The 57671-nt window shown below is 45.5% G+C and carries 45 protein-coding genes and 1 tRNA gene (1 of these 46 running past the window's edge); 29 read left to right on the forward strand and 17 right to left on the reverse strand.

The annotated features are described in order from the left end of the window. Nucleotides 1-147: 147 nt before the first annotated feature. The 3 genes from leuS to aat form a co-directional block, all read right to left on the reverse strand. Nucleotides 148-2706, reverse strand: a complete 2559-nt coding sequence (gene leuS, locus Q5691_RS14555; RefSeq protein ID WP_333345366.1) for a leucine--tRNA ligase — start codon at nucleotides 2704-2706, stop codon at nucleotides 148-150. A gap of 250 nt (nucleotides 2707-2956) precedes the next feature. Beyond that, nucleotides 2957-3700 (reverse strand): Uma2 family endonuclease, encoded by a 744-nt coding sequence (locus Q5691_RS14560; protein WP_333345368.1) that lies wholly within the window; start codon nucleotides 3698-3700, stop codon nucleotides 2957-2959. Between the two features lie 100 nt (nucleotides 3701-3800). After that, entirely contained in the window at nucleotides 3801-4397 is a 597-nt protein-coding gene (gene aat / locus Q5691_RS14565; RefSeq protein ID WP_445242358.1) for a leucyl/phenylalanyl-tRNA--protein transferase, read from the reverse strand. A gap of 46 nt (nucleotides 4398-4443) precedes the next feature. On the opposite strand from aat, the gene Q5691_RS14570 reads away from it, so the two are divergent. Next, nucleotides 4444-4773 (forward strand): hypothetical protein, encoded by a 330-nt coding sequence (locus Q5691_RS14570; RefSeq protein ID WP_190740107.1) that lies wholly within the window; start codon nucleotides 4444-4446, stop codon nucleotides 4771-4773. A gap of 171 nt (nucleotides 4774-4944) precedes the next feature. On the opposite strand, the gene rpsN is transcribed toward Q5691_RS14570, so the two are convergent. From rpsN to Q5691_RS14590, 4 genes are all read right to left on the reverse strand, one after another. Continuing rightward, nucleotides 4945-5247 (reverse strand): 30S ribosomal protein S14, encoded by a 303-nt coding sequence (rpsN, locus tag Q5691_RS14575; protein ID WP_006633844.1) that lies wholly within the window; start codon nucleotides 5245-5247, stop codon nucleotides 4945-4947. Between the two features lie 260 nt (nucleotides 5248-5507). After that, entirely contained in the window at nucleotides 5508-6170 is a 663-nt protein-coding gene (gene nth / locus Q5691_RS14580) for an endonuclease III (protein ID WP_333212280.1), read from the reverse strand. Nucleotides 6171-6453: 283 nt separating this feature from the next. Beyond that, nucleotides 6454-7548: an RIP metalloprotease RseP gene (rseP, locus tag Q5691_RS14585; RefSeq protein ID WP_333345370.1), complete on the reverse strand. Its 1095-nt coding sequence runs from the start codon at nucleotides 7546-7548 to the stop codon at nucleotides 6454-6456. Between the two features lie 35 nt (nucleotides 7549-7583). After that, nucleotides 7584-7745 carry a hypothetical protein gene (locus tag Q5691_RS14590; RefSeq protein ID WP_333096380.1) on the reverse strand — a complete coding sequence of 54 codons (162 nt, stop codon included), beginning with the start codon at nucleotides 7743-7745 and terminating at the stop codon, nucleotides 7584-7586. A gap of 57 nt (nucleotides 7746-7802) precedes the next feature. Between Q5691_RS14590 and Q5691_RS14595 the strand changes: the two genes are divergently transcribed. The 5 genes from Q5691_RS14595 (at nucleotide 7803) to Q5691_RS14615 (ending at nucleotide 14779) form a co-directional block, all read left to right on the forward strand. Next, complete coding sequence (locus Q5691_RS14595) at nucleotides 7803-8480, forward strand: ATP-dependent Zn protease (RefSeq protein WP_333345372.1); 678 nt, start codon at nucleotides 7803-7805, stop codon at nucleotides 8478-8480. 108 nt (nucleotides 8481-8588) lie between these two features. Further along, nucleotides 8589-9140, forward strand: a complete 552-nt coding sequence (locus Q5691_RS14600; protein WP_333310054.1) for a hypothetical protein — start codon at nucleotides 8589-8591, stop codon at nucleotides 9138-9140. A gap of 62 nt (nucleotides 9141-9202) precedes the next feature. Next, the gene (locus Q5691_RS14605; RefSeq protein ID WP_333212286.1) at nucleotides 9203-9760 is read left to right on the forward strand and encodes a Uma2 family endonuclease; all 558 of its coding nucleotides are present in this window, start codon (nucleotides 9203-9205) and stop codon (nucleotides 9758-9760) included. Nucleotides 9761-9949: 189 nt separating this feature from the next. After that, nucleotides 9950-11380 (forward strand): MFS transporter, encoded by a 1431-nt coding sequence (locus Q5691_RS14610; protein ID WP_333310057.1) that lies wholly within the window; start codon nucleotides 9950-9952, stop codon nucleotides 11378-11380. A 1041-nt stretch (nucleotides 11381-12421) separates the two neighbouring features. Then, nucleotides 12422-14779, forward strand: a complete 2358-nt coding sequence (locus tag Q5691_RS14615; protein WP_333310060.1) for a polysaccharide biosynthesis tyrosine autokinase — start codon at nucleotides 12422-12424, stop codon at nucleotides 14777-14779. Nucleotides 14780-15009: 230 nt separating this feature from the next. Here the strand turns inward: Q5691_RS14615 and Q5691_RS14620 are convergent, their stop codons facing one another. Beyond that, complete coding sequence (locus Q5691_RS14620; RefSeq protein WP_333211335.1) at nucleotides 15010-17469, reverse strand: CBS domain-containing protein; 2460 nt, start codon at nucleotides 17467-17469, stop codon at nucleotides 15010-15012. Nucleotides 17470-17736: 267 nt separating this feature from the next. Here Q5691_RS14620 and Q5691_RS14625 point away from each other — a divergent pair, with 267 nt between their 5' ends. The 19 genes from Q5691_RS14625 to urtE all read left to right on the forward strand — a co-directional run bounded on the left by Q5691_RS14625 (nucleotide 17737) and on the right by urtE (nucleotide 36907). After that, nucleotides 17737-18411, forward strand: a complete 675-nt coding sequence (locus Q5691_RS14625; protein WP_333211333.1) for a HEAT repeat domain-containing protein — start codon at nucleotides 17737-17739, stop codon at nucleotides 18409-18411. A gap of 177 nt (nucleotides 18412-18588) precedes the next feature. Continuing rightward, nucleotides 18589-18843 carry a hypothetical protein gene (locus Q5691_RS14630; RefSeq protein WP_333211331.1) on the forward strand — a complete coding sequence of 85 codons (255 nt, stop codon included), beginning with the start codon at nucleotides 18589-18591 and terminating at the stop codon, nucleotides 18841-18843. A gap of 97 nt (nucleotides 18844-18940) precedes the next feature. After that, nucleotides 18941-19300 (forward strand): metalloregulator ArsR/SmtB family transcription factor, encoded by a 360-nt coding sequence (locus tag Q5691_RS14635; protein WP_333211329.1) that lies wholly within the window; start codon nucleotides 18941-18943, stop codon nucleotides 19298-19300. 116 nt (nucleotides 19301-19416) lie between these two features. Next, entirely contained in the window at nucleotides 19417-20445 is a 1029-nt protein-coding gene (locus Q5691_RS14640; RefSeq protein ID WP_333345374.1) for a PstS family phosphate ABC transporter substrate-binding protein, read from the forward strand. A gap of 37 nt (nucleotides 20446-20482) precedes the next feature. Further along, nucleotides 20483-21634 (forward strand): ACR3 family arsenite efflux transporter, encoded by a 1152-nt coding sequence (arsB, locus tag Q5691_RS14645; protein WP_333345376.1) that lies wholly within the window; start codon nucleotides 20483-20485, stop codon nucleotides 21632-21634. A 6-nt stretch (nucleotides 21635-21640) separates the two neighbouring features. After that, nucleotides 21641-22297 carry an arsenical resistance protein ArsH gene (gene arsH, locus Q5691_RS14650; RefSeq protein WP_333211323.1) on the forward strand — a complete coding sequence of 219 codons (657 nt, stop codon included), beginning with the start codon at nucleotides 21641-21643 and terminating at the stop codon, nucleotides 22295-22297. Between the two features lie 29 nt (nucleotides 22298-22326). After that, a complete protein-coding gene (gene arsC, locus Q5691_RS14655; RefSeq protein ID WP_006633827.1) occupies nucleotides 22327-22722 on the forward strand; it encodes an arsenate reductase, glutathione/glutaredoxin type in 396 nt (131 codons plus the stop codon). A 230-nt stretch (nucleotides 22723-22952) separates the two neighbouring features. Next, nucleotides 22953-23939, forward strand: coding sequence for an arsenosugar biosynthesis radical SAM (seleno)protein ArsS (gene arsS, locus Q5691_RS14660; protein WP_333211321.1), 987 nt, complete (start codon nucleotides 22953-22955; stop codon nucleotides 23937-23939). Nucleotides 23940-24037: 98 nt separating this feature from the next. After that, a complete protein-coding gene (locus Q5691_RS14665) occupies nucleotides 24038-24763 on the forward strand; it encodes a TVP38/TMEM64 family protein (protein ID WP_333310074.1) in 726 nt (241 codons plus the stop codon). 295 nt (nucleotides 24764-25058) lie between these two features. Next, on the forward strand, nucleotides 25059-27617 hold the full coding sequence (locus Q5691_RS14670; protein ID WP_333345378.1) for an ATP-binding protein: 2559 nt from the start codon (nucleotides 25059-25061) through the stop codon (nucleotides 27615-27617). Nucleotides 27618-27872: 255 nt separating this feature from the next. After that, a complete protein-coding gene (locus Q5691_RS14675; RefSeq protein WP_333345380.1) occupies nucleotides 27873-28772 on the forward strand; it encodes a methyltransferase domain-containing protein in 900 nt (299 codons plus the stop codon). 95 nt (nucleotides 28773-28867) lie between these two features. Then, nucleotides 28868-29596 carry an HAD family phosphatase gene (locus Q5691_RS14680; RefSeq protein WP_333211314.1) on the forward strand — a complete coding sequence of 243 codons (729 nt, stop codon included), beginning with the start codon at nucleotides 28868-28870 and terminating at the stop codon, nucleotides 29594-29596. Between the two features lie 120 nt (nucleotides 29597-29716). Next, a tRNA-Ala gene (locus tag Q5691_RS14685) sits at nucleotides 29717-29789 on the forward strand. A gap of 537 nt (nucleotides 29790-30326) precedes the next feature. Then, nucleotides 30327-31646, forward strand: a complete 1320-nt coding sequence (gene urtA, locus Q5691_RS14690; protein WP_333345382.1) for an urea ABC transporter substrate-binding protein — start codon at nucleotides 30327-30329, stop codon at nucleotides 31644-31646. A gap of 319 nt (nucleotides 31647-31965) precedes the next feature. Beyond that, nucleotides 31966-33120, forward strand: a complete 1155-nt coding sequence (locus tag Q5691_RS14695) for an ABC transporter permease subunit (RefSeq protein ID WP_333211309.1) — start codon at nucleotides 31966-31968, stop codon at nucleotides 33118-33120. Between the two features lie 27 nt (nucleotides 33121-33147). Further along, nucleotides 33148-34290 carry an urea ABC transporter permease subunit UrtC gene (gene urtC, locus Q5691_RS14700; protein ID WP_333211307.1) on the forward strand — a complete coding sequence of 381 codons (1143 nt, stop codon included), beginning with the start codon at nucleotides 33148-33150 and terminating at the stop codon, nucleotides 34288-34290. A 188-nt stretch (nucleotides 34291-34478) separates the two neighbouring features. After that, the gene (locus Q5691_RS14705; RefSeq protein WP_333080163.1) at nucleotides 34479-35207 is read left to right on the forward strand and encodes a TIGR00266 family protein; all 729 of its coding nucleotides are present in this window, start codon (nucleotides 34479-34481) and stop codon (nucleotides 35205-35207) included. Between the two features lie 128 nt (nucleotides 35208-35335). Continuing rightward, nucleotides 35336-36082, forward strand: a complete 747-nt coding sequence (urtD, locus tag Q5691_RS14710; RefSeq protein ID WP_333345384.1) for an urea ABC transporter ATP-binding protein UrtD — start codon at nucleotides 35336-35338, stop codon at nucleotides 36080-36082. 126 nt (nucleotides 36083-36208) lie between these two features. After that, a complete protein-coding gene (gene urtE, locus Q5691_RS14715) occupies nucleotides 36209-36907 on the forward strand; it encodes an urea ABC transporter ATP-binding subunit UrtE (RefSeq protein WP_333211303.1) in 699 nt (232 codons plus the stop codon). 253 nt (nucleotides 36908-37160) lie between these two features. On the opposite strand, the gene Q5691_RS14720 is transcribed toward urtE, so the two are convergent. The 6 genes from Q5691_RS14720 to Q5691_RS14745 all read right to left on the reverse strand — a co-directional run bounded on the left by Q5691_RS14720 (nucleotide 37161) and on the right by Q5691_RS14745 (nucleotide 48887). Continuing rightward, complete coding sequence (locus Q5691_RS14720; protein WP_333345386.1) at nucleotides 37161-37883, reverse strand: pentapeptide repeat-containing protein; 723 nt, start codon at nucleotides 37881-37883, stop codon at nucleotides 37161-37163. A 66-nt stretch (nucleotides 37884-37949) separates the two neighbouring features. After that, entirely contained in the window at nucleotides 37950-38426 is a 477-nt protein-coding gene (locus Q5691_RS14725; protein ID WP_333310091.1) for a chemotaxis protein CheW, read from the reverse strand. Between the two features lie 319 nt (nucleotides 38427-38745). Then, the gene (locus tag Q5691_RS14730; protein WP_333345388.1) at nucleotides 38746-41619 is read right to left on the reverse strand and encodes a hybrid sensor histidine kinase/response regulator; all 2874 of its coding nucleotides are present in this window, start codon (nucleotides 41617-41619) and stop codon (nucleotides 38746-38748) included. Nucleotides 41620-41881: 262 nt separating this feature from the next. Further along, nucleotides 41882-47674, reverse strand: coding sequence for a PAS domain S-box protein (locus tag Q5691_RS14735; protein WP_333345389.1), 5793 nt, complete (start codon nucleotides 47672-47674; stop codon nucleotides 41882-41884). A 90-nt stretch (nucleotides 47675-47764) separates the two neighbouring features. Next, on the reverse strand, nucleotides 47765-48268 hold the full coding sequence (locus Q5691_RS14740) for a chemotaxis protein CheW (protein ID WP_333080154.1): 504 nt from the start codon (nucleotides 48266-48268) through the stop codon (nucleotides 47765-47767). Nucleotides 48269-48521: 253 nt separating this feature from the next. Next, the gene (locus Q5691_RS14745; RefSeq protein ID WP_333211293.1) at nucleotides 48522-48887 is read right to left on the reverse strand and encodes a response regulator; all 366 of its coding nucleotides are present in this window, start codon (nucleotides 48885-48887) and stop codon (nucleotides 48522-48524) included. A gap of 933 nt (nucleotides 48888-49820) precedes the next feature. Between Q5691_RS14745 and Q5691_RS14750 the strand changes: the two genes are divergently transcribed. Beyond that, entirely contained in the window at nucleotides 49821-50555 is a 735-nt protein-coding gene (locus tag Q5691_RS14750; RefSeq protein ID WP_333211291.1) for a phosphoadenylyl-sulfate reductase, read from the forward strand. A gap of 294 nt (nucleotides 50556-50849) precedes the next feature. Beyond that, nucleotides 50850-51827, forward strand: a complete 978-nt coding sequence (locus tag Q5691_RS14755; RefSeq protein WP_333211289.1) for a class II fructose-bisphosphate aldolase — start codon at nucleotides 50850-50852, stop codon at nucleotides 51825-51827. 55 nt (nucleotides 51828-51882) lie between these two features. Here Q5691_RS14755 and Q5691_RS14760 read toward each other — a convergent pair whose 3' ends face one another. Continuing rightward, entirely contained in the window at nucleotides 51883-52722 is an 840-nt protein-coding gene (locus tag Q5691_RS14760) for a Uma2 family endonuclease (protein WP_333345391.1), read from the reverse strand. A gap of 162 nt (nucleotides 52723-52884) precedes the next feature. Here Q5691_RS14760 and Q5691_RS14765 point away from each other — a divergent pair, with 162 nt between their 5' ends. Further along, nucleotides 52885-55095 (forward strand): Tex family protein, encoded by a 2211-nt coding sequence (locus Q5691_RS14765; RefSeq protein WP_333345393.1) that lies wholly within the window; start codon nucleotides 52885-52887, stop codon nucleotides 55093-55095. A gap of 229 nt (nucleotides 55096-55324) precedes the next feature. On the opposite strand, the gene Q5691_RS14770 is transcribed toward Q5691_RS14765, so the two are convergent. After that, the gene (locus Q5691_RS14770; RefSeq protein WP_333310106.1) at nucleotides 55325-56572 is read right to left on the reverse strand and encodes an MFS transporter; all 1248 of its coding nucleotides are present in this window, start codon (nucleotides 56570-56572) and stop codon (nucleotides 55325-55327) included. Between the two features lie 489 nt (nucleotides 56573-57061). Between Q5691_RS14770 and Q5691_RS14775 the strand changes: the two genes are divergently transcribed. Then, complete coding sequence (locus Q5691_RS14775; RefSeq protein WP_333345395.1) at nucleotides 57062-57226, forward strand: hypothetical protein; 165 nt, start codon at nucleotides 57062-57064, stop codon at nucleotides 57224-57226. A 293-nt stretch (nucleotides 57227-57519) separates the two neighbouring features. On the opposite strand, the gene Q5691_RS14780 is transcribed toward Q5691_RS14775, so the two are convergent. Beyond that, a protein-coding gene (locus Q5691_RS14780; protein WP_333231576.1) for a PIN/TRAM domain-containing protein crosses the window boundary here: on the reverse strand, nucleotides 57520-57671 show its end. It continues 928 nt past the right edge of the window; the window shows 152 of its 1080 coding nt (coding positions 929-1080); its start codon lies beyond the right edge, outside the window — the gene reads right to left on this strand; it ends in the stop codon at nucleotides 57520-57522.

Raw genomic sequence — 57671 nt, forward strand, 5'->3', positions numbered from 1 at the left:
TTTTTGAGCAACAGCTTGCCTTCTGCTAAAAGGCTGCTACTTTTAGCTGCACTGATTTTTTAGTCTAAACTACAGTTTTTGGACTGGCTAATTTTTAAATGCAAGTATTAAAAACCCGGTTTATTAAAGAAACCGGGTTTCTCATCTTTATCCAGCTACCACGAAATTCACCAACTTTCCAGGCACCACAATTACCTTTTTAATCTCCTTACCTTCCAGGTGGCGCTTGGCCAATTCCGACTCGCGAGCAAACTTTTCCAACGCAGCTTTATCAGCACCAGAAGGCACTTGAATTGTGCCGCGAGTCTTGCCCATAACTTGAATTACCAGCGTAATTTCATCGGTAATTAATGCAGATGGATCGACACTCGGCCAAGTTTGCGTATGCACCGATTCACTGTTACCAGTATTATGCCACAATTCATCAGCAATATGCGGCGCAAAAGGCGCTAACAAGCGAATCAAAGTGTTAATTCCTTCTGCATAAATTGGCGAATCTTTACATTTAGCATCATTCAAAGCATTGCTGAGTTTCATCATTTCAGAAACAGCAGTATTGAACTGATAATCACCCTCCAAATCTTCGCTCACTTCCTTAATGGCAGTGTGAATTGCCCGCCGCAAATCCTTCTCAGGTTTACTTAACACCTCTTTCTCCCCCCCTTGGCAAGGGGGGGCTGGGGGGGGTGAACCAAACTCTGTAACCACGCGCCAAACGCGATTTAAAAAGCGAAATTGCCCTTCCACATCGGCGTCGTCCCACTCCAAATCCTTCTCTGGCGGCGCTTTGAATAAAATAAACATCCGCGCCGTATCTACCCCATATTTGCTCATAACTTCCAAGGGGTCAACGCCATTGTATTTTGATTTAGACATCTTCTCGTAGAAGACTTCCAAAGCTTCGCCAGTTTGAGGATCTTTGGGATTTGCGGGGTCTATATCTACTGGGGGAACGTATTTGCCAGTAACGGGGTTTTTGTATGCCATTGCTTGCACCATGCCTTGAGTTAACAGGCGTTTAAATGGTTCGTCACAATTGATCAAACCCCGATCGCGCAAAACCTTGGTAAAGAACCGCGAATACAGTAAGTGCAAGATGGCGTGTTCGATGCCACCCACATATTGGTCTACAGGCATCCAATCATTTGTCTTCGTACTGTCGAAGACTTGCTCTTGATTTTGAGCATCGGGATAGCGCAAGAAATACCACGAAGAATCTATAAAAGTATCCATCGTATCTGTTTCTCGCTTCGCCGAAGTGCCGCAACTCGGACAAGGAACATTTACCCATTCTTCTATTTTGGCCAAGGGCGAACCTTTGCCCGTAAATTGTACATTCTCCGGCAACAAAACGGGCAAATCCGATGCGGGGACGGGGACTGTTCCGCAGGTGGGACAGTGAATTACGGGAATCGGAGCGCCCCAATAACGCTGTCTAGAAATTAACCAATCTCTCAAGCGGTATTGGATTCGGGCTTTGCCATAACCTGCATTTTCGGCATGGTGAATAATCGCTGCTTTGCCTTTAATTGAATCCATGCCGTTGAAGCTTTCGGAATTAATCATAATTCCTGGTTCTGTGTAAGCTTCGGTCAGCGGAACTTCATCATCATCTACAATTACTACTTTAATTGGCAGTTGATATTGATTGGCAAATTTGAAATCTCGCGTGTCGTGGGCGGGTACTCCCATAACTGCGCCGGTGCCGTATTCGTACAGCACATAATCGGCAATCCAAATGGGAATTTCTTCGCCGCTGAAAGGATTGATTGCTTTGCCGCCTGTGGGGATGCCGCGCTTTGGTTTGTCTTCGGCTGTGCGATCGATCTCGCTTTGGGCGGCGACTTCTTTGATGAAGGTTTCTACGGCGACTTTTCTGTCTGCGGTTGTCACGCGCTGAGTTAGTGGATGTTCCGGCGCTAAAACCAGGTAACTGACGCCGTAAACTGTATCGGGACGTGTGGTGAAAACGGCGATTTTTTCATCCATGCCGACAATCGGAAATTCTAAGTAAGCACCGACTGATTTGCCGATCCAGTTGGCTTGCATTAATTTGACTCTTTCTGGCCAATCTGGCAATTTGTCTAAGTCGTTTAATAACTGTTCGGCATAATCGGTAATTTTGAGGAACCACTGCCGCAATAATTTGCGCTCGACTTTGGCACCGGAACGCCAGGAACGACCTTCGTTATCTACTTGTTCGTTTGCTAAGACTGTTTGATCTATTGGGTCCCAATTAACTGCCGCTTCTTTTTGATATGCTAATCCTGCTTCTAAAAATTGCAAGAAAATCCATTGAGTCCACCGATAATAATCGGGAGAACAAGTTGTAACTTCTTTTGTCCAATCAAAGGAAATACCCAAACGTTGAAATAAGCCTTTCATTTGGGCGATGTTTTGATAAGTCCATTGTGCAGGAGGAATTCCTCGCTCAATGGCAGCATTTTCTGCGGGTAAACCAAAAGCGTCCCACCCCATCGGATTCAATACCCGATAGCCTTGCATTCGCTTGAGTCTGGCAATTACATCAATGATTGTGTAGTTGCGGACGTGTCCCATGTGCAGGTTTCCCGACGGGTAGGGGAACATGGATAAGGCATAAAATTTAGGCTTTTGGGTATCTTCTGGCATATGGTCTAAGTTTTGCTCAGCCCATGTCTGCTGCCATTTTTCTTCTATGGATTGGGGGTTATATCTGGAATCCACAACAATTGCTCCGTGTAGGATTTACTAATGTTTGCTTCAGTATTTTTACACATTCAAGGGGCCTCGATTCGGATTTTTCTGAGCTCCAAGGATTTTGGCTCCAATCTATGTATTATATATTGTAGTATATGTAATTTTAACTGGGGGGCGATCGACCAAATATCCCCGTTCGCCCTGAAAAAAGTAAATAACTGCAATCCCCAGAAACCCGATTTCTTTGACAAACCGGGTTTATTCTCCTGGTTCGAGCTTAGATGCTATCTGGATCGATGTTCAATTCGCGCAGTTTGGCGGCTAAACGTTCGGCTTTTTGAGCTTCTTGTTCGGCACGCTGCGAGGATTCTTCTGCGCGCAGAAATTGTCTTTCTGCACGCAGAAATTCTTGTTCGGCGCGCAGAAATTCTTGTTCCGCACGCCGTCGCTCTAATTCTCGCTGTTCATCTAATTCGGAATAGGAAAGAAACTTTTGTCCATCAGGTCGATAAATTTCTAACCCTTCCGATTCTAACTCAAACCGCACTCCCAATCTTGGACTTATCCAGCCCTCCATCGGTTCAATCACTTCTAACATTCCTTCAATTCTCTGCCAACCTGTTAACTCATTTTGTGCGGGATCATAAAGGTAATACTCCTCGACTCCGTAGCGATTGTAAAATGAAAATTTTTTGTTCATTTTTATTTGGCTGTCGCTGAAAGAGCGAATCTCAAACACGACTTGAGGAGGAATATTATCTTCACGAAATTGTAGATAAGAACGCCGATCGCCCTTTGGCCTCCCAAATACCACCATTACATCGGGCGCTTGAGAAATATCTGTTCTACCTTCAACCGGATACCACAGTAAATCGGCTGCTATAAATACGTTTGGGTCATCTTTCAACAGCGACTCGCAACCTTCTTTGATTGTGACAATTAATTTGTATTGAATTGTGCTATCTGCCATCGGTTGACCGTCGCTGTATGGATAAATAATTTCTTCGGTTGTGACTTGCATTGTGGTTGTCTCCGAGGAGTATCTCAGCTTAATTATACTATTGTTTGAAACCGCTATCAGCGCCGGAAATGGCACTGCTACTTTCCTACTAACAGAATATTTAAAATAGCGAGCAGCGGCGCTTCAAAGCTGCTTGTAAAAGAGTGTTGTACAGTTTTTCCTTAACAGTATAAGCTCCGAATCTTTCCAAGTGCGGATTGTTCATTTGAGCGTCGAAAAGTAGATAAGATCGATCGCGCAGTCTCTCCACTAACTTCACCATCGCCACCTTAGAACCCTCGGGAATTCGGTAAAACATCGACTCCCCAATAAACGCACCGCCGATCGACAATCCTAAAATACCGCCCGCCAATTCGTCCCCGCACCAAGTCTCGAAGCTGTAAGCCCAACCGGCCTCATACAAACCCCAGTAAATCTTCTTGAGCTCCTTAGAAATCCAAGTCGTTTCGCGATCGGCACAACCCTCAACCACCGCCCCAAAATCGCGGTTCACAGCCACCGAAAATCGATTTTGATTGATTTGGCGACGCAGGGATTTCGGATAGGTAAATCTTTCATCCAGGGGAATCAGCGCCCGCTGCCGACTCGAATACCACCCCAAACTTTCCTCGCCGTCATTTGCCATCAAGAAGTAGCCTTGGGCATATCCTTGTATAATTGTCGGTATATCATATTGCATATATTTATCAGTTGTCATTTCTCAGTTAACTTTTCAAAGTCAACATTAGCAATTAGGAATAATCATGTCTGAAACCATTGAACCTATTACCTTACCGCCCGCCAAAAACCCCGAACAAGAAGGCCAATGGCTGCAACAAACGCTGCTGGCTTGGCTAGACTCCGAGTTTATCCCAGAAGCAGCCAACCAGCAAATAGCTAAAAGAGCTGCCCAAATCTATGTCCGCCAGCGCATGGAAGGCGAAAATGACGTGGGCAGCCTCGTAATTGCGATCGTCACCGAAATGCAGGCCTATGATTTTTCTAAAAGCTTCTACGGCGAATTTGCGATCGCCAACGCCGTCAGCGACTTGTTACTCGAAAGTCTCGGCATCGATAAATGCTGCGGCCAGTGAAGCAAGAAGGAGGAAAATATAACTCATAAGTCTGAAACAAAAATCAACCCCAAACCTAATCCTGCCGATTAATTGTGAGTTTTTTTCTTCCTTCTTCCTTCTTCCTGACATCCGTTACATCCGTTACATCCGTCGAGCGAATCCGTTGCCGAACTTCCTTCTTCCTTCGTGCTACCAGCTAGACTTCACAACACCGGGCAAAAGACCTTCGTGAGCCATTTCTCGCATCATGTTGCGAGACAGTCCGAAGTCACGATAGTAACCTCTGGGCCGTCCAGTTGCCCAGCAGCGGTTCCGCAAGCGAGTCCGCGAACTGCTGCGGGGTAGCTGTTGTAGTTGGCGGTGAATCGCCATTTTGTCCATCTGATTGTTAGCTTGGTCAAACTGGTCTTTCAGGTCTTCCCGCTTGTCGGCGTACTTGTCTACGAGTCTTTGGCGCTTTTTCTCGCGCTCGACCATGCTCTTCTTAGCCATAATCTGTTGATATCCTTAGATTAATCACAATCTACTATTGTACTATATTTTGGTGATTTCAGATCGCTTTTATTTGAATTATTTCTTTTGTTAACAAGATTTTTAGCAACAGGCAAGATGCCTGTTCCACAATAACTCAACATTTTTGTGGAACAGGCATCTTGCCTGTACTTAACATTGGTGCAACACCAAACTATTAGCAAAAGGGTACAAATCTGGAATAACTCAACATTTTTGTGGAACAGGCATCTTGCCTGTACTTAACCTTGGTGCAACACCAAAATATTAGCAGAAGGACACAAATCTGCAAGTTCGCAAATATTGCAAGCCGGATTTCTCGCATTACAAACTGCCCTGCCGTGATAAACCAACCGAATCGACCAATTTTCCCAATCCGGCTGCGGCAACAATATCATCAAATCCCGCTCGATTCTTATAGGATCGGTATGTTCGGTCAATCCCAACCGCTGAGTCAAACGTTTGACGTGAGTGTCTACGGTCACGCCCATATTAATACCAAAAGCGTGGGCGAGAACGACATTAGCCGTTTTGCGGGCAACTCCGGGCAATTCTAACAGCAGTTCCATCCGCTGCGGCACTTGATTGTTAAATTTATTGACGATCGCCTGACAAGCACCTTTAATATTTTTAGACTTATTCCGGTAGAAACCCGTCGATCGCACCAGACGTTCCAATTCTTCTAAATCAGCATTTCCCAAAGCTACCGCATCGGGAAAACGCTCAAACAAAGCCGGCGTTACCAAATTTACTCGATCGTCCGTACACTGAGCAGAGAGAATCGTCGCCACCAGTAACTGCACGGGAGTTTCGTAGTTGAGAGTGCAAGGAGCTTCGGGATAGAGGCGTTTGAGGCGAATCAGAATTTCGAGCGATCGTTGTTTTAAACTTAACTTTTTAGTCATTAGTCATTAGTCATTAGTCATTAGTCATTAGTCATTAGTCATTAGTCATTTGTTATTTGTTATTTGTTATTTGTTTTTAAATGGTTCCCAGGCACGACCGGGGAACCCATAACCAGAGGCTCTGCCTCGCTTGCGTAGGAAAAAAAGAGAGGGAAAAATAGGAAAATAGGAAAACGGAAAAGTAGACATAAATCTTCCTTCTTCCTTCTTCCTGAAATCCGTTACATCCGTTACATCCGTTACAGAATCCGTTGCCGAACTTCCTTCTTCCTTCCTTCATTTACTATTGCATGAAATTTCGCAAATCAAACCCAGCCAAATTAGCAGTATCGCGAATAATCAAGAAAACTCCCAAACCCAGCAACAACACCAAACCAGTCTGCATGACATTTTCCTGAATGCGGTTCGGCAGAGGCTTGCCCCGCAGTCCTTCTATTAACAGAAAAGCTAGCTGGCCACCATCTAAAGCAGGTAAAGGCAAGATATTAATCACAGCCAAATTGACGCTAATTAGCACAGCATACTGAAACAAACTCGCAGCATCCGATTTGGCAATCCCTGCACCAATCGCCACAATCGCCACAGGCCCGGACAACTTGTCGGCAGTCTGGCTGAAATTGCTAAGTAACTGCCCGAAACCTTGAACCGTCAGCACCACAATCCGCTCAAATTCTTTGGCGGCCTTGCTAAACGCCTCTACAAATCCGGCCCTCTGCCGCACCACAGTGCCGTTAGAAGTTAGCTGTACGCCAATGCGACCTTTGCCGTCGGGCGACTCTTCAGGAGTTACTGTCACCAAAAATTTTTGTTCTTGGCGCTGAATTTCCAACGCTAGGGGTTGGTTGGGATGATCTTGGATTGCTGTGACCAATAATTTGATTGCTTCGCGGGAAGCGCCCAATTCCTTGCCGTCAACAGACAGAACAACGTCGCCCGATCGAATTCCGGCTTGTTTCGCCGCCGAACTGACTTCTGCGGCGACTTCCGGGACTTTAACTCCCGGTAGGTAGTTCATTTCTGCAGCGCCGACAGTGCTCAATTGCACCACCAGCAGAAAATAAGCAAAAATTAAGTTGGCAATTACCCCTGCACTAATGACGATCGCCCGATCGAGCACGGGGCGATTTTTGAGCAAATTCGGGTCATTTGGGGGAATTGTACTGTCTGGATCGTCATCCGGGAAACCCACGAAACCTCCCAGGGGAAAGGCGCGGAGGGCGTATTCAGTTTCCGGGCCTTGGTACTTCCAGAGGATGGGCCCGAAACCGATAGAGAAGCGGTTGACGTGGATGTGTTGAAGTCTCGCCGCCAAGAAGTGGCCGAGTTCGTGAACGACAATCAAGATACCTAAAACTGCGATCGCTGCCAAAACTGACATGAAGGATTCCACTAACACTTTTACTGGACTTTGATTTATTTTAATATCTTTTTAATATCGGTGGCTTCGGAGGGGCAATTTTCAGTCAAACTGGAAGGTGGTGTTTTTGTCGGAAGTCCCGGCTGCTGTGATCGACCCGACGCTGCCAAACCGATCGCGCGATCGTACCTGAGTTTACCTCTAAAACCCATTCCCATTACCAATTCCCTATTACAAATTACCCATTACCAATTCCCTGTTAGCCATTCGCCATTATGAAAGACACTTCTTTGAATATTATCGCTATTTCTATCTTTGCCATCACCGTTTCAATATTGTTGGGTCCCCTATTCAACTTGCCAGAAGCCGTACCTGCGATCGCCACGTTTTGCCTGTTGGGGCTAGCAACCCTTGACAGTTTCCAGTGGCAAGGTCAAGGCGGTACTATTTTATTAGATTGGCTGGGGGGAACTTCCAAACAAAAGCGCGATCGTATCCTTCACCACGAAGCCGGACACTTCCTAGTCGCGCACCTGTTGGGAATTCCCGTAACCAGCTACGCCCTCAACGCTTGGGAAGCATTTAAACAAGGTCAAACAGCCCAAGGCGGCGTCCGATTTGAAGACGAACAATTAGCATCTCAACTGCAAAACGGCACTCTTTCCTCCCAACTTTTAGACCAATACTGCACCGTGTGGATGGCCGGAATAGTCGCAGAAAAATTTGTTTACGGCAGCGCACAAGGAGGAGCAGAAGACCGCACAAAAATTAGCGCAATTTTAACACAACTGCGCCGTCCCATTTCCGAAATTCAACTAAAACAAAACTGGGGTTCGCTGCGAGCAAAAAACCTGATCGAAAGCCACAAATCAGCTTACGAAGCCCTAGTAGCAGCAATGAAAAAAAGAGCCACTGTTGCCGAATGCTGCGACATAATTCAGCAAAATTTATAGGAAAAAGATTACGGAATCTTGCCTAATAAACCCGGTTTCTATCTAGATTATAGATATTTTTTTGCATAAAAACCGAGTTTAACAGCGTATTATAGGGATTAAAAATTCATGTCAGAACCAAATATTTTCCCAACAACACTGCAAACAGCGAACCCAAATACAGAAAAATTGTTGTGGCTGTTCGGTTTTCGGATCGACCCCGGCACCGAAATACCAAATCTATATACTCTAATTGTCTATGGAGAACAAGAGCCGCCCTTAGTAGCCGGCGGTCAACTTGTATTTTTTACCCGTCCAGAACTAGCGATTAACGCTCTCCAATTGTGCAATATCGATGTCAGCGAACTGGGAAAGCCACCCACACAAATAGACGCTATTTGCGACATTGCAGAAACGCTATACTTGCTCGATGCCGAAGATTTTGACGAGTCAGCTACTATCCTCAACTGTTTGAACGCGCTTTTCGATTTAGTGAAAGCTACTTTAATACCGATGCCAACGGAATACAAGCGCATACTTTATGATTTTGCCGACCATTTGAATATTGAGGAAGAGTTTGCAAGTTTTTTAGATGCAGAAGATATTCAGCGATCGGAAATTGTCAATGCCATTTTGTGGTGTGTGGGAGCAATTACAGCTAAATCTAGAGTGCTGACCTAGCAATTTCAGAAAAACTAGAATGTTAATCGATAATAGATAATATCCCCAAAGGAAATTGTGCCATGACTGTAACAGATGTACGCTTGTGGACTGTAGAGGAATACCGCCGCATGACGGAAACTGGCATTCTCAATCCCGATGAACGAGTCGAATTAATTGACGGGCAAATTATTTCAATAAGTGCAAAAAATCCTCCCCACGCAGCAACTAATCTCTGTGCAGCCGACTATCTCAGAAATCTGCTGGCAGGACTTGCTTTAATTCGCATCCAAGACCCGGTTACTCTAAGTTATAATTCAGAACCAGAACCGGATATTGCTGTAGTGCAAATCGACCCTCGGCTTTACCAAGATTTTCATCCCGCACCCGACAATATTTTCTTATTAATAGAAATAGCTGACACGACTTTAGAAACAGACCGCAGGCGGAAAACACCGGCTTATGCTAAGGCGGGAATTACTGATTATTGGATACTGGATGTTAATACGCGGCAAGTTTATGTTTTTCGCGAACCGGGCGAGGCAAACTACGGACAAGAAACAGTATTTAATGAAGATGATGTTTTGTCAATGCTGGCTTTTCCAGAAATAGAAGTTCAGATTTCGCAACTGTTTCCTTAAGTAGCGGCAGGTTTTACCAAAAATAATTGCTTCAGACAAATAATCTGGTAAACCCGCCCCCACTAACCTATCAATATAAATTTTCAGGCTCGTCCCGATCGCTACAAAAAACTTAGTATTAAGGCGTAGCATGAGCTATACTCCTACTGGAAAGACTATGACAGCCAAAAAATCCCAAAATCAAAGTTTATGAGCAACACTTCCCCGCCTCAACCAGCCGCCAACAATCCTGCAAGACAAAAACTCAGTTTATCAACAAAATTAGCTTACGGTGCCGGCGACCTCGGCCCGGCAATTACCGCTAATGTTTTGGCATTTTACCTCCTAGTTTTCTTTACCAATGTCGCTGGTTTACCTGCTGGCTTAGCCAGTAATATTTTAGTAGTTGGCAAGGTTTGGGATGCCATAAATGACCCGATTGTGGGGGTTTTGAGCGATCGCACTTCTCATCCTTGGGGCCGCCGATATCCTTGGATAATATATGGTGGCATTCCCTTCGGCATATTCTTCTTATTGCAGTGGATTGTACCTAGCACGGATCACACAGTGTTATTTTGGTACTATGTTGCGATCAGCATTTTGTTCAACACCGCCTACACGGCTGTCAATCTTCCCTACACTGCCCTCACTCCAGAACTTACTCAAGACTACAACGAACGCACTAGCCTTAATAGTTTTCGATTTGCTTTCTCCATTGGCGGCAGCATCTTTTCATTAATCTTAGCTCTAATTATCTTTCGTGTATTTGAAAAGGACCCGAATCAACAATATTTAGTATTAGGTTCAATCTGTGCAGTTATCTCTGTCTTGCCTTTGTACTGGTGCGTTTTGGGAACTCGCAAGCACGTCGCAGCCCAACTATTAGAAAACGCAGATCTAGATAATTCTACATCCTTGCCACTGAAAGAACAGTTGCAGATTGCATTTAGCAATCGCCCTTTTTTGTACGTCATTGGAATTTATCTTTTTTCTTGGCTGGGAGTGCAATTAACTGCTACTATTATTCCCTACTTTGTTGTTAACTGGATGCAACAGCCACAGTATGTTTTTAGCTTGGTTGCGATCGCAGTTCAAGGCACTGCATTAATCATGCTATTTGTTTGGAGTAAAGTCAGCGAGAGATACGGCAAAAAAGCCGTATATTTTATGGGCATGAGTTTGTGGATTATTGCCCAAGCTGGACTGTTTTTCCTGCAACCAGGACAAGTATTGCAAATGTACGTATTAGCAGTCATGGCAGGTGTCGGAGTTTCCACGGCTTATCTCATACCTTGGTCGATGATACCGGATGTGATCGAACTCGACGAACTGCAAACAGGAGAAAGACGCGAAGGCGTTTTCTATTCGTTTATGGTACTGCTGCAAAAAATCGGATTGGCAGGGGGTTTGTGGTTGGTAGGCCAAGCATTAGAAGGAGCTGGATTTTTATCTACAGTTCCGGGACAGCCTGCACCCGTACAGCCAGAGTCTGCACTGTTTGCGATTCGAGTTGCGATCGGGCCGCTGCCGACAATTGCTTTAATTGCTGGCATGATTCTTACCTATTTTTATCCTATAACCCGCGAAGTTCATGCAGAAATATTGTTGAAACTGCGAGAAAGAAAAGCACAAAATCAGTAAGCGCTAATAAGGAGTTGTTGGTAATTAGTCAAATCAAAAAACAACAACTACCGATAGCTAATCTGATCAAGATCAATAGCAATCCTCCCACCCTGTGCGAACTCTTTTTTTTCTTTAACAATGTGTCATCTTCTTATGGCATTGGTTAATTTCCCAAAAAGCCCGTTGCGCGTTTACCGAAAGGATTGCTATAGCTTGCTCGGAGGGCGAATAAAAGCGATAGTTTTAGTAATAGCCCCGGAACCCAGAAACCTAGCTTTTTTAGGAAAATACATAAACCGCGCCGCGCCCTCCGCCCCGGTAGAAAAACCCCGAAGGCTGGAGTTGTTCGAGATGTCGATCGAGCTTGAGAACACAACTTATTAAATTTTATGTCTGTCGCGCACTATAGAGATGAGGTGGTGATATAATTACCACGGTTAACTAAGTATATACACTTAATAAGTCATCCAACTCCTCAAAAAGTTTATAATTAAAAGAAGAAACAGATTTTTCTCGGAAATTGATTGGATTAGTTGCCGTTCCAAAAAATCTGCTGACTGTGGCTAATTATATCGACATGGGAAATGCAAAATCTTTTAGCCGATCAGTTAGCGCATAAGTTAATAAGTGCTTCTGCCGTTGACTCTGAACCGAAAAATGACATAGAGGACAAATCAATACCAGCGCAAGCAGCGGCTGAGGTGTTACGGTCAATTGTAAAAGTTTGGTAAAGTTATGGAACCCCCTGTCGGGAAGCTGAGCGACACCTGAAAAAGTTTGCTTCGTCGCCCGGAAACCCGAAATACAAGCACAACGCAGCAGAGCCAAATGCAGTCTGATATAACTCTCCAGCAGTTGTAAAAGAACTTTTACTGCCGACCTAGCATAGGGATTTAGTTATTTTTGTATACTATGTGAAAGTAGTGAGAACTATTAGAAGGAAGTGGGCTCAACCAACCAATAATTTCGTGTGATATCCTTAAGCCAATGCTCAAAGTATCAACCCGAAGGCTCGCAGAAGAAAGCTGATTTTACCCACAAAATATCCAAGAGGTCAACATGGAAAGAGAACAGGACGCTCATATCGTACCCATTAGCAACCAGAGCCGACAGGTGCAGCAATTTTCCGTTGACGAGGGAGAAGATTTAAGCGCGCAGCCTCAGAAAGGATTGAATGTAAAGCCGTTGTTGAGGACTTTTCAGCGACAAGCCCTAATCATTATTGGGATTATAAGTCTAGTTGGCGCTGGAGCTGTTTATCAGATCAAGGGAGGCAAGAAAACATATCAAGGCGATTTTCGGATGCTAGTGGAACCCGTGACAACGGAGGCCAGAATTGCTGATCCCTCTGCCCTAGCCAATCGCGGCGAGGGGGGGGCGGTGCCTAATCGAGATTTTTTTAGTTTGGACTACGCAACTCAACTTGAAATTCTCAAGAGTCCTCAGATGCTGTCGGCTATTGTTAAACAAGTCCAAAAACGATATCCAAAAGTTACCGAAAAAATTCTTGAAAAAGAATTAATCGTTTTGCGGATAGGAGAAGATGAGAGGACGCTGACTAAAATTTTGGAAGTTCGCTTCATGGAGAATGATACTAATTTAGTTGAGTTCGTTTTACAAGAAACTAAAAAGAAATATTTAAAGTACAGTCTTGATGAACGCAAGACTCGCATTGGTGAAGGTGTAAAATTTATTGAAGACCAGCTTCCGGGACTCAATAAGCGCGTAAACAGCCTGAAATCGGAGTTACAGGTGATACAGGAGAAGCAAAAGATTACCAATCCTCAAGAACAAGGCGCGCAATTAATCCAGCAAGTTCGTACCGTAGAAACTTTAGAGTTAGAAACTCAAAGGCTACTGCAAGAACAGAAAACGCTGTACGCTAACTTGCAAAAACAATTAGATTTTACACCAAATGAAGCTATTGCCGCTTCAGCTTTAAGCGAAGAGCCTCAATATAAAGAGTTGCTGACCAAGGTTAAGGAAGTAGAAGGTCAGATTGCTGTAGAAACAGCTCGTTTTAAATCTGCTAACCCTATAGTGGAAGCTTTAGAGCGCAAGCGGGCAAATTTAGTAGCTTTGCTCAACCAGCAAACTGATCGAATTTTGGGGCAAAATTTAGTCGGCACCCAAGCTAATTCTAAAGTTCAAAATTTTCAAAATTCTATTCGCATAGGCTTGATTAAACAATTGGTTGATACTGCTAACCAAGTTGAAGTCTTAGAAGCTCGCCTTCAGGCAATCACTCAAACTAAAAACAATTTAAACAGGCAAGCAACAGAATTCCCCACCATAGCCCGCCGCTACAACGAACTGCAACAGCAATTAGAAGTAGCCGCCCGCACCCGCGATCAACTTTTAAGCCAGCGGGAAACTCTGCGCGTCCAAGCAGCTCAAAGCCAAGTACCTTGGGAAATAATTTCTGAACCACGGATACCGCGAGATGAGAAGGGCAACCTGATACCAGTTCCATCGAAAGCTAAAAATAAATTAATGATGGCAGTTATTGGAGCGCTAGTTTTGGGTCTGGGAGCTGCTATCCTCATTGAAAAGTTCCGCAATATTTTCTACTGTGCTGATGACGTTAAAGATGCGGTTGATGCGCCTTTATTGGGAGCAATTCCTCTGGACAAAAATGCTAGAAAATTGCCGCCTTCTATTGCTAATGCCTATGCTTATATTGAAGGAAAAGAGGGTAATAAGAAAATTGCTGCGGAATTTATAGAAGCTTTTGACTCTCTTTATACTAATATCCGCTTTCTTTCTTCAAATCGAACGATTAGCTCTGTGGCAATTGGTTCGGCTACAGTTGGCGAAGGCAAATCTACCGTTGCTTTAAACTTAGCTCACGTGGCAGCGCTGGCGGGTCAGCGAGTGCTGTTAGTAGACGCTAATTTGCATTCCCCCAGCCTGCACTTGCTGTTGGAACTGCCTAATGTCAAGGGATTGAGCAACTTGCTCGACCATAAAAACGAACCCAATGAAATTATCCAACGATCGCATCTAGCAGATAATCTTTTTGTATTAACTGCAGGTCTCCCGAATCCTGGTACTGCCAGACGGCTGGCATCATCTCAGATGCAGTATTTAATGGAAGAACTTCAGGCAAAATTTGACTTAGTTATCTACGATACGCCGCCGCTCGTTGACAGTAAAGATACGAATTTTTTAGCGGCGCGCACCGATGGCATACTGATGGTTGTAGCAATTCAGCAGGTTCCCTTTTCTGTAGTCAAAAAAGTTTTCAGTCAATTAGAAAATTTTGGCATACCATGCTTGGGCACAGTTGCGAATCATGCCCCTAAACGCAAGAAGTATCCAGCATCGAGATCATCAGTTGTTGAAGATAAAAATGAATATTTGAATTTGACGCCAGCACCGTCTCGTATTCAAAAACTAGCTCCTAAAAAAGAGTGACACCCAACAAAGATGACCCCAAAAAAAAGGATACAAGCCTCCGATAGTAGTCATGGAACTCCCAAAATCTTAGACTCTTGTTCAATCTCCCAGATTTGTCTGTGGAGTAAATCGAAAATCTAAAATCGTTGGACTGAGCGCGACTTGACGCTCGCGCTCGCCGAACCTCTTAGGCCGAAGTCTAAAATCTAAAATCTAAAATCTAAAATCTAAAATTGACTCAGGGCGGACTAATTTCCATCTGGGTTGGTAGGAAATGTGACGATAAAATTAGTCCAGCCATTGCTGCTTTCAACCTCAATTTTTCCCTGCAACTGTTCCACAAGTTTTTGAACCAAAGCTAAACCCAAACCTGTACCTCCTTGTTTCCAAGGATCGGCGTTGGGAACTCGATAAAATTTCTCAAAAATTCGAGGCAATTCCTCTATGGAGATGGACGATTGATTGCGGAGTGTAAATTGGATTTCTGAAGCCATAGCACTTGCTTGTCGCGAATTTTTCCTTTGTCCTCTTTGTTCACCGTCTCCGTTTTTGCACTCGACTTTCAGAGAAATTTCGCCGTCATTGGCAGTATATTTGCAGGCATTGTTGAGGAGCTCGGCTAAAATTCGTCCCAAACTAGCGCGGTTGGAACTGATCGTGGGGAGGTGACGAGCGCACTCTACTCGCAAATCCTGGTGGCGGTCGTGGGCCCGGGTGTAAAACGGGTCGATAATAGTAGGCAGCCAGACTTCTAAGTTTACTGGTTCGAGGTCGATCGGACAAGTTGCGGCTTCGAGCCGCTGCAAATCTAGCAAAGCATTAATCAAATCTGTTTCTCTAGTACATTCTGTTTCTAAAATTCCTAGATAAATCTGGCGTCGCTCTGGTGTGGGAGAAATTCTCAGCATATGAATAGCCATTTTTATATTAGCTAAAGGCGTCCGCAGTTCGTGAGAAACGGTGCTGAGGAATTCATCTTTGAGGACGTTTAAATGCTGGAGTTCGTGAACTTTTTGCTGTAATTCGGCGGTGCGTTCTTGGACTTGGCGTTCGAGGTCGGTGTTGAGATTTTGGACTTGCTGATAGAGTTGGGCTTGCTGAATGGCGATCGCGATTTGAGTTGCCAGTTGCAGCAGCAAATCCACTTCCGAAGGTTGCCACTGACGCGATTGGGAACACTGATGAACACACATCATTCCCCACAAATTGCCGTCTTGCAAAATTGGTACAATCAAATAAGCTTTGATTTGCGCTTGCTGGAACCGCGCATATTTTTCGGCGTTCAAACAGGCTTGGTCGAGGTCTGGAACCGCATAAATTTCCTGTTCGATCACGGAAGCAGATTCTTGCCAAATATTATCCGGCATGATTTCTCCCAAGATTGAAGGCCAATTTTCGGCAACGGATTCTGCCACTACAATGCCGTAATTGCTGGACTCTAAATGCAGGATTGCTACTCGGTCAGCTTGCAAAACTTGGCGGACTTCATCGACGCTGGCGTGGAGAATTTCTTCGAGGTTTAAGGATTGATGAATCCGCAAGGAAATGTGAGTTAACAGCCGATCGCGCTGCAATTGTTCGTGGAGTTTTGCAGTCCGTTCCCGCACCTGCTGTTCCAGTTTGGCGTTGCGGCTTTGCAATAGTTCCACTTTTTCGGCTTGCAATTGATAAACCGACTGCTGCAACTGTTTGACAACTCGGTACATTTCCGTGGGGTCGAGGACTCTGAGCAAGCTGGTCTGAGTAATAATTCCCAACAGTTCTCCGCGCCCCCCGCACACGACCAACCGCTGCACTTGTTGCTGCTCCATTTCTTTGTGCGCCGTCCATAGGGAATCGGAAGGTTGAAGAAATTGCAGGGGAGTTCTCATGACTTTTTGAGCTGGGGTTTGCTCGAAATTTAGTTCGAGAAACTGTGCCTGCACAAGGTCATATTCGGTAATAATTCCCAGGGGTTGGTGAAAGGAATAGTGAAAAATGGAGGTATAGTCATCTTTGGGCTTCTCCATTGTTAATTCTTTGTTTTTTGTAATCACTACACAACTGACTTGATGCTCTGACATCAGTTCGGTTATGCTCAGCAGTGAGGCGGTGTGGGGCGCTGTAATTGGCGTAGTCATTAATTCTGCTACCCGCCGCAATTTAAGAATGTTTGAAGGCTGCAATACTTGGCGAATTCTTTCCCGTGTCAGCACTCCTACCAAGTGGCGAAATTGATTGACGATCGGCAAATAGCGAATCTTGTGCTGGCGAAATAAGGATAAAGCGGTAAACACGTCTTGGTCATCGGATTCTGTGAGGGATACCGACACCGGGGACATCACTTCGGAAATTGGTATTTTGTGCAGGGCTACTTTGTGCTGGCTGTCTATTTTGCCAGAAGCTATCAGCCTCACTAGGTCGGCGGGTGTTAATATGCCGATTAACAGCCCGCGGCTGGGGTTTTCGGATAAGTTGCCTGTGGTAATAGTCTGCTGGTTCTGCACGACGAAAACGCACCGGGCCCGCATCTTTTCCGGCGCCGATGTTTCGGTTATCGCCCCCCGGTCTGAGGGTACAGGTGTTTTGACTAGGGGACAACTGTTTTGCAACTGGCTCATCAGGGCGATCGCCACTGCTAAGGAAGTTTCTGGCCCGGCAGTGAGGGGGTAGCGATCGATCGCTTGTTCTAAGGCTGAGGAGTAAAAGGGCGGGTGGTAGAACGGCATAGTTGATCAGGTTGTCAGAGGGCGGCTAACTATCGGGCAAAGCCTTAGGGAACGGCAGAAACACCTCGCCTGTGCTTGGGATTTAAATAATAAACTTTCTCATTGATTATTTCCAGGCAATCTGAGCTTTAGATTAATCGTCTCACTAATCCGCAATCTTACTCATCTCAAATACGCAGGGCGGTTTTTACTGCCTGCTTTTCCCCTGAGACTCCCCTATAATCAAAATAACCCGAATGTAAAGTTTTACTACAAGATTTATCCATAATGACAACTTTAAGCTTAGAGCAAATTGCAGCCAAGTTAGAAAGCGAAAATTCCGCCGATCGAATGGTGGCTTTGGCCAACTTGCGGAATGTGCCTGCTGCAGAGGCGGTGCCTTTGATTAAAAAGGTGTTGAACGACGAAAGTTTGCAGGTGCGATCGATGGCTGTGTTTGCTCTTGGGGTAAAACCGACAGCAGAGTGCTATCCCATTCTAGTCAAATTGCTAGAAACAGACCCGGATTACGGCATTCGCGCTGACGCTGCGGGTGCTTTGGGCTATTTGGAAGATATCAGAGCTTTTGATTCTTTGGTGCGGGCTTTTTACGAAGATACTGAATGGCTGGTGCGCTTCAGTGCTGCTGTTTCTCTGGGAAATCTCAAAGATCCCCGAGCCCGCGATGTGCTGCTAAAAGCTCTCGACAGCGAGCAAGTGGTGATCCAGCAGGCGGCAATTTCGGCTTTGGGGGAAATTAAAGATCTTGGGGCGATCGATCGCATCCTCAATTTTGCTCAGTCGGAAGATTGGCTGATTCGCCAGAGGCTGGCTGAAGCTTTGGGCAATTTGCCGAGTGTTAAGAGCGTTTCGGCTTTGAAATACTTAGAAAAAGATAGCAATTCTCAAGTATCTCAAGCTGCAAAAATTTCTCTCGATCGTTTATCAAAAGCAGAAATGTGACATAAAAGTTTTAGTATGTTAAAAAACCCGGTTTATTCAATAAACCGGGTTAATCAGTATGTTAGCAATCTTAATAAAATTTATAGACTATTCAGTAAAACCAGAATGTATTATTTAAGCTGCGAGGCTAAATCGCAAGTTAAAATAGTTGTCGATCTCCTTTAACCGAAACTAACCATGAATCAAGCGCCCAATCCCTTTAACTCAAATCCCTCCAATCCGCTAGACCCCTTGGAGCAAGAAGTTGACGAGCAAGGTGAAGCATTGCCAAGACAGTACCACCCAGCTACTAAAAAAACTCTGCAAAAAGTCTTTATCATCCTGATAGTTGTTGGGGCAATCGTTGGGGGAATTCTATCTATAGGGGTGATTTCGCTGATGCAGAAAGCCGGACTCACTGATGTGCCGGCGCGGGTACAGAATCCGAAGTAATCAACTCCGAAGAATCTGTCGATTCTGAATGCACTGATTTTCTAGGATGAAGCTTGAGAAACTATGATGTTTTGTATGGATGTTTTCTAAATAATTGATGCTTAAAAATTCTACGGCTGCGCCCGATCGCATTTCACACCGACAGATTTCTGAAAAACTTGTCTCCGCAGGCTTTCACGCTCTTTCTGACCCCCTGCGGATTCAGATTTTGGAGTTGCTGCGAGAACAGGAGTTGTGCGTGTGCGAATTGTGCGATCGACTTTCTGTCCCTCAGCCTAAACTCTCTTTTCACCTCAAAGCCTTGAAGGATGCAGCTTTAGTCCGCAGCCGCCAAGAAGGCCGCTGGATTTACTACAGCCTCAATTTAGCTCAGTTTATCGCCCTCGAACAGTACCTAGCCGAATACCGCCGCTTCAGCCAAATCCTGCCGGCTCGTCCTTGTTCTGACGCGGGTTAACCCATCAATATTTCTTAATGTGTTTATGGGCTATTTGTCTTCCCTCATACTTGACATATCAAATTTTATTGATATGATTCCAGTGTACCCCTTAGTTATGGCATTGGGTGAGGTCAATGAACCCAGCAGAAAAGCCCAAAGTTTTCGCACTAAGTATAATTGCTGTGACCATAGGTGCGATCGGGCTTCTCAACTCCTGCGGACAAGTCCAGTCGCCAGAATCGCAAAGCATTAAAATTGACGGTTCCAGCACTGTGTATCCAATTACGGATGCGATCGCGAAAGAATATCAAAATACCAATCCCAAAAAAGCATCAATTACTGTTGATTTTTCCGGTACAGGTGGAGGGTTTAGAAAGTTTTGTGCTGGCGAAACTGACATCAGCAACGCCTCGCGACCCATCAACCCAGGGGAAATGGAAGCCTGCAACAAAGCTGGCATCCGCTACTACGAATTACCTGTCGCATTTGACGCTCTCACAGTAGTAGTCAATCCCAAAAATAGCTGGGCAAAAGACATTACTGTAGCCGAACTAAAAAAACTTTGGGAACCCGCCGCCCAAGGAAAAATTACCCGCTGGAATCAGATCCGACCCAGTTGGCCAAACCAACCCATCACCCTCTATGGTGCAGGTCAAGATTCCGGTACATTTGACTACTTCACAGAAGCAACAGTAGGTACTGCGAAAGCTAGTCGTACCGACTACACAGACAGTGAAGATGATAATGTTTTAGTCCAGGGAGTTATCAAAGACCCAAATGCCTTGGGTTACTTTGGCTTAAGCTATTACGAAGTCAATCAAACTCAATTAAAAGCATTAGGAATAGACAATGGTAAAGGGCCTGTTCTACCCAGCATTGAAACTGTAGAAAAAGCTCAATATCAACCCCTCGCTCGACCTCTTTTTATCTACGTCAGTTACACCGCTGCCCAAAATAAACCAGAGGTGGGCGAATTTGTGCAATTCTACATGAAAAAAGCACCAACTTTAGTCCAGTCGATCGGTTACATTCCACTACCAAGCGAAGGCTATCAACTGATTTACAAGAATTTCTACAATGGCAAAGTTGGGACTTTTTTCGAGGGCCAAGCTAAGTTTGACTTAACCATTGGAGAGTTATTACGAAAAGAGGCTAAATTTTGATTTTTTCTCATAAATTTTCACTTACCAGTTAACTAAAATGAACCATCCTCAAGCGACTAACTCACCTGTCCAAGCAGGAAGCAAGCTCAGTTTTTTTGAAAGATACCTCACCCTTTGGGTATTCCTTTGCATTTTAGCCGGTATTATTCTCGGTAGATTATTCCCCAGCGTCGCCGTCACCCTTGATGCTCTCAGCTTTTATCAGGTGTCAATTCCTATTGCCATTTGTCTATTTTTTATGATGTATCCCATCATGGTAAAAATTGACTTTACCCAAGCGGCTCATGCAGCGCGAACGCCCAAACCAGTGCTCTTAACATTGGTCGTCAACTGGCTCATCAAACCATTTACAATGGTAGCATTTTCTCAGTTTTTCTTAGGTTGGCTATTTCGCCCCCTCATTATTGGCACCGAAATAATTCGTGGCAGTGAAGTCTCCATCGCTAGTTCCTACATTGCGGGTACAATATTATTAGGAATTGCCCCCTGTACGGCGATGGTTTTAATGTGGGGATATCTCTCCTACGGCAATCAAGGACATACCCTCGTTATGGTTGCTGTTAATTCCCTAGCCATGCTGTTTTTATATGCACCATTAGGCAGATGGCTGTTAGCAGCAAATGATTTAGTTGTTCCTTGGCAGACAATAGTATTGTCTGTATTCATTTATGTCGGTTTGCCCTTAGCCGCCGGAATGTATAGCCGTTTCTGGATTTTCAAACATAAAGGGCGAGAATGGTTTGAACGAGAGTTTATGCAATATCTGAGTCCAGTTGCTACGGCTGCCCTTTTGATTACGCTAATTCTTTTGTTTGCCTTCAAAGGAGAGTTGATTGTTAACAATCCTCTGCACATTCTTTTAATTGCTGTGCCTCTGTTTATCCAGACCAACTTCATTTTCCTGATTTCTTATGTAGCAGCTTTAAAACTCAACCTGTGCTACGAAGATTCAGCACCGGCCGCCCTGATTGGGGCCAGCAATCATTTTGAGGTAGCGATTGCTACGGCTGTGATGCTGTTTGGCTTAAACTCAGGTGCAGCCTTGGCTACAGTTGTCGGTGTTTTAATTGAGGTTCCAGTAATGTTAATGTTGGTAGAATTCTGTAAGCGAACAGCATTTTGGTTTCCCCGCAAACCAGAAACTGCCTCGCTGCGAGACCCTCGTTGTCTTCCCAATTCCAATTGCTAGAATCTCATGAACGAATTTACTCATAAACCCCGAATTCTCTTTTTATACGGCTCGTTAAGAGAGCGTTCTTACAGCCGCTTGTTGGCTGAAGAATCGGCTCGAATTATTGAGGGTTTCGGTGCAGAAGTTAGGTTTTTTAATCCTCTAGAATTGCCGATTTACGGCAGCGTTCCCGATACGCATCCGAAGGTTCAGGAATTGCGGGAATTGAGCCTGTGGTCGGAGGGTCAAGTGTGGTCTAGTCCAGAAATGCACGGTAATATTACTGGCATTATGAAAAACCAAATTGACTGGATTCCTTTAAATATTGGGGCCGTCAGACCAACTCAAGGTCGAACTTTGGCGGTGATGCAAGTCAGTGGCGGTTCGCAGTCTTTTAATGCGGTGAATACTTTGAGAATTTTGGGCCGCTGGATGCGGATGTTTACGATTCCGAATCAGTCTTCGGTTGCGAAAGCTTATCAGGAATTTAATGAAGATGGAACGATGAAGGATTCGCCTTATCGCGATCGCGCGATCGACGTAATGGAGGAACTGTACAAGTTTACCTTGCTGTTGCGCGAGCAAACCGACTATTTGACCGATCGCTACAGCGAACGCAAGGAACAAGCCGCTAAAGAGGCGATCGCCATCGCAAATCGCGCCCTTGAAACATCTAACTAACAACTAATAACTCACAACCAACAAAAACCATGAAAAAAGTAATGTTCGTTTGCAAAAGAAACTCCTGCAGATCGCAAATGGCAGAAGGATTCGCTAAAACCATCGGAGCCGGCAAGATTGGAGTCACCAGTTCCGGTTTAGAATCAAGCAGAGTTCATCCGACAGCAATTCAAGTCATGTCAGAAATCGGCATTGACATCACCGATCAAACATCCAACCCATTAAGCGAATTCAATGCAGAAGACTACGACGCCGTAATTTCTCTGTGCGGCTGCGGCGTGAATTTACCCGAAGCGTGGGTATTGCGAGAAGTGTTTGAAGATTGGCAACTCGACGATCCCGACGGACAACCCATCGAAACTTTTCACCGCGTTCGAGATGAAATTAAAGCACGAGTTGAAACATTAGTTGACTCTCTCAAGTAAGATTAAGTAGACGGGCGGGCAGGATGCCCACCCCACAAGAAAATTAACTTTTGTGGAACAGGCATCTTGCCTGTTCTTAAGAATGGTGCAAGATGTGAGTTTCAATTAACTTTGTTGCCAATCATTCAAATTAGTCGCTGTCGCATCCACATAATTAGTGCTAAATTATGAGAGGCGTTCCCCCGGAACGCCTCTACATTCGTTGCGAGCAGAGACCAAAAGGTTAGCACATGATTCAGACCGCAGTCACGCCTTTCAAAAACAAAATTCACTCAGCTTTAACTAAAAAGCAGATTACAGTTTTACAAATAAATCTCGGCAAACGCTGCAACCTCGCTTGCACTCACTGCCACGTAGAAGCTAGCCCAACACGAACAGAAGAACTTTCCCCGGAAATTTGCGACCAATTAATTGAAATCATTAGCCGCTTTCCTCAAATTCAAACTGTTGACCTGACCGGCGGTGCTCCCGAAATGCTTTACGGTTTTAAACCGCTAGCGGAAGCTGCCAGGGCTGCAGGTAAAGAGGTAATTGTTCGTTCTAATTTGACGATTTACTTTGAAAAAGGTTTTGAAGATATTCCCGCATATTGCGCGCAGCACCAACTCAGAATTGTGGCGTCCCTTCCCTGCTACCAAGCTGACAATGTGGACAAAATGCGTGGCAACGGTGTTTTTGACAGTTCGATTCTGGCGCTGCAAAAGCTAAATCAGTTGGGATACGGGAAACACCCAAATTTAACTCTGGATTTGGTGTACAATCCACAAGTGCCCGCAACAGATAAATTTTCGCTAACACCGGAACAAGGTCAGTTAGAGCAAGATTACAAGGTTTATTTAGCCGAACATTTTGGGATTTGTTTTAATCAATTGTTCGCGATTACTAATTTGCCGGTGGGACGGACTAAGTTTCATTTGGAACATAAGAAACTTCACAAGCCTTATCTGGGGTTTTTGGAGGATAATTTTAATCCCGGTACTCTGGAACATTTAATGTGCCGCAACGAATTGTCGATCGACTATTTGGGCAATGTCTACGACTGCGATTTTAACCAAATGGAAAATCTGCCAGCGAAAACTGGCAGCGGGGAAAAGATAACTGTTGCTAAATTGCTCGCATCTGGCAGTTTAGATGTGATTCAAGAGGTGCAAACTGCTGCTTATTGTTACGGCTGTACGGCAGGTTGCGGTTCTAGCTGCGGCGGTACTTTGATTTAATTTAAGGGAAAAGTTGCGCTTTATTACAGAGTATTGCAGGGCTAAAGCGCAACTGCCAAGCTTAGGGTGTATGCAATGTAGACAGGGGAGTTTAAGCAATGAATGATTCGCGATCGCCCGATGAAAATCCGCCGCCATCAAATAGGTGGAAGCTGATTTTAGGGATTGGTTTAGCTGTGGCTTTGATTGCAGCAACTCAGTTTTTCAACTTTCAAGGAATTCTGAAAAATGCGCTGGAGTCGATCGCGAGTCTCGGCCCTTGGGGCCCGGCAGCTTTTATTCTAATTTACATTGTCGCAACGGTTCTATTTATCCCCGGTTCTTTGCTGACTCTTGGTTCTGGCGTTTTGTTTGGAGTCGTTGGCGGTTCGGTTTGTGTTTCCATCGGATCGGTTTTAGGCGCAACTTGCGCTTTTTTGGTAGGGCGGTATTTAACTCGCGACTGGGTTTCCAAACAGATAGAGGGCAATCAAAAATTTAAGGCGATCGACTCCGCAGTTGCTTCTGAAGGATGGAAAATTGTGCTGCTGACGCGACTTTCTCCCATTTTTCCGTTTAATTTGCTGAACTATGCTTTTGGAGTCACGCAGGTATCTTTAAAAGACTATTTTTTGGCATCTTGGATCGGCATGATTCCCGGAACAGTCATGTATGTTTATATCGGTTCCCTGGCCGGGAGTTTGGCTGCACTCGGATCTAGCGGGCGATCGCGCACTGCTGCTGAGTGGACTCTTTACGGCATTGGTTTGCTAGCAACGATCGCCCTCACCGTTTATGCAACCCGCTTGGCTAAAAAAGCTTTAGACGAAAAAATTTCCCCTTGAAACCACAGCACAAATCAGTAAAATTGTCAAGAGAGTTTTGCTCATACATTATAATACATTGGTAATCTAAAAAACTCCGTATTTTCTCTGTGTTATTTACAATTATTTTGTTATACAAACGAGATAGATATTAAAGATATCGTAAAGCACAAACCTCAAATAGGTAAATCGAAGGTCGAAATATAAAATTGATGCCAAAATAGAAGGCGAGTGCCCAACCATAAGAAAAATTGTTTGCAATCCGGAATGTAAGTCATATTATTTTAAATTTTAGATTTTAGATTTTAGATTGCGAATGACTGATGACTACGAGGGTTTGAATCTTGGCTACAGTTGCATTCTTTTCTTAAATTGTCTCACTACTTGCCTGATATTAAATCTGCCGAATGACGAAGACCGTTTGATGAAGTTGACTCTGAGGGAACATTTGATGATGCAAAACCCAGCAAATCAAGCCGGATCTGTGTCTGCGCCGCCGCCACAAACAAAAAAGCTGCGCCGCTTTTGGCAAAACATCAGCAATTCGACTCAATCGCGGTGGCAGCAAGCGCACAGTCTTTGGCAACACAGACGGCAGCGCCGCCATTTGCTGACCCTGCTAATTCTGGCCACCACCGCTTTAACCATTAGCACAACTGCTTGCATCAGCTATTTTTTTGTACGCGGACTAATCCTTGACAATTTAAAGCAAATAGCACTATTAAAACTAGAAAAAGGCACCGATGAAATCGACCGCTGGCTAAGCAGCCGCAAAGCAGAAATAGAAACCATTGCTTACGATCCTACGGTTGGCACTCTCAATTGGCAATTAGTCGAACCCCGGTTGCAAGGAGAAATATACAGATTAAAAGAGTATTTCATCCTGTCATTAACTCAATCGGACGGCTCATTTATCAACACTTTAGGCAACCGCGCGAACAGTAAAGACCGCCAACACTTTCAAAAAGCAATGGCCGGACAGCTCAACGTTTCCGACCCGCTGATAGGCCGCAGTACAAAAGTTTCTACGATTATTATTTCAGCTCCTATTTGGGCTTTACCCCCCGCTCCCAATCAAGTAATTGGAGTCCTATCGGGCAGCATTAAATTAGACCGAGTAACATCTGTCGCTAACAGCTTGCTGTACGGTTCCGATAGTTATGCTTTTGCGCTCAATTCACAAGGAGTGCCAATTGTTCATCCCAACAATAACTTAATCGGAAATATCGACCGGGAGGCCCCAAGCTTTTTACAGTCAAAAGACCCCGCACTCTCCACAATTGCGCGGCAGATGATTGACCGCCAGACGAACATCGAACTGGTAAAAATAGATAACAAATGGGTGTATGTGGCCTATGCTCCCCTCAAGGAAGTTAACTGGTCTATGGCTTTAGTAATTCCCCGCGAAAATATTGAATCCAAACTCCAAGCATTAAATTTGCTGACATCCGTAGTCGCCGGACTGCTCATCCCGGCAATGCTAGCAGCAATTTGGCTAATTTACTCCTCCGAAAATAATCGCGCTCAAGCGGAGCGAGAAGCCATGCTCAACCGGATTGCCGGACGCATTCGCGCTTCCCTGGAACTAGACAAAATTGTGCAAAGTACAGTCGAAGAAATAGTAAGTTTGCTGCACCTAGAACGGGCGGCTTTTGGATGGTACAAACCGCAAGAAAAAACGTTACAAGTTCTGTGGGAATGTTGTCCATCTGATTCTCCGACACAAGCCATAAAGTTTGAGTCTTACTTTCTCGAAAATGTGTTAGTACGGAGTGGTCAAGGCGAACCAATTATTCTTTCGAGCGACACTTGGGCGAAGGGTGTAACTCAACCGCCGGAACTTAAAGCTAATAGCTATTTAGCCGTACCTGTTCAGACTCAGAACCAGCCGCAGGGTTATTTAATTTGTAGCCACGCTACTCATTGGCTTTGGAGCGGGGAGGAAATCCAACTATTAAAAGCTGTGGCAGACCAATTGGCGATCGCAATTACTCAAGCTCACCTTTACAGTCAAACCCAAGACCAAGTAAAACTGCTTAATAGTGCCTTAAATGAACTGAAAAAAACTCAAACTCATTTAGTGCAGAACGAAAAAATGTCATCCCTAGGTCAAATGGTGGCTGGAATAGCACACGAAATCAATAACCCCGTTAACTTCATTTCGGCTAATTTGCCTCACACTAGCAAATATACTAAAGATTTATTAGAATTGGTGAGTTTATACAAAGAAGCCTTCCCAGAGGTTCCCCAGGAAATCGCAGATTTTACCGAAGAAATCGAGTTAGAATTTATCGAGGAGGATTTGCCGCATATATTGGATTCTATGAAAATAGGAACCGAACGCATTCGCAGCATAGTTCTTTCTTTGCGAAACTTTTCTCGCCTTGATGAATCTGACAAAAAGCAGGCGGACATTCACGAAGGTATAGAAAATACCTTACTGCTGCTCTCCAACCGCATAAAAAATAGAATTTATATAGTTAAGAAATACGGAAAAGTGCCTTCAGTCGAATGCTATCCGTCTCAGCTCAATCAGGTGTTTATGAACTTGCTGAGCAATGCGATCGATGCTTTGAACGAGATCGCTCGCCTGGATAAAATTATTACTATTTCCACGGGGGTAGTTCGCGAACATGGGGCTAAATTTCTGAAAGTGGCGATCGCCGACAACGGCCCCGGCATTCCCGACAGCGTTAAAGATCAAATTTTTAACCCATTTTTTACGACTAAAGAGGTGGGCAAAGGCACTGGTTTGGGATTAGCAATTAGCTACAAAATTGTAGTGGATGGACACGGCGGCAGCATCACAATTTCTCAACCTCCGGGCGGTGGTACGCAATTTTTGGTCAAAATTCCTATTAGTAACGGGAACTAAGACGATTTAAGATTTAAGATTTAAGATTTGAGATTTGAGATTGGGAAAGGACTGATGAAATAAGAGTTTAGAGCTTGTCTATAGTTGCATTGATTTGGGAAACTTCTCTAAGAAGAAAGTGGGAAAGGAAGCCCAGGGATTTTGTAACGGAGGTAACGGATACAGGGAAAAGAGAAGAGAGGATCAACAATTTTAATTAATGCTAAATTTACGGCCTTTGGCTAAAATTAGAAGAGTTTTTGTTAAAGGTGTTTTATGGCTGTTGGCAAGGATACAATTTTCGAGCGCTTTTTGTCGCCCCTGATTCGACTGGCGATCGACGAAGAAGCACTGAAACGACTCTACGAAGGTATTGACTGGGAAACAGCGGGCGATCGCTACCGACAACCCGATTTAGTTTATCCCGAATATTACAGCAGCCAAAACTTTCACGGCATTAAACGCGGCTACCTCAACCCCAGTGCCGCCGTTTCCTACGATCCAATCACGCAATATGTTTTGCCTCCCCACGAAACAGTCGTCAGACAAGGCTTAATTGACGCTGTGCGGGTGAAACCGCGCCGAATTATCGATTTGGGATGCGGCACCGGTTCGACAACGCTCATGCTCAAGCAAGCCTTTCCCGAAGCGGAAGTTGTCGGCTTGGACTTGTCGCCTTATATGCTGGTAGTTGCCGACATGAAAGCGCAAAAAGCCGGCTTAAATATCCAGTGGTTGCACGGAAATGCCGAAAGCGTTGCTTTTGGCGATGCCAGCTTCGATTTAGTCGCAGCTTCCTTGCTGTTTCACGAGACGCCACCTGCTGTATCGCGGGCAATTTTGCGAGAAAGCTTCCGACTGCTGAAGGTTGGGGGACAAGTGGCAATTTTGGACGGAAATCAAAAAACTTTGCAGCAGACAGAGTGGCTGACTGATATCTTTGAAGAGCCTTATATTAAGTCTTACGCGGCTGGCAGCCTTGATGCTTGGGCGGGGGCGGCTCGATTCGCGGCGGTGCAAACTCACGAACACTGGTGGGTGAATCAGGTGACGCAGGGCGTGAAACCTTTGCCTGGGGAAGATTTGGAAGAGGCAAAGGTGGCGAGGGGGTGGAATTGGGGCGATCGAACTCCTGATTTTGATGGCGATTTACCGGGCATTCCAGCTCCCGCTTGATGTATTAACTGTTGACTGTTGACTGTTGACTGTTGACTGCTGACTAATGACTAATGACTACTAACTAATGACTACTGACTACTGACTACTGACTAATGACTCTAAAAGCTGTTTTATTTGATTTTAATGGCGTGATTGTTAATGACGAGCCAATTCACGAGAAAATCATCGATCAATTGATGCTCGATGAAAATCTCCAGCTCAAACGTGGGGAGTTTCGAGAAATTTGTTTGGGAAGGAGCGATCGCGCTTGCATTACCGAACTACTCAAGCGCCGGGGACGATATCTAACAGAAACATATCTCGATCGACTGATGCAGCGCAAGGCAGAAGCTTACAAAGCTCAAATAGATACTTTGGAGAAACTGCCGATTTATCCCGGTTTGGCAGAATTTATTGATAAAATTCGGGTTGCCGGACTGAAAATGGCCGTTGTTAGCGGGGCAATGCGATCGGATATAGAATTGGTGTTAGATCGGGCCGGTTTGGCGGCAAACTTTGAGTTGATTGTCGCAGGGGATGACTTGACGGCGAGCAAACCAGCACCGGATTGCTATTTATTGGCTGTGGAACTTCTCAACCAGAAATATCCCGACTTTAACCTGCAACCGATCGAGTGTTTGGCGATAGAAGATACTTTTGCGGGGATTGAAGCGGCGAAAAAAGCGGGGATTCAGGTTGCGGGTGTGACTCACACTTACCCGTTTCACATGATCCAGCGCCAAGCTAATTGGACGGTGGACTATTTTGCTGATTTAGAGTTGGATAGAGTGGCGACACTTTGCTCGATCGCCCCCAATGAGCCGGCAGCAGAAAACACTTGACCTTTTTAGCAGTTACGTGCTAGTGTAAGTGACGGTCTGCGAACGTGAGAGCCAGCAAGACCTGTAAGCCTTTTAGATTCGGCAATCCGGCATCTAAAATGCTAAATTAAAACTCAATCAGGGGAATTAGCTCAGTTGGTAGAGCGCTGCGATCGCACCGCAGAGGCCAGCGGTTCGAGTCCGCTATTCTCCATAAATCAGGGGCATTTCTACAGGTGACGATCGCACTTCGCTTTGAGTTCAAAGCGAAGTGAGATCGTCACCTGCTTTGACACTTGCCTATTTTATGCGATCGACCCGGTTGCTGCCTAAGTTTTAGCATCAATAACCTGTGGAGAGCGAGAAACCCGCTTTCTATTTGGTGAAATGACCCCGTTGCTGCCTAACTCCTACCATCAATAAGATAATTTCTGTAAAGAAACCCGGTTTCTAATTTCACACTGATTGCTGAAAAGACGTATTTTGGTGTCTAAACGCGGTTTCAGAAAAGAATGCAACGGTAGGTAAACTCCAAAGGCTTATGTCATTAGTCAATCTTAAATCTAAAATGGTATCAGCCCAGTTTTTGCAGCAGTAGCCATCAATCCCCAGAAAAGTTTCTCTTTGTCAACAAATAATAACTTTTGTATCTAAAAATACAACAGTCTTCAGCAGCCAGTCTTAATATCAAGTCGCTATGTGTTATTATTCTCAATCATCTGACTCATCTATTCAAGAGTAACCAGAAAAAATGACAAAGCGATTCGATCGACGGAAATTTCTTTTATACGGTTCTGCTACCCTAACATCCAGTTTATTTCTAAAAGCTTGTAGAACTCCCACTCCAACAGGAACTCCCGCCGCTTCTCCCACATCAACAGGAACTACACCAGCAGCAGCCGGGGGCGGAAACACGATCAAAGTAGGAATTTTGCATTCCTTGAGCGGCACGATGTCAATCAGCGAAAAAAGCGTAGTCGATGCCGAACAATTAGCGATCGAAGAAATTAATAAAGCTGGTGGCGTCCTCGGAAAACAAATCGAAGCAGTAATAGAAGATGGCAACTCAGACTGGCCGACTTTTGCCGAAAAAGCCAAAAAATTGATCGACCAAGATAAAGTTGTCACCGTCTTCGGGTGCTGGACTTCCGCTAGTCGCAAAGCAGTATTGCCAGTATTTGAAGAAAAAAATCATATGCTCTGGTATCCCGTACAATACGAGGGTCAAGAGTGTTCCAAGAATATCTTTTATACTGGGGCGGCGCCGAACCAGCAAATCGAACCAGCAGTTGACTGGCTGCTAGAAAATAAAGGCAAAAAATTCTTCTTAGTCGGGTCGGACTACGTTTTCCCCCGCACGGCAAATACCATTATCAAGGCACAGCTAGCAGCCAAAGGCGGCGAATTAGTTGGAGAAGATTACATTCCTTTGGGCGGGACAGAAGTCACGCCAATTATTACTAAAATTAAGGCAGCTTTGCCAGACGGCGGCGTCATTTTCAATTCTCTCAACGGCGACAGCAACGTAGCATTCTTCAAACAGTTGCAGGGTGCAGGTTTGGGCCCGGACAAATATCCGTCAATGTCTGTCAGTATTGCGGAAGAAGAAGTAAAGGCGATCGGCGTAGAATATCTTAAAGGCCATTACGCCGCCTGGAATTACTTCATGACTGTAGAATCTCCGGCAAATACAAAATTTGTGGAAGCTTTCAAGGCAAAATACGGCAAAGATAGAGTGACCAATGACCCGATGGAAGCAGCTTATATCATGGTTTACCTGTGGAAGCAAGCTGTCGAGAAAGCAGGGACAGCCGACGATTTAGAAAAAGTGCGGGCAGCAGCTTTGGGTCAAACCTTTGACGCGCCAGGGGGCACAGTAACGATGGATGTTAACCATCACCTTTCTAAATTTGTGCGCTTGGGCGAAGTGAGAGAAGACGGTTTGTTTAACATCGCTTTTGCTACACCAGAAGCAGTGAAGCCGGTGCCTTGGAATCAATTTGTCGCTGAAACAAAAGGCTTTGCTTGCGATTGGTCAGACCCCGCAAAAGGTGGAAAATTCAAAGCTTGATAAGTAGGTAATACCAATTTTGTTAACGTTGGTAACGTATCCTCGATTCTCCTAGGGTATGTCTTTAAACCCGGAGATCCCCCCGGCCCCCCTTAATAAGGGGGGAGTAAGAGCATTCTTTCGTCAATCCCTACTCCCTTAATAAGGGCGAACTGGACTCTTCAAAGTCCCCCTTATTAAGGGGGATTTAGGGGGATCGAGACTCGGCTACAAGCGAAATATACAGAGGGTTTTAGTTCTAAGTTGACACCAATTGGATAAAATCCGCCCCTAATTATCCGCGGACAAAGTTGACGGACTTGATGCAGGAGTAACAAAAGTGGCGATATTAGATGGTTTATTTAACGGCATTAGCATCGGCGCTGTTTTACTAATTGCAGCCCTGGGATTAGCGATTATTTTCGGGCTGATGGGCGTGATTAATATGGCTCATGGCGAGTTGATGATGCTGGGGGCTTATACAACTTTCGTAGTGCAAAATGTCTTCAAAGGAATCGGAGGATTTGCTTTTGAAACCTATATTTTATTTGCAATTCCCCTAGCTTTTTTAGTAGCTGCATTAGTAGGATTAATTCTAGAACGCGGAGTGATTCGCTATCTTTACGGGCGACCGCTAGAAACTCTGCTGGCAACTTGGGGCGTAAGTTTAATTTTGCAGCAGTTTGTCCGCAGCGTTAGTTGGGTGATGGTAATTGGGATTGCGGTGTTTTGTTTGCTGTTTTTTGGCGGTTTGCGGGTGCTGAAATCTCGCATGGATTTCGATCGCATTCGCAGCCAAATTATTGCCCTAATTTTGCCTTTATCTTTGGGTATTTCCTGGGCGGTGAGCGCTTTTTTAGGGCAAACTTATAAACTGGCAGTAACTAAACCTTGGTTTGGCGCTCAAAATGTGGACGTAACTGCACCGCAATGGTTGCGGGGTGGCATACCGCTGGGCAATTTTCAGTTGCCCTACGCCAGAATTTTTATTATTGTGCTGACAGGAATTTGTTTGGCGGGAATTTACCTATTTTTGCAAAAGTCTGTGTGGGGATTGCGGATTAGATCCGTGACACAAAATCGCAGCATGAGTGCGTGTTTGGGAATTCCTACCGAACAAGTAGACGCGCTGACTTTTGCTTTGGGTTCGGGGTTGGCTGGTGTCGCTGGGTGTGCGATTAGTTTGATTGGTTCGGTAGGGTCAAATACCGGACAAAATTATATAGTCGATACCTTTATGGTGGTTGTTGTGGGCGGTGTAGGCAAGATTGTGGGGAGTGTCGTTGCTGCGATGGCGATCGGCACTGCGAATTACCTGATCGGTTCGGGAACCTTAGCATTAATGTTCGCTCCTATCAAGCCTTTAGCCGACTTCTTCACATTTTTCGCCACAACCAGCATGGCAAAAGTAATGGTATTCGCCTTAATTATGGCTTTTCTGCAAGTGAAGCCGGGAGGGATTTTCCCGCAAAAAGGGCGGACGGTAGAAAATTAAAAATTACAACTCCGAGTGTAGCGAAAAATGCAGAAAACACATCAAAAACCCTGGCTAAAAGAAGCGGCAATTGTCAGCGCGATCGCCCTCACATTCATCTTACTCCTCCCAGGAATACTCCCAGACGTTCGGCTCAATCAATTAGGGCGATTTTTAGCACTAGCAATTGCCGCCCTCGGCATAGACTTAATTTGGGGATACACGGGTTTACTTAGTTTAGGGCATGGGGTGTTTTTTGCGATCGGCGGTTACGCTTTCGCCATGCACCTAAAACTGCAAATTCCCTCAACCGCCAGCAGTCAATTGCCAGAATTTATGAACCTCTACGGCGTTACCGAACTCCCCTGGTTTTGGCAACCATTTTATTCATTTCCTTTTTCAGCATTAGCAGTAGTTCTCATCCCCGCTATCTTGGGCGCACTTTTAGGTTATTTAGTATTCCGCAATCGAATTCGAGGCGTTTACTTTTCAATTCTTACCCAAGCAGCAACCATTGTATTTTTCAACTTCTTTAACGGTCAGCAAAAACTGATTAACGGCACCAACGGACTCACAGACTTTAAAACCTTGTTCGGGGCCACAGTAAATGACCGAGATACTCAATATATTTTCTACATTCTCACCATACTCTTTCTAGCAGCAACTTACGCCCTGTGTCGATGGCTAACCAGCGGGCGTTTCGGTCGCCTGTTAGTAGCAATTCGCGACGACGAAGTGCGCCTGCGTTTCTCAGGTTACAATCCCACAGGCTACAAAGTTTTAGTCTTTGCAATTTCCGCCGGTTTAGCCGGGATTGCAGGCGCATTATTTACCGTACAAACCGGAATCATTTCGCCAAAAGCAATGGATATTGCCTTTTCAATTGAAATGGTAATCTGGGTTGCAGTGGGAGGTCGCGCCACATTATCTGGAGCAATATTGGGAACACTGCTAGTCAACTTTGGCAAAAGTTTCTTAAGCGAACAATTTCCCGAAGTGTGGCTATTTTTCCAAGGCGCGCTATTTTTAATAGTAGTAACAGTCCTGCCCGACGGCATAGTCGGATGGCTGCAAGATCAGAGTTTCGACCAAATCCGCAGCTTGTTCAGAAAACCGAAGTACGTATCTACTTACCCCAGCCTGGAACAAGACCCCCAAGTGCAGCTCGAAAAAGAAGAACTTGAACATTGAGTGCCAAAATATCGTGTAATTTATAAGTAGGCTGACATAAATAAATTTCACCTACAACAGACAAACAAAGCAATCGCAATAGACTTGACAAACGCTGCGTTTATATCTGTCTGAGGAAACGTAATATATATGTACCTACTTAGATATTCGTAGCAAGTAGCTTCGTTCTTTAACTTGAGGGGCAACATATGGCAGATATTATTGACTACAAAATCTACGGCGACGATTTGCAACTCATCGAGATTGAACTCGACCCCAAAGAAGGCGTCAGGGCTGAAGCTGGAACCATGACATACATGGAAGGCGACATCCAAATGCAAACATCCACAGGCGGCGGCTTATTTCAAGGTTTCAAACGAATGCTGACAGGAGCGGGTTTTTTCATTACCACCTTTGTCAACGCCGGAAATCGCAAGGCCCGCGTCGCTTTTGCCGCCCCCTATCCGGGTAAAGTAATTCCCCTAGATTTAGGCCAACTTGGCGGTAAATTTTTGTGTCAAAAAGACTCATTTCTCTGTGCGGCCAACGGCATTGAAATTGAGGTAGCATTCACCAAGCGGCTGGGTGCCGGTTTCTTTGGCGGAGAAGGTTTTATTCTGCAAAAATTGCAGGGTGACGGGCTAGCTTTTGTTCATGCGGGAGGAACAATAGTTGAGAAAAATTTGGGAGTTGGCGAAGTGTTGCGAGTAGACACCGGGTGTTTAGTAGCTTTTGCAGCGAGTGTAGATTACGATATTCAGTTTGTTGGCGGGTTTAAAAATGCTTTATTTGGAGGTGAAGGCTTGTTTTTGGCAAAGATGACTGGGCCTGGTAAAGTATATGTGCAAAGTTTGCCACTCTCGAAGTTAGCTGAACGCATTTTAGCAGCCGCTCCACCTCCAATGTCGAGCAGTTCTAGCAGTTTTAGTTTAGAGTAAACTGCCAGCAAAAAGTAGTAAGTATGGTGTCAGCAAAGGGAAAAAATCTCCTTAATAAGGGAGGATATTTGCCTTCGTAACCTACAAGAGGTATGGGTTGTTGTTTATTAGTGAGTGAATTGTTAATTATGAATGAAAAAGTATTAGAAATAGAAAACTTGACTGTGAGTTTTGATGGTTTTAAAGCTATCAACGGTTTAAATTTCAGCATGGATGCGGGCGAACTGCGAGTTATTATTGGCCCCAATGGTGCGGGGAAAACAACTTTTCTGGATTCCATTACCGGGAAGGTGCAGCCGACAGAAGGCAGGGTGTTATTTAAGGGACAGAATTTACGCAAGTTGTCGGAAGATAGGATTTCGCGCTTGGGAATTGGTCGCAAGTTTCAGACGCCGCGAGTTTACTTGAATTTAACGCCACGCGAAAATTTGGAATTGTCTTGCAGCCGCCATAAAAATGTTTTTTCTACTTTGTTCAAGCCTGCTTCGGCTGCTGAAAAACGCACGGTTGCGGGTTTGTTAGAAACAATTGGTTTAGTTGCTAAGGCTGATATTTCGGCTGGTTTGCTTTCTCACGGGGAAAAGCAATGGTTGGAAATTGGAATGTTGGTGGCTCAATCTCCTGATTTATTGTTGGTAGATGAACCTGTGGCTGGTTTGACGGATGAGGAAACGATGTTAACTGGAGAGTTGCTGATTTCGTTGGCCCAAAGTCATTCGGTGTTGGTAATTGAACACGATATGGAGTTTGTGCGGCAAATTGCGCGGCAGGTTACGGTGTTGCATCAGGGTGCGGTTTTGTGTGAGGGGACTATGGATGAGGTGCAAAATGACGATCGGGTAATTGAGGTATATTTGGGAAAACCTGAAGAATAGTCAGTTGTCAGTTGGCAGTTGACAGTTGGCAGTTGTCATTAGAAGTCTAAAATCTAAAATCTAAAATCTAAAATTGCTCAATGCCCAATGCCCGATGTCCAATGCCCTATTACCAATCTAAAGAATATGCTGCAAGTTTCTAATTTGAATGTTTACTACGGCGAAAGTCACATTTTGCGCGATGTCGATTTAAGCGTCATGGCGGGGCAAATGGTCTGCTTAATCGGCCGCAATGGTGTGGGCAAAACTACTATGCTAAAAACGATTATGGGGTTGCTGCAACCGCGCAGTGGCACTATTGCTTTTGGCGGAGAATCTATTGCTTCTAAGTTGACTTACCAGCGGGCTAGATTAGGCATTGGTTATGTGCCTCAAGGGCGTGAAATTATTCCACGTTTGACGGTGAAGGAAAATCTATTGTTAGGTTTGGAAGCGAAACCAACCAAAATCAAAAATCCTGAAGTTCCTGATGAAATTTTTGATTTATTTCCGGTTTTGAAAACTATGCTCGATCGCCTGGGAGGTGATTTGAGCGGGGGACAGCAGCAGCAGTTAGCTATTGCTAGGGCTTTGATGGGTGAGCCGCAGTTGCTGGTTTTGGATGAGCCTACGGAAGGGATTCAACCATCGATTATTTTAGATATTGAAGCTGCTGTGCGCCGTGTGGTTGCGACTAGGGGAATTTCTGTTTTGTTGGTGGAGCAACATTTGCATTTTGTGCGACAAGCTGACTGGTATTATGCTATGCAAAAAGGCGGAATTGTGGCTTCTGGAAGCACTAGCGAGTTAAGTGATGAGGTGATTCAGAGGTTTTTGGCTGTTTGATTCAGAAGGAAGTTCGGCAACTGATTCTGTAACGGATGTAACGGATGGAAGGGAGAAGGAAGAAGGAAGAGGGAAGAGGGAAACGAGGCAGAGCCTCTAGATATTTATTCCCAGGCAGAGCCTGGGAACAAGGAATCAAAAAACTTGTATTCAGTCCGCGCACCATCCGGGCTTTGTTTGAGAAGAAGCGATTTCAAGCGCTCAAAAAACGAGGTATATTCCTTCTTCCTTCTTCCTTCTTCCTTCTGCTATATTATTGATTTTTCCTGCCGTCGGGCATTGTGGTGCCGGCCATACTTGCTCGATCGATACTAGCGCCATCTATATTAGCATTGCGGAGGTTGGCATCGGAAAGATTGGCATCTCTCAAGTCGGAAAATCGCAAGTCTGCACCGTCTAGATTTGTCTTGGTCAAGTTGGCTTTTCTGAGGTTAGCGTTGCTAATTCTCGCTCCTACTAATTCGGCTCCGCTTAAGTTTGTGCGAGCTAAATTGGTGTTGACAAAATCTGATATCTCGAAGCGACTACCGCTGAGGTTGGCATCTGATAAATCTGCTCCTGTAAGGATGGGATTTTTTAAGTTAATGTTAACTAATTTTACGGCTCGGAGGTCGCAGCGCGAGCAGCTTTGAGTTAGCAGCAGCATTTCGACATTGGCGTTGATTTGGTCGATTTGTTGCTGGGAGAAATTTTCGGCAAATTCTGGGGAGACATAGCCGAGGTTTTTGGGGTCGGCTGGTTTTGGTTGGGGTGTTTGTATTGGGGGTGTTTGGATTTGTTGGGGTGTTTGGATTTGTTGGGGTGTTTGTGGTTGGGGTGTTGGGATTGATTGGGGTGTTGGGATTGGTTGGGGTGTTGGGATTGGTTGGGGTGTTTCTATTTGCCCGATCGCACTTAGTTGCAGCCCCACCTTCGGCAAATCGAGAGTTGCTGCAAAAATTACTAGGGCGATCGACATGATTGTGAGTTTTTTCATAAATCTATAACTTTTTGTTTGCAAAAATACCATTTATATGGTATGATACCTCGAAAAGTGAACCCCCTACATTTCGCTAAATAGATCAAAATTCAGATAAAAAACTTCGGAACCATCAGGTGCGCGAATTAACTTTTCTATTACCGGAGGCAGTTGCTGTTGACGGTACAATTCGGGAATCTCGCAGAAGCTTTCTTCGGTAATTTCCAAAATTTTTGGCATATCAGGAAGGGGAATCCCCAACCGATCGCTTTTATTTAAGGTACAAATAATCAGGTATTTGCACTCAGCCATGCTCGGACTGCTGGGAAATATTTTGGATAAATTAATTATGGTAATCAGTTCTTCTTGATGCCGCAGTAAACTATTACCGTTAGGTAAAGTGCCGTAGGCATTAAAGTTTTTAACAATGCGCTCCACTCGTTCAATAGGAACAGCATAGTAAATATTTCCAAGTTCAAAGGAAACAAATTTTTTAGGGGCAATTCTAACAGTGGCTTGTTTCTTGCTCCGAAAGCGGCGATTGTAGTTGGCGTGAGTCATTCGATTTTAGATTTTAGATTTTAGATTTTAGATTGAGGATTATTTGATTTTAGATTGAAGATTATTGATTTTAGATCAACTCCCTTGGGATCTGAATTAGTCATCTCTCTCTTCCCTTTCTCTGTATCCTCTGCGTCCTCTGCGGTTAAATCATTCCGATACAACCGGAATAGATATTAGATTTTAAATTGAAGATTATTGGATTTTAGTAGGTGATTCGGCTGCGTAGCTTCGCACTATAATTCGCGGGTGGAATTATTTTTTGCCTAAGTTTTGTTTGAGATTAGGGATTATTTGATGGGAAATTTGAGATTGTGGATTAAATTATTGAGTGGTGGATTAATTTGGGGATAGCTTGTAAAAGTTGGGCTTCGCTGTAAGGTTTGGTGAAGTATTGATTTGCGCCTAATTCCATTGCCATTTGCCGATGTTTTGCCCCGCTACGGGATGTCAGCATGGCTACAGGAATCTTAGCAAACCGCTCAGTCGATCTGATCGATCGCAACAATTCAAATCCATCCATCCGGGGCATTTCAATATCCACGATCGCCAAACTGCAATCAAGACCATTTTGCAACTTTTCCAGGGCATCCACACCGTCTTTAGCCTGTACCACCCGGTAGCGAGCACGAGTCAGCGTCATAGACAGCAACTGGCGAATTGTATAGGAATCATCCACTACCAAAATCTGCGGTGACTGACTCGAACTCGCCGGCGTCTCCTGCACTTTACCGGAGACAGCGGCGATCGAACTATTTACCACAGGTTGACCCACCAAATCATCCACATCCAGAATATTCACCACGCGCCCGTCCCCCAAAATCGTAGTCCCCAAAACGCCGCGAGGCTTGGATAGAGGCGGTGGCAAAGGTTTAACCACAATTTCCTGCTGACCGATCAGCCGTTCCACGGCCACCGCCAGCATTCCTTCGGTAGAAGCCAAAACCAAGACAGGAATTTCGTCTAGGCTTAAAGGGTCAGGAGAGGGGGCATCCGGCGCGACGACGCTGTATTCGAGCAAATCTTGCATCCTCACCAAACGAATAAATTCCTCCCGCCACCACAGCATCGGCTGATTGCCGGCAATGTGAACTTCCGAGGCTTTAATGTGCAGAATTTCTTCGACTGCATCCAGTGGCACTGCTATTTTATTGTGATCGGTCTTGACCATCAAAGCATCAGTAATCGACAGCAGCAGTGGCAGTTTGATAATAAAACTCGTACCTTTTCCCAGGCGAGAGTCTACCTTCACAGTCCCCCGCACAGTCCGCAAATTTGTTCGCACCACGTCGAGCCCGACTCCCCGCCCCGAAAGGTCGCTGACCCCTTCCGTAGTGCTGAAACCCGGCCAAAACAGAAAATCGTAGAGTTCGGCAATGGAAAATTCTTGAGCTTGTTCCTCCGTAGCCAAACCCTTTGTTACAACTTTACGGCGAATCATTTCCGGGTCAATGCCTTTGCCGTCATCGGCGACAGTAATAATAGTTTGGCCGCCTTGGTGGCGGGCTTCTATTTCAATTTGACCGCTGGCCGGCTTGCCGCTTGCTTTCCGAACTTCGGGCATTTCGATACCGTGGTCGAAAGCGTTTCTCACTAAGTGTATTAAGGGGTCGCGCAAAGCGTCGAGCAAACTTTCGTCAATTTTGGTATCTCTTCCCACTAGCAGCAGGTTGACATCTTTATCGTATGTGAGGCACATCTCCCGCAGAGCTCTGGGCAAGTGATCGACGGCGCGACTGAAACTCACGACTCGCAACTGCATGACGCGACTGCGTAGTTGTTCGGTAATGCGGCGCAGTTGGTCGGTACTGCGCTCGAATTTCATGGCTAAGGTGTCTAATTTGGTGGCGGAGTGAGAAATTGCTTGGGCAGTTTCGATGACTTCGGCGGCTGTCGAGTGGAACTCTGTATAACGATCCATCTCTAAGATATCGAAGTGAGCATGAACCGGAGAGGATTTGCCGTTAGCAATCATGGGCAATTCTGGTTCTGCTGCTGCAAGTTTTACCAATCCAGAGTTCCCGTTTCCCCCTCTCCACTCTGCAAAGCTCAGTCTGTCGTATTCTTCTCGCAACTGACCGCCGAATTGGTTCAAATCTACGATATTGCGGCGGATGCGCTTGACTTCGCCGCGCAGTTCGGATTCTTGAAGTTCTAAATTTGTACGGTTGATGACTAATTCCCCGACTAGATTCACCAATTCAGTTAAGCGTTCTAAGTCTACCCGGATTGTCGGCCTTTGCGGGTTGGCGACTGGGAGAGTCGGGGAGGGGGGGACAGTTGGGGAGGGGGAGGGGGAGATTTCCGGGGGAGTCGGGGAGTCGGAGAGTCGGGGGGAGTCGGGGGGAGTCGGGGAGGGGGAGATTTCCGGGGGAGTCGGGGAGTCGGGGGGAGTCGGGGAGGGGGAGATTTCGGGGATGTCGATCGCCCTTCCTTCCAATATTTGTTGGCGTGCGGTTTGCAAGTTTTGGGCGATCGTCCAACCGTCGGATTGCAACCGTTGTAGAGTCAAGTCTGGAGAATCGATCAAATCTCTGAGGGCTGTGGCGACTTTCCCAAAATCCGGCAATTGCAGCATTCCAGCCAAACCGGAGAGTTGGTAGTAAACCTGGTTGAGGGCGGTGACGCTTTTTGCCAAATCTGCCTCGGAAGCTTGGGAAAGCTCGGTCTCTAGGCGATTGAAGAGTGTCGGCACTTGCTGTTCAAAAATCAGTTTCAGGGTTTCCGGGGCTGTCGATTGGCTGACTGCGGGGACTGGCGACTGTTCTGACTTGCCGTACTTGGCCTGGAACTGGGCGAAAATTTGGGCGATCGCCTCCAAGTTTTCGGTTTGATCCGGAGTTGTGACATCGGAGTGTTGAACTGATTCGATCGTAATCTTTTTGAGAGCATCCACCCCCTGCAGCAAAACACTCACAGTAGTCGGTTCCAGAGCCGACAAGTCTGTGCGATCGCGCAAAATGACAAAACAGTCCTCCAGCGTGTGAGCCGCCGCCGATACGTTTTGAAAGCCCAACATCGAACCCGCACCTTTAATCGAGTGAGCCGCCCGAAACATTTCTTTAACTGCCGCTTGTCGCTCTTTCAAACCCGCAGCTTCCATCGCCAGCAGATTCGTCTCCATTGACTGGAGAAACTCTTCGCATTCTGCGGTAAAAGCATCTATTAATTCGTTTAAATCGTCATCATTCATATTAGTTTGTTGTCTGTTGTCTGTTGACAGTTAACTGTTGTCTGTTGACAGTTAACTGTTGTTTGTTGTCTGTTGGCAGTTTATATATAATATGTGCCGTTATTTAACTGTAATTGTTGTCAGGGTTGGTTCACGATTATCTATAAATTCGCATTCAGGATATTTGTCAACCCGCCCCGACAACGATAGTTATTAGTGATTCGTATAACTGTCAAATGTCAAATGTCAACTGTCAACTGTCAACTGTTACCAGTCAACTGAACTAACTACGGAAATTCGCCACCGACTTTTGCAATTGGCCCAGAGAACCAGACAGCTCGTCCAAAGATGCTTTGACATCCGCACCTTTTTGTGCAGTCGTATTAGCAATCTCGTTGACTTGCTGCATACTGTTAGCAATTCCCTCAGCCGAAACAGTTTGCTTGGCAGATGCGATAGTAATATTCTGCACCAAAGCATTCATTTCTCGACTAACTTCGATGATGGCATTGAGGTGAGTTTTAGCTTCGCTTGCCAGCTTAGTGCCTTCCACTACCTCCAGCGTCCCCGATTCCATTGCCTTCATCACGCGGCTGATTTCTTCTTGAATTGTACCGACAATTTCGGAGATTTCCTCAGTAGCGCCGGCGGATCTTTCTGCTAATTTCCGCACTTCTTCGGCAACAACTGCAAAGCCTAAACCTTGTTCGCCGGCTCGCGCCGCCTCAATAGTAGCATTCAGAGCTAATAAATTAGTTTGCGAAGCAAGTTGAGAAATCGAAGTCACAATTTTGCCAATTTGCTGCGAAGATTCGCCCAAACGCTTCATCATTTTCGAGGTAGAGGCGATCGTCAACCGAAGCCCGTTAATACCTTCAACAGCTCGATCGACCGCCATACCGCCGACTTCAGCCGTTTGAGAAGACTGCTGGGCGACTGTTTCGGCGCGCACCGAAACATCTCGCACGTCGCGGATCGAATTCACAATCCGCTCGATTTCGCGCATGATGGCAGATATTTTTGCTGCTTGAATTTCCGCCTGTTGGGTGAGTTGACTGGTATTGTTAATTGACTCGTCGGTGGCCGATGTTACCTGTTCGGCTAAAGTTTGAATTCCCGTTACCACTTTTCGCAGAGAACCGATTAAGAAGTTGAAAGAGTCGGCGACAGCACCTAAAACGTCGTTAGTCACTTCCGCCCTGACTGTCAAGTCGCCTTGAGCCGCGCCTTTAATTTCTCCCAACAATTTAAGGACTTGTTGCGTCAGAGAATCAGCTTCAGCTTTACGTTCTGCTGCCAATTTTCCTAGTCGTTCTTCTGCTTCTTTGCGCTCGGTGATGTCAAAGCGAATGGCGATATATTTGACTATTTTGCCACTGGTATCAAAAATGGGGGAGATCGTCGAATCTACCCAGTAAAACGAGCCATCTTTGCGTCGGTTTTTGATTTCCCCTTGCCACACCAAACCACGAGAAAGTGTCGCCCACATTTCTTCAAAAAATGATTGGGGATGGTAGCCGGAATTGACGAGGCGGTGGTTGCGGTGCAGGAGTTCTCCCATACTGTAACCGGAGATTTCAATGAATCTGTCGTTGACGTAAGTAATCATGCCTTGAACATCAGTTTCGCTGACGATCGCCGATTCGTCTAGGGCATTTTGCCGAGTTTTGAGTTCTTGCAGCAAGCGTTCCTGTGCCTCTGCCAACTGCTGCATTTGCTGCTGGGATGCTCTTTGTTCGGTGACGTTGCGGCAAACGACTACGCCGCCTTTAAGCGCCCCCGTTTCGTCTTTGAGCGGCCGACCGTTAATTTTCACCCACAGGCCCTCTGGCTTGCCTGCGTGGCGGGTGAAAAGGTCTACGTCGTCAACGGCTTCTCCTCGAACCGTGCGCGCTAAAGGTATGTCGGCTGGGGGAAAGGGAGTTACCGTATCGGGCAAGAATAAACCGTATCTTGCCGACCATTCGTTGAGAATAGCATCTGTCGCACCCATGCCAAACATATCTTCGGCGGCGGGGTTGAACAAAACAAAATTGCCTTTTTCGTCGGCAGCAATTATGCCGTCGCCAATGCTGTCTATTAGCAGTTGCAAGAGATTGCTTTGCTGGCGAAATTGGTCTTCGGAACTGGCTAATTGGGCAGTTGTTTTTTCCAGTTGCACCATCGCCTGTTTGCTTTCGGTAACGTCGCGAGCGACTGCATACATGAGCTGTTGTTCGGTTTCCGGTCGCACTTTCCACGACAGCCACCTGTAGGAACCGTCTTTGCAGCGGTAGCGATTTTCATAAGACTTTAATTCGGCGCCGCTGGCTACTTTTTCCGCTTGTTCTCGGGTTGATTCGCGATCGTCTGGATGGACTAAATCGATATAATAGTTGTCTTCAAGTTCATGCGCCTTATAGCCGAGCGTGTTTTCCCAAGAGGGATTGATGCGCTTGAATTTGCCTTCAAAACTTATAATACAAATCAAGTCTAGGGAAAGGGTAAAAAATCGATCGCGCTCTTCTTCTGCTTTTTTGCGATCGGTAATTTCGATCGCCACAGCCCCGATACCGATGGGTTTGCCGTCAGGGCCGGGCAAAGGAAAGTATGACGCCAGCCAATCTCGCAGGACGCCCGGTTCGTTGAAGAATGATCCCGATACCTCAACGTTTAACAACGGTTGGTTGGTGGCGAGAATCTGCTGCAACATCGGCACTTGGGTATCGCTCATTTCGGGTATAACTTCCCTCACCGTCTTACCGAAGTGTTCGGCAACTGAGACGCCGGTGGTTGCCGCTAATTTCTCGTTGACTTGCACGAAGCGCAACTGCTCGTCAAAAATACACATTGAGGTGGGGGCGGCTGTGAAAAATGCGTCAAAGCGGGTTTGACGCAAAACTAATTCTCGTTCTAGGGCTTTGCGATCAGTGATGTCGCGGCCTTCTGGAATTAGCATCAAGACTTTGCCACTGTCGTCTGTGATGGGTTTGATGGAGAAGTCAACGGTCGCTACTGCACCGTTGGCAACTAGCACATCCACTTCGTAACGGACTACCTCGCCGGCGGCGGCAGAGACGATCGCTTCTCGTATCTGTTGCTTGGTTTGTGGGGAAATCTGCCACCACAGGGTTTCGGAAAACGGAGTGCCTATTATTTCTTCGCTCTGCAAGCCTGCTGCGGCCAAGGCTGTTTGGTTGGCTTCCAAAACGGTGCCGTCCGGTTTGAGCAGACCTATGAATTGGAAAGATTGGTCGAAAATGGCTCGGAAGAGTCTTTCGCGATCGCGCAGCATCTCTTCTGCACGTTTGCGATCGCTGATGTCGCGAGTAACTGTTGCCAACCCGATAGGCTCGCCGGTTTCTGGGTTTTTGACGGTAAATATGGTGAAGTCAACCGGAATGTTTTCGCCAGTTTGAAAGTTCCTCAAGCGGAATTCACCCTGCCAAAAACCGTCTCGCACAGTAGGCGGCAGGATTTCTTCTTGGAAAAACTTAACATCTTCTGCACAGAAGAACTCATAAACACTTTTATTTTTGACTTCTTCAATATTTGGCAATCCTACTAATTCCATTCCAGCGGGATTCAGGTATGTTGCCTCTCCATCCAGGGTTGCCGTGCCGATAAAATCCGAGCTGCTTTCTACGATGGAAATCAATCTTTGTTTTTCAATTTCGGCTTGCTTTCGACCCGTAATGTCGTTGTTAGTTTCTAAAATGGCTTTGGGTTTACCCTTTTCGTCCCGCTGCAAATTCCAGCGACTAAATACGGTAATTTTGGTATCATGATTTGTGGTGTGAATTACTTCTCCTTCCCAATAATCTTGATCTTCTAACTGTGCCGAAATTGCTGTTAGAGGCTGGGGAAAAATGGTGTGCAATAGAGTATGGGTGACTTTTCCCAAGGCTGCTTTTTTTGTCCAGCCGTACATCCGTTCGGCTCCCTGACTCCAATAATTAATCGTGCCGTCTATATCGCGAACGATCAAGGCGTCGCTGGCAAGGTCGAGCATTTGCAAGTTCTGCTGCAATACTTCTTCTGCGCGCTTACGTTCTGTAATGTTGCGGGCGATCGTTGAGAGAAATTCAACTTCTGAATTCTCGGATTTGTGGGCAATAATTACTTGAGAAACTGGTATTTCTTCGCCGTCTAAACTCTGCCAAACTGTCTCGCCACTCCACGCCCCGTCCCGGCAAGCTGCGGGGATGCCGACGTTCACAATAGTGTCGATACTTTTGGGGGATGTCAGGTCAGAAATGTTGATTCGGGTTAAATCTGCGTCAGAGCCAACTCCCAACATTTCTCTGGCGGCGCGGTTGAGATAAATGGTGCGCTGTTGGGTGTCGGCTATGCCTACCCAGTCTGTTGTGGTTTCTAAAATTGCTTTGAACCGCAAGAGTTCTTGTTCAGATTTCCGGCGCTGTGTGATGTCGCGCGCGAAGCCGAGCATTCCTAAAATGTTGCCTTCTGCATCTTTGAGGGGCAATTTCTGGGTGTCGAAGGTGTGTACTTTGCCGTCGGCTAAGGTGCCTAAGTCGTTGGAACCGGGCGCGAGGTGCTTGTCTGCCCGGAAGTTTTCGATTTGGTTTTGGGAATCGGTTTCGGCGTGGAAGTTGGCGAAGATTTGATCGACCGATATGCCGATTTCTGCGTCGTCTTTGCCGATAATTTCTGCTTGAGTTTTGCCGAAGGCGGCGGCGAAACCTGCATTGACTAGGGTATAGCGCGAGTTTCTATCTTTGACAAAGATGCAGTCTGGCGTAGCGTCAATGACTGTCCGCAGCAAGCTTTGGGAGCTTTGTGCTTCTGCGAGTGTGTGCCGCAGTTGTTCTTCCATTTGCACGCGCTTGGTGATATCTCTCATCGCGGAAACGAGAAATTTCCTGCCGTCGGTATCTACAAAAATAGATTTTTTGGCGGAGAGAAAGCGGGTGTTTCCTGCTGGATCTTGGATGGTTTTTTGGACTTCAGTGCTGGTATTTGTCAAGAAAACTAATTCGTCTTTTTCTCGATATTTCTCTGCTTCCTCTTTGGGCAAAAACTGGTCGTAGCATTTCCCAATTAGTTCTTCTCTGCTGTGACCTATATATTGACAAAAGGCATCATTTAATGTTATCCAGCGGTGCTGTTGGTCTTTGACGTAAAGCGGGTCGGGGATGCTGTTGAGGATGTTGTTTAAGAATTGTTCTGAGGCTTTTAATTGCTCTTGAGCTGCGGTGCGATCGAGAATTTCCTGTTCCAATTGTGCGTTAGTTTGCAGTATCTGCTCGGTTCTTTCATTCACTCGCTGCTCTAGTTCTGCGCTTAGCTGCTGCAAGGCGGCTTCGGCTTGTTTACGCTTGGTAATCTCCCGGCCTTCTGCGAGTATTTGAAATACTTCTCCTGTTGCATTTAACAGCGGCTTAAACGACAAGTCAATTACTGTTACCTGGTTGTTAGCTCCGGTGATTTCGTATTCTTCCCGGACAAAATTCCCGACCGAAACTTGTTGAATGTTCGTTTTTAGGCGCTGCTGGTTAGTTGGGGATGATGCCCAGCCTGGTGTCAGCCAAAATTTCATGCCCAGCACTTCTGATGCTGGGAAATCGCCCAATTTTAGCGCTGTCTGATTGGCTTCGAGCAGAGTACCGTCTGCATCCAATAATGCGATCGCTTGAAAAGCTTGGTCGAAGATTGCGTGAAATCGCTGGGTAGTTTCGCTCAGCGCTTGTTCTGTTTCTTTTTTAGCGTTAAGGATACGGGTGGAACCTACTAAGAAGCCGTAGCGGTTGGACAAACTCAAAAAAGCGATCGCCGCAATGACAGTGATCCAATCAAACACAGTTTGCACCACCGGAGAGTGCGGCAGTCCTAGGTATTCGGCGGCGTGGCCGCTGTGGCCGAAAGCGCAAGTCCAAAATATGCCTGCTGTGACTGTGGCGAAGATGTCGAACCCGAATTGACGGTTTCGCCACAAACTTAAGCTAATTAGCCAAGCGATGGCAAAGTAACATCCAGAAATAATGACATTAGCCGCCCCAGATACCAGCGATGGGGACAAGTCAGGCAATGTCAGGGTGAAAGTTGTTGCGAGCCAAGTATAGAGAAGTTTGATCATAAGATTAAGGATTGGCAAATCGGATGCGGGCGATCGTTAGTTAAATTTATAGATGCAAAGCCGTTGCAGACTTATGTGTATGGCGGATTTTTACCAGCGTTCGGAATGGGCGATCGCTTCTACATCGACAATCATTAGCAAGCGTCCTTCGGAATTGTACAGACCTTTTAAGAATGGAGCTAGGTCGGGACTGACATCTAGTGCTGAGACAATGCGATCGGGATTGAGAGGTAAAACTCCTTCGACGCGGGAGACGGCTAATCCCAGGCGCATTTTCGACAACAATCTCACGTCTCGTGGATCGGGCGCTTCTACCACTAAGATGCGGCTGTTTGGGTGGTAGGTGTCAACAGACTCAATACCGACAAACAGTCCAAAGTCTGCTGCTGCTAAGATTTCGCCCCGCAAGTTGGTTAATCCCAGCAAAAATGGCTGGGTATTGGGAACCAGGGAAATGGGTTGTTCCTTGAGTGAAAGGACTTCCCGCACTGCATCTAATTCTATGCCGAACAGACTGCCTCCTTGACCGAACAAGAGAAATTGCTTTGTTGCACTTGTCTGATTCCCCCCAGCGGGGGGAGCCGTTATTTTCATGGCTTATTTTTAGTTTATAGTGTAGCTTACCAATTAGAGTTTTGCGACCCTAAAGCCGATCGCCCATCAAATTTTTCACCATCAGTTTGGGTGGCTCAAATGTACCCGTTAAATAAATCACGGTGGCGTAAAATAAGCAGGTTTTTATCATTAAACATAAACTTTTATGTGGTTCAAAAACCCTGTCTATTAAAAAAACGGGGTTTATCTGTATAATGTTTTTTGGGAAGCGGTCGATGAATTTATATTTTGTTTACGCCGAAAGCAGACGCTGCACTATGTGGACGAGTTGCTGAGGTTCAAAGGGTTTGCTGACGTAAGCATCGGCCCCTAAATCAGTTCCCCAAGCTTTATCGATCTCTGTGTTTTTATGAGTACAAAATACTACGGGCAATTTGGCAGTTGTGCGATCGCCCCGCAATTCTCTGATCACTTCAAACCCATTCATTCGTGGCATCACTACATCTAAAACGACCAAAGCCGGAGGAGTTTTGCGGATCATGGCGATCGCTTCTTCGCCGTCACCTGCCCGCATCACATCCAATCCGGCATCTTGAAGAATGCGACAGATGATTTCTAGTTCGCTCTTTACGTCGTCCACTACTAAAATTTTTGACATAATTCCACACTTCCTTGCTGTTACTGACAGCGGACTACGTTTATTCAGAAGCTGGCGCCACCGGCGGCGATGGGACTATACCGCTTTGCGGACAAATTAATGTACTTCTAAATACAATATAGCCGATCGTATGGCTGAAGGTTAGCTGTAAGCGATAAAAAGCGATAAAAATTTACTTTGCTAACGGAATAGCTCTGAATAAATTAATCGGCAATTAGTAATTGATTTTTGGTGATTGGCTGTGTTGAAACCAACAACTCTTAGTAGAAGGAGCGCTTGGGGTACTAAAGCGATATTTTCTACGTATATTTTTGAAATTTGTTCCCAACTATCTAGTTAATTTTATTGCCTAAATAATGCTAGCTAATTGATTTAATTAGTGCCAATAACGGTCACTCAAAAGTAGCTATGACGGGGGAAGTTATGGCAGTGAGAGAAACTTTGTTCACTTAATATACAGCGCTATATTTCTGAGCTAGCGCTATTTTGTAATTAATAATACAAGCTTAATTTTAGGAGGGTAACAATGACATTTAAAGAATTTTATTGTCTGTGCTTTATAATTTGGAGGCAAAATAAATTGACCGCGCGATAGTCCCATTTGACCCAGTAGAGGAGTGTTGAGTTCACCAAAACTACTGCCAGCAGGCGATATCAATCCTTGAGCTTGATTGTGAACCCCGCCGAAAAGACTGCGGAAAGATGCGGTCAATCGATTTTAGATTTTAGATTTTAGATTTTAGATTTGAAGAAAGTGCTCGCGCTGATAAATCTGGGGGCCGGTGATGAGCAGTCGGAGCTTTTTCCTCGCTTCACGGATGAATCCGGGAGCCCCGGACGACATTGCTTGATTGTCAAATTAGTCGGCGAGGGAGAGACGGCGATCGGCTATAATAAAGGGCTAGAGGAAAAGAACACCGAAAACCCGAAAATATGGTTGCCATCCAAAGAAATCTCAACATTGCCGCCCTAGAATCAGAATACAGTCAAAAAACACCGCGAGACATTCTCAAATTTGCCCTAGAAAATTTTGACAATATCTCCATTTCTTTCAGCGGGGCTGAAGATGTAGTTCTGATCGATATTGCCTCAAAAATTACCAAAAATTTCCGCGTTTTCACCCTAGACACCGGACGATTGCACTCGGAAACTTATCAGTTTTTGGATCAAGTCAGAAAACATTACGGCATTAAATTAGAAGTAATGTTTCCCGATGCAGCCGAAGTACAAGCCCTAGTAGAAGAAAAGGGATTGTTTAGTTTTTATCAAGACGGTCACAAAGAATGCTGTGGCGTCCGGAAAGTCAAGCCGCTGCGCCGCAAATTGAATACTCTTGATGCTTGGATTACCGGTCAGCGGAAAGACCAAAGTCCCAGTACCCGCAACGGTATTCCGGTTATTGAAGTTGACACTGCATTCTCAACTCCTGACCATGAATTAATTAAATTCAACCCCTTAGCAAACTGGTCTTCGGCAGAGGTTTGGGAATACATTCGCGCTTTGGATGTGCCTTACAACAAGTTGCACGAACGCGGTTTTGTAAGTATTGGTTGCGAACCTTGTACAAAGCCGGTATTGCCGAACCAACACGAACGCGAAGGTCGCTGGTGGTGGGAAGAAGCGACCGTAAAAGAGTGCGGTTTGCACGCAGGTAACGCCCAAAAATAGTAAATCACTTAGTGGGGTGCACCTAGCGCACCCTACTATTTGTTTGGTGCGCCTAGCGCACCCTACCCAAGAATAAATGCACTTCACAACATAAATAGTAGCGGAAGAATTCGCAATTAAAATAAACAAAAGTTACGCTGAGCTTGCCCTTGAACTTTGATAAAATGATCGATAGTCAGAATAAATAGTAGCGGAAGGATTCGCAATTAAAATAAACAGAAATTACGCTGAGCCTGCCCTTGAACTTTGATAGAATGATCAACATTCAGAAAAGTTTTTAAAGCAGGTACTATTATGCTTGTCTCAACTCGCGAATTGCTGAACACGGCCCGGAGAAAGGCTTATGCGATCGGCGCTTTTAACGTCTACAACCTCGAAGGAGTAAAAGCCGTCATCAATGCGGCCGAAGCGCTGGACAGTCCTGCGATACTGCAAATTCACCCCAGCGCCCTCCTATACGGAAAGTCGCCTTTAGTCGCGCTGTGCATCAAAGCTGCCCGCACATCTTTAGTACCGATCGCAGTACACTTAGATCACGGCACCTCAGAAAAAGATATTCACGTCGGTCTAGCCGCCGGCATTAAATCAATTATGGCAGACGGTTCTCCTTTGCCCTACGAACAAAACTTAATATTTACCCGGGAAATGACTAAATTATCCCACGCTAACGGTGCGGCAGTTGAAGCAGAAATCGGCAGAATTAGTGGCAGGGAAGAAGGTTTGACAATCGATGAGAAAGCCACAAGGATGACAGATCCAGTAGCAGCAGTAGACTTTATCAAAGAAACTAAGGTGGATTTTTTAGCCGTAACAATTGGTAACGTTCACGGCAAATATTTAAGCCAACCCAAACTCGATTTTTCGCGTCTGGCAAAAATCCGGGCTGCTGTTTCAGTGCCGTTAGTGATGCACGGGGCGAGCGGTTTGCCGAACTCAATGATTCATCAATGTATTAAATTCGGAGTATCTAAATTTAATGTGAATACGGAAGTTCGCGAAGCTTATATGGACGTGTTAAAAAGTAACATTTCTGAGCCACATCCGGATTTGTTGGAAATAATGGAAAAAGCTATCGCTGCTATGCAATCGGTCATTTCTGACAAACTGCAACTTTTCGGTTCTGTCGGTAAAGCTTATTTGCATCAATCTCCCTACGCGGATGACTTGACTGACCAGAGTACCAGCAACAAAGAAATAAGCCGCAACCAATCAAGTTTTGATCAAATGTTAAAGCCTGCCTATAGTGAGGCCTTCAGTCTTATGTTGAAGTAAAAAAAAACTAACGTCCTGACGGCGAACCACTTTTTAGTCAGGACTTTAGTCCTCTTTAACCGTTTAACAATTTATCAGGATCGATGCCAGATTCCCGCAGCCGCCGAATTAAAGACTGTAATTGAGCTTCCGCTGACTCAGCCCGCTGCCGTTGCTGTTCCGCTTCAGTGAGAATCCAATTACCATCAACATCATACCAGCGCAACCACAGTCGATCGATTCCCTGAAAGTCTCCTTGCCACAAACCCAAGCCCAAATTTAGGTCAGCAATCCACACTCGCGACTCGGGCAATTCTAATTCTTGATAGTGTCCGCCCTTCAATTCAAACACTCGCAATTTGTTAGTATAGCGGCTGAAAACTGCATAAATAGGAACCCGCAAAATTTGCTCGTAAACCTCCCATTTTCTCGGCGGTTCCTCCTTCGTCTCGTCCTCCAAAACTTGCCCGTTACCCGCAGTGTTTCCCGACTGAGGTGGCAAATTTTCTTCATCGGTATTGTCGCCTAAATCTTCTTTTTCCGTTCCCGGCGAGAGCAGTTCTACAATTACAAAAGGATTCACGCCTTCCTGCCAAGTAACATAACTCATCCGCAGTTCGGATCGATCGTAAAGTCGGGGAACTCCCACAACTCCAAACCAATCCGGTCGCTTGTGCCACAGAGTGTGATGCACGTCATAATAAAGGTTCATGTCGGTGCCGCTAAATATCTCAGAAGCCGGATAATTCCGAGGTCGAAACGTCAGGCTCAACAACTGCGGCTGTAAATCGTGAAATTCGTCAGGCAAACCAGGTTCCTCCGGGTCTTCGCTGGGTAAATCGTACATCGTCGGCAGCGTTTCTCGGGGCGATCGCGGCGGATCGGTTTGCGGCACAGGATATTTAAAAGGAAACATATAATATTGAGAAATGACTGCATTTATGCTAACATCATTTTAATACTTGCAGGACGAGCGCCAACACCCTGTAAAACGTTTATTTCAAACTTTTCTTCCTCTTTTCCGTGAAGTCAATCTCACCTCTTAAATCTCAAATCGACTGATCCGAAATTCTGCACTATGATCGACATTCCTCAACTGATTGCTCAAGAACTTTCCATCAATTTGTCTCAAGTCAATAATGCTCTGGAACTTTTCGCCGAGGGAGCAACTATTCCGTTTATTGCCCGCTACCGCAAAGAACGCACTGATTTGCTGAATGAAATTCAGTTGCGGGACATCTCCGATCGCTTCACCTATCTGACGGAAATTGAAGACCGCAAAAAGTCGATTTTAGAGACGATTAGCTCTCAGGGAAAACTCACAGAAGAACTGCAAGCTAAAATCGAATCGTGCTTGCAAAAAAACGAACTCGAAGACCTTTATCTGCCTTACAAACCCAAGCGGCGGACGCGAGCGACAATTGCTAGGGAAAAAGGTTTGGATCCGCTGGCGAATTTTATCAAAACTCTGAATTTACCGACGGCTAAACCAGCAGATTTTGAGGCGGAAGCTGCTAAATATATTTCGGAAGAAAAGGGAGTGAAGACAGCAGAAGAAGCTCTCAAAGGTGCTGCGGATATTTTGGCGGAAGCGGTTTCGGAAAAAGCCGAATTGCGGGCTTATTTGCGAGAGTTTTTGATGAAAACAGGAGTTTTTGTCTCGAAAATTAAAGATGATTTCCCGGAAGGAAGCACTAAATTTGAAATGTACCGCAATTATCAAGTGGCAGCGAGAAGCGTTCAGTCGCACAATATGTTAGCGCTGTTTCGCGGGGAAACGGAAGGGGTTTTAGATTTGGAATTGGCTTTTGATGAATCCGCCGTGATGGCTTATTTGGAAGCTCAGGAAATTAGAACTAGGATACCGGAAGTTAAAGAGTTTTATCGATCGACTTTGAAGGATGCCTTCAACCGACTGATGAAGACTTCGTTAATTACAGAAGTACGATCGCACAACAAAGCCGTCGCTGATATCGAGTCGATCGCCACTTTTGAAACCAACCTCCGCGAGTTGCTGCTGTCGGCGCCGGCGGGAATGAAACCCACATTGGCGATCGATCCGGGATTTCGCACGGGGTGTAAAGTTTCCGCCCTCGATGAAACCGGGCAATTTTTAGAATATCAAGCTATTTTCCCCCACCAAGCGGCCGCTCAGCGACAGCAAGCTGGTAAAATTGTCAAGCATTTAATTGAAAAATATAAAATTGAATTAATCGCGATCGGCAACGGTACAGCTTCCCGCGAAACAGACGAATTTGTTTCGGAAGTTTTGGCCCAAATGGACAGGAAACCGATTAAAGTCATGGTGAATGAATCCGGTGCATCGATTTATTCAGCAAGCGAAGTGGCGATCGCCGAATTTCCCGACCTCGACATCACCGTTCGCGGCGCAGTCAGCATCGGACGACGTTTGCAAGACCCCCTCGCCGAACTCGTGAAAATCGACCCGAAATCAATAGGAGTCGGTCAATATCAGCACGATGTTGACCAAAAACTGCTCAAAAAGAAACTCGACGAAACAGTCGAAAGCTGCGTTAATTATGTCGGAGTTGACTTAAACACAGCGTCCAAAGAACTGCTGACATTTGTGTCAGGAATGACGGCAACAGTTGCTAAAAATATCGTCAATTACCGCAACGAAAACGGCGCATTTAAAAATCGCCGCCAACTCCTGAAAGTTCCCAAACTCGGCCCAAAAGCTTTTGAACAAGCAGCCGGGTTTCTCCGCATTCGCGGCGGCGAAAACCCCCTGGACAATACAGCAGTTCATCCCGAAAGTTATCCTGTCGTGCAGGCGATCGCCAAGGACTTAGACTTGCCGCTGACAGGAATAACACAAATATCGGAAAAAATTAAGACTGTAAACATTAAGAAATATGTCACTGAAAAAGTCGGAGAACCGACACTCCGAGACATTATTTCCGAACTAGAAAAACCGGGAAGAGACCCGCGAGCCGAGTTTAAATATGCCACTTTCCAAGCAGGAATTAAAGAAATCTCCGATTTGCAAGTTGGGATGGAATTAGAAGGCATAATCACGAATGTAGCTAACTTTGGAGCCTTTGTTGATGTGGGAGTACACCAAGATGGTTTGGTTCACGTTTCTCAATTAGCCGATCGCTTCGTAGATGACCCTAAACAGATTGTTAAAGTCGGACAAGTTGTGAAAGTGCGGGTTTTGGAGGTGAATGAGAAGTTAAAGCGGGTTAGTTTGACAATGAAGCTGCAAGAAAAACCGCAACCGCAAAATGGCAATAGCGCGAGGCTTCCGGCCCCGCGCCGACGTTAAAACTTTGGGGGAAAGCTGAAATACTCACCGGCCTGAAGGCGCGGTGAGTATTTCAAAAGTCTGGAACTCTCATAAATGCGTGGAATGAAATTCGTCTGAAAGCGCTAACCCAAGCGTATTGCTCTATATATGCTCTATAACAGAACAGTATCAAGAGCGTTCTCACCACCAGTGAGCGCAATGATTTGAGCAGTATTAATGTATGCAACATTGGTTTGGGCAAAAGTCGCTAACCCCGTAATCGAGAGGGGACTTCCTGCCAGAATAGTGGGACTGCAATCAAACCAGTTATCAACTGAATGCCACCAAAGATAGCGAGAGAAGGCCCAAATCCAAAGCGCAGTAGCTCTCCAAATATGAAACTGCCTACACCAAATCCAGTAAAGAGAGTAAATACCTTCAGTCCCATCGTTTGCCCCAAATTGTTGTCATCTCCGAGATCGGTCACAATTCCTACAAACAACGGTTGAGTCAGGTCATACCCTAAAGACAAAATAAGAACTGCGATCGTCGTTCCGATTGGCGGAATCTCAAAAATCATTCCAATCCCAGCCACAGCAGCCATTACCAACCCTGCTGGAACTAGCCAACGCCGTCCCCACCGATCGACAGCTTGACCAATGAAAGAACTCAGCAATAAACCGGGAATGCCGTACCCAAGAATGTTTAAACCAATGCTCAACGCATCCATACCGTACCGTTCCGATAAATACAACCCTAGCCATGTATATACCCCAGAGTGGTAGATACCATTCCACAGAACATAAGCATATGTACGCTGCCCCCGAAAGGTTGCTAATATCTGGCTGTATCCCCTAAAGATTTGGCGAATAGGCGGTAATTTGGTGACTTTTGGTGTATCAAATAAAGAGCCGTAAGGATGAAGTCGCCAAAGCACAACAGCAGCAAGCACAGCAGTACCTAGAAAGAGCGATCGCCAACCTACAAATGGCTCAAGAATCGCTCCCCCCGCAGAGCCTGCTGCCATTCCCCCTTCCATTGCTGCAAACACCAATCCTAGCTTGGCACCTCGCTGATCAAACGGGAATAAATCGCCAATTAAGGCGAAGGTAAGGGGAATCACACCACTGGCTCCAATCCCGGTTAATAGCCGCCAGGTTGCCATCTGCGAAGCATTTTGAGCAGTGGCAGTTAAAGCCGTGAAAATGACAAAAAGAGCAAGCGAGATGCGAATAATAGACCATCGACCAAAGCGATCGGACAGGAGGCCGAAGAATAATGCCATCAGTGCATAGGACAGCATATAGGCTGGAACGATAAAGCCGATTTCCTGAACCGGAACATTAAAAACTTCAGCCAAACGTGGAATCAGGGGAGCAATCATGTACCCCTGTAGAAAAATTAGCCCCGCAGCGATCGAAAGCCAGGAAAACAGGTCTTTATGCTGCTTTAGGCGAATCGTGGCATCGGCTGGTTCGGTATGAGGGTGATTAAAAGATTCTTTGAGTTTCGGCATGGATTTAAGAGATTTCAACTCATATCACATTTCACAGATGACTAAAATCTGAGAACTTAGCTGGAGTGCCAACGCCAACAACCAAAGCCCCTAGCCTGGTAAAAGCTTGGAGTACCTTCTCAACTCTGGAGGTTACAAATTTTGTAGGTAAGGTGTGGAATCTAGCTCTTAATGTCAGGATAACTTGATAAATGTCATGATTTATACAAAAAATGTATATTTAGATACAGAATTTATTATAAGACTTATTACTTCAGGCTATCAGCAAAGCTATGGTTTACGCATTGAGCAAAAATTTTGGGTTTCAAGCCCCTTCTTCAGTGGCCGGCTTTATGTTAGAATTTAATTGATTGAAATACCCACCTAAGATTGCAGCAATATATACTCATTTTGAGTTGAAACCGCGACTGATTCAGTAATAGGGAAAGACTGAAGGTCAATGGTTAAAATCCAACAGATTACCGCACTTCTGAAAGTTTGCAAGAGGATGTGCTAATCAATCAAGAAAGAGTTAGTGTACAGTGTTTTGGCCGGAATGCAGAGGATTTGTGGGTGCTTGATCCTTACACTCAAGGGCATGACGTTCAGTTGAAGAACGTTAATTTTAGCTGTGCGATCGAGACATTGTATGAAGATGCGATCGAGATTAGTTGATTTTAATTACTCCTGAATCACTGATATTGATATGATTGAACCGCGAAGACGCAAAGGACGCGAAGGAACAGAAAAGAAGAAGAAGCTGGTAATTGCTATTTTTTCTTGGTGGCTTTCCAAGTGCCGCCGTAGAAGTAAAAAGGATTGTTTTTACTTACCGATTTCCAACATTTAAGACATAAAAAAAACCACTGCCCCGACTCGTCATACCGGGCGCGGTAGAGAGTCGGGGCAGATTGGGAACAACGATCGCAATATTTGATTCTGATTGCCCTGGCCATTGTTACTCAGTTTTAAACAATAACGGATTCTTGAGGGCGGGCGAATATCATGCGGCCGGCGCTTGTTTGCAGGGCGCTGGTGACTACGACTCTGGCTTCGCCACCGACATAGCTGCTGCCTGCTTCCACGACAACCATTGTGCCGTCATCCAAGTAACCGATTC

This window comes from Microcoleus sp. w1-18aA5, assembly GCF_036701705.1.
Taxonomy (GTDB): Bacteria; Cyanobacteriota; Cyanobacteriia; order Cyanobacteriales; family Microcoleaceae; genus Microcoleus.

Bases quoted from the DNA above. Each gene is read 5' to 3' on its own strand.
- urtE (WP_333211303.1), top strand. From the start codon at position 36,209: ATGCTGCAAGTTTCTAATTTGAATGTTTACTACGGCGAAAGTCACATT.
- Q5691_RS14625 (WP_333211333.1), top strand. From the start codon at position 17,737: ATGACAACTTTAAGCTTAGAGCAAATTGCAGCCAAGTTAGAAAGCGAA.
- rpsN (WP_006633844.1), bottom strand. From the start codon at position 5,247: ATGGCTAAGAAGAGCATGGTCGAGCGCGAGAAAAAGCGCCAAAGACTC.
- urtA (WP_333345382.1), top strand. From the start codon at position 30,327: ATGACAAAGCGATTCGATCGACGGAAATTTCTTTTATACGGTTCTGCT.
- Q5691_RS14560 (WP_333345368.1), bottom strand. From the start codon at position 3,700: ATGCAAGTCACAACCGAAGAAATTATTTATCCATACAGCGACGGTCAA.
- Q5691_RS14615 (WP_333310060.1), top strand. From the start codon at position 12,422: ATGGAAAGAGAACAGGACGCTCATATCGTACCCATTAGCAACCAGAGC.
- Q5691_RS14735 (WP_333345389.1), bottom strand. From the start codon at position 47,674: ATGATCAAACTTCTCTATACTTGGCTCGCAACAACTTTCACCCTGACA.
- Q5691_RS14640 (WP_333345374.1), top strand. From the start codon at position 19,417: ATGAACCCAGCAGAAAAGCCCAAAGTTTTCGCACTAAGTATAATTGCT.
- Q5691_RS14750 (WP_333211291.1), top strand. From the start codon at position 49,821: ATGGTTGCCATCCAAAGAAATCTCAACATTGCCGCCCTAGAATCAGAA.
- Q5691_RS14760 (WP_333345391.1), bottom strand. From the start codon at position 52,722: ATGTTTCCTTTTAAATATCCTGTGCCGCAAACCGATCCGCCGCGATCG.
- Q5691_RS14720 (WP_333345386.1), bottom strand. From the start codon at position 37,883: ATGAAAAAACTCACAATCATGTCGATCGCCCTAGTAATTTTTGCAGCA.
- Q5691_RS14595 (WP_333345372.1), top strand. From the start codon at position 7,803: ATGAAAGACACTTCTTTGAATATTATCGCTATTTCTATCTTTGCCATC.
- Q5691_RS14670 (WP_333345378.1), top strand. From the start codon at position 25,059: ATGACTGATGACTACGAGGGTTTGAATCTTGGCTACAGTTGCATTCTT.
- arsB (WP_333345376.1), top strand. From the start codon at position 20,483: ATGAACCATCCTCAAGCGACTAACTCACCTGTCCAAGCAGGAAGCAAG.
- Q5691_RS14765 (WP_333345393.1), top strand. From the start codon at position 52,885: ATGATCGACATTCCTCAACTGATTGCTCAAGAACTTTCCATCAATTTG.
- urtC (WP_333211307.1), top strand. From the start codon at position 33,148: ATGCAGAAAACACATCAAAAACCCTGGCTAAAAGAAGCGGCAATTGTC.
- Q5691_RS14665 (WP_333310074.1), top strand. From the start codon at position 24,038: ATGAATGATTCGCGATCGCCCGATGAAAATCCGCCGCCATCAAATAGG.
- arsC (WP_006633827.1), top strand. From the start codon at position 22,327: ATGAAAAAAGTAATGTTCGTTTGCAAAAGAAACTCCTGCAGATCGCAA.
- Q5691_RS14740 (WP_333080154.1), bottom strand. From the start codon at position 48,268: ATGAAAATAACGGCTCCCCCCGCTGGGGGGAATCAGACAAGTGCAACA.
- Q5691_RS14620 (WP_333211335.1), bottom strand. From the start codon at position 17,469: ATGCCGTTCTACCACCCGCCCTTTTACTCCTCAGCCTTAGAACAAGCG.
- Q5691_RS14770 (WP_333310106.1), bottom strand. From the start codon at position 56,572: ATGCCGAAACTCAAAGAATCTTTTAATCACCCTCATACCGAACCAGCC.
- Q5691_RS14590 (WP_333096380.1), bottom strand. From the start codon at position 7,745: ATGGGAATGGGTTTTAGAGGTAAACTCAGGTACGATCGCGCGATCGGT.
- rseP (WP_333345370.1), bottom strand. From the start codon at position 7,548: ATGTCAGTTTTGGCAGCGATCGCAGTTTTAGGTATCTTGATTGTCGTT.
- aat (WP_445242358.1), bottom strand. From the start codon at position 4,397: ATGACAACTGATAAATATATGCAATATGATATACCGACAATTATACAA.
- nth (WP_333212280.1), bottom strand. From the start codon at position 6,170: ATGACTAAAAAGTTAAGTTTAAAACAACGATCGCTCGAAATTCTGATT.
- Q5691_RS14635 (WP_333211329.1), top strand. From the start codon at position 18,941: ATGCTTAAAAATTCTACGGCTGCGCCCGATCGCATTTCACACCGACAG.
- Q5691_RS14745 (WP_333211293.1), bottom strand. From the start codon at position 48,887: ATGTCAAAAATTTTAGTAGTGGACGACGTAAAGAGCGAACTAGAAATC.
- arsH (WP_333211323.1), top strand. From the start codon at position 21,641: ATGAACGAATTTACTCATAAACCCCGAATTCTCTTTTTATACGGCTCG.
- urtD (WP_333345384.1), top strand. From the start codon at position 35,336: ATGAATGAAAAAGTATTAGAAATAGAAAACTTGACTGTGAGTTTTGAT.
- Q5691_RS14630 (WP_333211331.1), top strand. From the start codon at position 18,589: ATGAATCAAGCGCCCAATCCCTTTAACTCAAATCCCTCCAATCCGCTA.
- Q5691_RS14705 (WP_333080163.1), top strand. From the start codon at position 34,479: ATGGCAGATATTATTGACTACAAAATCTACGGCGACGATTTGCAACTC.
- Q5691_RS14610 (WP_333310057.1), top strand. From the start codon at position 9,950: ATGAGCAACACTTCCCCGCCTCAACCAGCCGCCAACAATCCTGCAAGA.
- Q5691_RS14755 (WP_333211289.1), top strand. From the start codon at position 50,850: ATGCTTGTCTCAACTCGCGAATTGCTGAACACGGCCCGGAGAAAGGCT.
- Q5691_RS14570 (WP_190740107.1), top strand. From the start codon at position 4,444: ATGTCTGAAACCATTGAACCTATTACCTTACCGCCCGCCAAAAACCCC.
- Q5691_RS14600 (WP_333310054.1), top strand. From the start codon at position 8,589: ATGTCAGAACCAAATATTTTCCCAACAACACTGCAAACAGCGAACCCA.
- Q5691_RS14725 (WP_333310091.1), bottom strand. From the start codon at position 38,426: ATGACTCACGCCAACTACAATCGCCGCTTTCGGAGCAAGAAACAAGCC.
- Q5691_RS14680 (WP_333211314.1), top strand. From the start codon at position 28,868: ATGACTCTAAAAGCTGTTTTATTTGATTTTAATGGCGTGATTGTTAAT.
- Q5691_RS14730 (WP_333345388.1), bottom strand. From the start codon at position 41,619: ATGAATGATGACGATTTAAACGAATTAATAGATGCTTTTACCGCAGAA.
- Q5691_RS14605 (WP_333212286.1), top strand. From the start codon at position 9,203: ATGACTGTAACAGATGTACGCTTGTGGACTGTAGAGGAATACCGCCGC.
- arsS (WP_333211321.1), top strand. From the start codon at position 22,953: ATGATTCAGACCGCAGTCACGCCTTTCAAAAACAAAATTCACTCAGCT.
- Q5691_RS14675 (WP_333345380.1), top strand. From the start codon at position 27,873: ATGGCTGTTGGCAAGGATACAATTTTCGAGCGCTTTTTGTCGCCCCTG.